A 43884-nucleotide genomic window follows, 5' to 3' on the forward strand; every position below is an offset into this window, starting at 1 on the left:
GCGGCAGAAGCAGCAGACGTACAGGAGCAGCGTGAAATCGTACTGCAGGCACCAATCACAGAAGAACAAATTCGCGAGCTTCGCGTTGGTGATGTTGTTACGATTAACGGCATGATGTACACAGGACGTGATGCAATTCATAAGCATTTAACAGATAATGATTGTCCGGTTGACCTGAATGGACAAGTGATTTACCATTGCGGTCCGGTTGTGATGAAGGATAGCGAGGGCAAATATCACATTAAAGCCGCTGGTCCGACAACAAGTATTCGCGAGGAGCCATATCAAGGCGACATTATGAAGAAATTTGGCATCCGCGCTGTTATCGGAAAAGGCGGTATGGGAGCGAAAACCCTTGCTGCACTTCAGGAGCATGGCGGCGTATATTTAAACGCAATCGGCGGTGCAGCGCAATATTATGCAGAATGCATCAAGGAAGTAGAAGGGGTAGACTTCCTTCAGTTTGGTATTCCTGAGGCAATGTGGCATTTGCGTGTAGAAGGCTTTAAAGCAGTTGTAACAATGGATTCTCACGGTAACAGCCTTCATGCGGATGTCGACAAAACATCGTTAGAAAGATTGGCACAATTTAAAGAGCCGGTATTTAAATAAAGACAACTCGCCGACTGGCGAGCCCTACTTTTGGGCGAAGACAGAGGCGTAGTTGCACTTATACTGGATGCCTAAAATTTCCGACTACGTCGAATTGGCTTCTAGCTGGAAATTTCTACTTTCCTATAGTGTAAAAAGGGAAAAATGACTGGGCGGGTGTCGCTCAGTCATTTTTCGTGGATTTTAATGGAATTCTACGTGAACTCTTCTTCTTTGATTTTTCATAGACTTCGGCATGCGAATTTCTAGCACACCATTCTTATAAGAAGCTCTTACACCTACATTTGATACAGGACTTGGAAGCGAAACTACGCGTTGGAAACGGCCGACATAACGTTCTCTCCGATGTGTATTCTCTTCTTTCATCTCGTGGGATTTATGAATTGAGCCGCTAATCATCAGCATGTCATTTTCAACCTCAATGTCAACATCCTCTTTCTTTTGGAGCCCGGGAATATCACATGTGGCAATAATCTCATTTTCTGTTTCATGTACATCAACCCGGATACCGCCTATATTATGCTGATTCCCAAAATGAGAAGGGAAGTCCGTAAAGAAATGATCAAATTCCTTTTGCATATTAGCTAATTGTCTAAATGGATCGTATGGTATCAATCCCATTTGTAACAGCTCCTTTTTTAATAAGATGAAGTGCGCTCTTATTATTTGCGATGTTGAAAAAAGTACTGTAGAAATGTACTAGCAATTTTCCCTATAAATGGAGCCCAGGAGCGATATGGAAGAAACTGTGCAGAATGAAGCGAAAGCAGGTAACAAAACCTACGAGTACGAACCATTTTGGAAAGGAGACTCGGCATGAAAAAAAGCCTTTGCATCATGACCGTACTCGCATTGTTTTTAGCCTTACTGCCATCCTTTACTTATGCTTACTCGAACGAGGCGAAGCATTGGGGCATTCCGCGCAACCAGGATGAAACGCCGCCTGATGCAGGAAAAGAGTTTACTTCAATTATTGAAAAATACGATGGCTTTTATCTTGGTGATACGAAGAAAAAGGACATTTACTTAACGTTTGACAATGGATATGAAAATGGCTATACAGCAAAGATTTTGGATGTGCTAAAGGAGAAAAAGGTACCGGCGACCTTTTTTATTACCGGTCATTATATTAAAGACCAGCCTGAGCTTGTCAAACGAATGGCGAAGGAAGGGCATATTATTGGAAATCATTCATGGCACCATCCGGATTTAACGACCACCGGTGACGAGAAATTCCGCGAAGAGCTTATTATGATTGAAAAGGCTGTAAAGGACCTAACTGGTCAAAAGGAAATGAAATATCTTCGTCCGCCGCGCGGAATATTTAGTGAACGTACATTGGCAATTTCACGTGAAATGGGCTATCATAACGTTTTCTGGTCGCTTGCGTTCATCGATTGGAAAACCGAACAACAACGAGGCTGGCGATATGCATATGATAACGTAATGAACCTGATTCATCCAGGATCAATTCTTCTTTTACATTCTGTATCCAGTGACAATGCGGAAGCACTCAGTAAAATTATCGATGATTTACGGAAGCGGGGCTATCAATTTAAGAGCCTGGATGATTTAGTGAGAGAGAAATTTGGTCCAGAGGTGAACTACTAAAAAACCGCAGGCAAGATGCCTGCAGTTTTTTAGTATGAATCGGACTTTTTGTTTGCTTTGCAATTCGAAATTTCCGAAATACCTTCCAAATACTATAGCCAAGCAATGCGCCAGCGACATTCAGAATAATATCATCAATATCAAACACACCTGCAAGCGTAATGAGTTGAAGCAGCTCTATATATGTGATTAACCGTATGAACAGAAGAGCGGCTGCTTTTAGGCTCCGTGTGCTGCGGATGCTCCTTTCCTACAGATTTGAATCAGCTCTGTAATTTGATCCCAAGCGGTTAATTTCTCCTGCAGCTCTAATCGTCCCGCTGCTGTCATACGATAAAATTTCCTTTTCATTTCCGTGTCTGATTCACCCCAATAGGACTCAATTAATGCCCGTTGCTCTATGCGTTTTAGAGCGGGATATAAAGTTCCTTGGCTCATGCTGTAGGATTGATTGCTATGCTGCTTCAGCTTCTGCACAATTTCATAGCCATATGTATCATGCTGCGCGATGATTGAAAGTAATAAAATGTCAATACTTCCTTTTAGAATCCCTTTATCCATATTTTATAACCCGATAAAATTGTAACACGACATATATGGGCTGGTTTTACGAAATCCGGCTTGTAACGTATAATAAGAGCTGCATGTTTAAAAGGATGAAAATTATTTAGCTTAGAGCTAAAACAAGATAATTCATTTTTGGAAATAATAAAGGAAGAATATACGCCGTATGGCAGCTATGCTTCACTAAATGTGTAGAGGAGCATTGAGTAGGAGGAACCATGGAAACAACGCAAGAAAGTAAATTACAAATGGGACAAACCTTCCCAGTAACCATTAAACGTCTCGGTATTAACGGAGAAGGAGTCGGCTATTTCAAACGACAGGTTGTCTTCATTCCGGGCGCACTGCCAGGGGAGGAGGTTGTCGCTGAGGTTACTGCAATCAAAAAAGGATTTGCCGAAGCGAAAGTCAAGCGAATCCGTAAGCAATCTCCGCAGCGCGTGGCACCGCCTTGTCCGGTGCATGAGCAGTGCGGCGGTTGTCAGCTGCAGCATATCTCATATGAAGGACAGCTCGAACAAAAGCGTGACATTGTTGTTCAGGCTTTTGAACGATATACAAAACAAATTGCTCATAAGCTCGACATCCGCCCGACAATCGGAATGGAGGACCCATGGCATTATCGAAATAAAAGCCAGCTTCAGGTTGGTATTGACAACCGCAGAGTCATCGCCGGCTTGTATGGCTTAAATTCGCATGAGCTTGTAGATATTTCTGATTGTATGATTCAGCACAAGGCAACAAACGAAGTAACGCAAAAGGTAAAACAAATTTTAGAGAACCTTGGTATCTCTATTTACAATGAGAAAAAGCATAAGGGCGCAGTTCGCACGATTGTGACGCGCATTGCTGTTCGAACAGGAGAAATCCAGCTTGTGCTCGTAACAGCAAGAGAGGACTTCCCGCGCAAGGATCAATTTGTAAAGCAGGTACAAACTGCTCTGCCGCAGGTCAAATCGATTATGCAAAACATCAACGGTGAGCGTACCTCTATCATTTTTGGAGACGAAACATTCCGCCTTGCTGGAAAGGAATTTATTCAGGAGGCTTTAGGAGATTTAAAATTTGAGCTATCAGCTCGTGCCTTTTTCCAGCTCAACCCCACGCAAACAGTGAAGCTATATGATGAAGTAAAGCAGGCAGCAAAGCTAACAGGTAAGGAAAAGGTAGTTGATGCATACTGCGGCGTCGGAACGATTGGATTATGGCTGGCGAACGAAGCGGCTGAGGTTCGCGGCATGGATATCATTGAAGAAGCAATTGAGGATGCAAAAAAGAACGCGAAGCAGCATGGCTTCCTCAATACGATGTATGTGACCGGAAAAGCAGAACAGGTTCTTCCGAAATGGGTGAAGGAAGGATGGAAGCCAGATATCATTGTGGTAGACCCACCGAGAACAGGCTGTGATGGTATGTTGCTAAATACAATTTTGAAGGTGAAGCCGAAGCAGGTTGTGTATGTATCCTGTAATCCATCTACCCTTGCGAAAGATGTGGCGAAGCTGCTAGGGGATTATGAGGTTTCGTATGTGCAGCCGGTGGATATGTTTCCGCATACGGCGCATGTGGAGTGTGTCTTGCAACTCATTTTAAAGAAAGGCAACTAATCCTTTGTAAAATGTACCCTTTGTAAAGGACACTTTAAAAAAGGTCATGCAGCTCGAAGAAGATGATCTCTGTATTGCACAGGGGTCATCTTTTTTAGCAAAACTTTATTTTAACTCGAACAGAGGAATGCTAGTTGATAGGGTGGATTTTAGCAAACCCTGATTTCATGAAAATGAACATGTCCGATCAGTTTGATAAAAAGTGATGAAGCATGGTATAAGTGTATAGGAAGTAGGAAACATCTTGCTTTTAAATTTTGGGTAAGGGGTTGGCCTGGTATCCCATAATGAGAGGGTTTGAGTTTGAATATGATAGATAATTTTTGGCGTGATTTACCACGGCCTTTTTTTATACTGGCACCAATGGAAGATGTTACGGATGTTGTTTTTCGCCATGTAGTGAGTGAAGCAGCCAGACCTGATGTGTTTTTTACAGAGTTTACAAACACGGAGAGCTATTGTCACCCAGAGGGGATCCATAGTGTGCGTGGGCGTTTGACTTTTACAGAGGATGAACAACCAATTGTAGCCCATATCTGGGGGGATAAGCCTGAATACTTTCGGCAAATGAGTTTTGGTATGGCAAAACTAGGGTTTAAGGGTATAGATATCAATATGGGCTGTCCTGTACCTAATGTGGCACAGTACGGGAAGGGGAGCGGTCTTATCCGTCGTCCAGAAGTTGCAGCAGATTTAATACAAGCAGCAAAAGCAGGAGGATTGCCTGTAAGTGTAAAGACAAGGCTTGGTTACACTGAGATAGACGAATGGCACGACTGGCTGACACACATATTGAAACAAGACATTGTCAACCTTTCCATTCATCTGCGTACAAGGGAGGAAATGAGCAAAGTAGATGCTCATTGGGAACTAATCCCGGAGATTAAGAAACTTCGTGATCAGGTGGCACCAGATACACTCTTGACGATCAATGGGGATATCCCTGACCGTCAAACTGGCTTAAAGCTCGCTCATCAATACGGTATTGATGGGATTATGATTGGGCGTGGTATTTTCAATAATCCATTTGCCTTTGAAAAGCAGCCGAAAGATCACAGTAGTGAGGAATTGCTTAGTCTCTTAAGATTGCATCTGGATCTCCATGATAAATATTCAAAATTGGAGCTGCGTCCGTTCAAGGCTTTTCAGCGATTCTTTAAGATATATGTCCGTGGGTTCCGAGGCGCAAGTGAATTAAGAAATCAATTAATGAGTACAGCGTCAACAGATGAAGTGCGTGCATTGCTCGATAACTTTGGGTCAAAGAATCTTGATGGAATGGGGGAACAGTAGAAGGGCCCAATTCAAGGTGAAAGCGAAGTAGGACGTTAAACTGGTGTGTCTCCAAAAAGTTAGTGTTTATACTTAGCAGTTAATTGGCTGGTGTGAAGGTGGTCCTGAACCGGACCCATTCCCGCCAATTTTTACTTTATATGTGTTACTACAAGTGAAAAACACAGCTAAATGGCGCTTTAAATGAAATATTGCTAAAGGAATCAGGTGTTACTGGTTCCTTTATTTTTTTGTAAAATCACCAACACTTCTTGTGTTGTCAATTACAGTCCACGCATGTGGAGGCAGTGACAGTGTTAACCTTAAAATAAAAGGATTTTTAAGGCAATGGATAAAATGTGGTTAATCCCATTTTATCCATTGCCTTTTCAAATTGCTTCCCCGAATTTTTATGCTGTTTCTTGTTGCCTCCCGGGGTTATATATGAATAGATATCACGAGCTGTTCTTATACTTGAGTCACCAAGCCTAATTGCAACAATCCTTGAGTTTTCTGCAAAAATATGCCTTATTAGCTATCCTGAATATTCCTTGTAATTTTGTTACATGTAAGTGGCTAAAGAAGGTATATATTCAGCATCAAGTACAGACTTTGGTGTAGAGCCTTTAAAGGAATAATATCGTTTGTCCAAGCTTTAAAGACTAATAGTAATTATTTTGAGACTTTTATACCATAACTGAACAGGATTGGTGGAAAAGAGCAATTTTCTTAAAGAAAACGGAAAAGTGGCAATATTCTTAATTTTGACAGCAATATTCTTAAAAAACATAGCAATGCTTTTTAATGACTCCTTTTTTAATAGTTTAATCAAATGAAATTATGATAGCAATAATTTTATAAAGGTGCTATATATTCCAAGGATTTGGCTGGTATGGCTTTATTATTTGGTTACTGCATTCGTTTGTCTTCAACTAGGGGAGCTTGGTTAGGAGTTTTGGTCTTAGCGAGAATACCGTAATAGGAGTTTCCTAAAAGACTTATCCTAACATAGAAGTAGGAGTATGAGGGGAAGAGGTAATGTCAAATCAGCTTATTCAATCAAAAACTCGGAGATAAATAAAAAAGGCTTTGTCCGAAAAACAAAGCCTTTTTTTATAGGTTATATAAACATATCCAAGATTAGGACACCAGCAAGTCCGACTAAAGAAATAATCGTTACCATGACAGACCATGTTTTAATGGTTTTTCCGATGGATAGGTTAAAGTATTCTTTGTAAATCCAGAAGCCTGCGTCATTCACGTGTGAGAAGGTAACACTTCCTGCACCAGCAGCTAATACCATCAATTCTGGACTTGCACCAGCTGAAGCGACAAGTGGTGCAGCAATACCTGCTGCTGTCATACCTGCTACAGTTGCAGATCCTACTGCTATCCTTAGGATTGCTGCAATCAGCCAAGTTAAAAGCAGCGGTGAAAGGGTAGAGCCAGCCATAAGACCAGAAATATATTTATCAATATGGCTATCAACCAGTACTTGTTTGAATGCGCCACCAGCAGCAATGATTAATAGAATCATCCCGATACCGCTTACAGCTTCACTAAGAGATTGCATAATTTCTGGCATTTTTTTACCAAGATTTAAACCGAATGTAAAGATGGCAACAATGATTGAAATTAACAGGGCTATATTCGCATTACCGATAAAATCAGTGAACGGTGCAATGGCCGATTTAGGTGCAAAAATTTCTACAACCGCTTGTAACGCAATTAGAATAACTGGTAAAAGAGCAGTGAGAAGACTGATTCCGAATTTAGGAAGTTCCTCTTCTTTAAATTGCTTAGGATTAAATAGGCCTTTTGGAATTTCAATTTCTAACGATTCTTTTTTAAATAATTTTGTATAAACTGGACCTGCAAGAAGAAATGCAGGAATGGCAATGATGATTCCATAAATCATAGTTAAACCGATATTTGCTCCAAAAACATTTGCAACCGCAGTTGGACCAGGGTGCGGAGGCACAAATCCATGCATAGTAATCAGGGCAGCAATTACTGGCATACCAAGATATAGTACCGGTACTCTAGCAGCTGTAGCAATGGTAAATACTAATGGAATTAAAACAACAACCCCAGTTTCAAAGAATAAAGCGATTCCAACAATAGCAGCTGTAACAACAGCAGCCAATTGAACTCTTTTTTCTCCAAAAGCATTAATCAATGTCGTCGCAATCCGCTGCGCACCGCCTGAATCAGTCATTAACTTACCAAGTACGGCACCAAAGATAATAATCATCGTAAGATGTCCAAGTGTTCCGCCTAGCCCTGCTTCAATGGACCCGACTGCCTCAATCGGTGTCATTCCTTCTAGGATTCCTACCACTAGCGAAACGATAATTAATGATACGAAAGCGTTTAACTTTGTGCCCATCATTAATACTAATAATAGGGCAACCCCAATAGTAACTGAAATAATTGGCATTTTTTCTTCCTCTTCTCTTATTTGGCTTCATAAAAAGAGGCCCTCTTCCGTAAGGAGTTTACTCAAATTCTATAATCTAATTCTTGATGATGAAAAATTCTTGCTGAAAGACTATATGATGAGTATTACTCCTTACCTCAGGGCCAAACTTAAAAGGACATTTAGATTACTTTTTGCTTAGCATTTCAACAACTTCTCTTAAATCCGTCTTTGTCCCAACGTTTCCTGGGAAGATAACATAGGAAATTCCCGGGAACTTGCTTTCACTGCCTGTTGTCCAGACTGGAATTCCAGGTCGAATTTGACCTGCTACTGTTGCTCTTTTAACTTCAAGACCGTTTGTCCCAACATCACTAGATGTAATACCGCCCTTAGCAATAATATAGGAAGGTCTTACTTCTAACCGTTTTACAATACTGGTAACTGCATCGGAAATCTTTACTGATAGCTTTAATTCTTCTTCTTTTTTGCCTTCTCCGAGATCCAATCTTTCTCTTCTTGTATAAACGGCAACATTTTTTCCTTCAATAATAAGCTTATTTGTCATCGCTATTACTCGAGCAAGCTCTTCTTCGAATTTTTCAGGCTCTAGTACAAGATGAACATTGAACTCAATAAATTCAACAGTATCTGAATTTTTCAGCTCTTCAAACTGTTCTGTAGTCTTTTTAACATGTGAACCGATAATGACCAATCCGCCATTGTTTGTGTCTTCACTCATGATTTCCTCACGAGTGAGCAGGTTTTTATCGCTTACGCCCCCGATAACCTTCGTAAGTGCAGCTGCACTTCTGAACATAAAGTTCTTTCCTTTATTCATCGCTCTAATCAAAGCAATGGTAAAGATTTTAACATCCGCATAGTCAACAGCATTCACAATGACCTTATTAAAGTTCTCAACTTTCAGTAATTGCTGTTCAATTGTCTCAACATCTAGTGCACGCAGGCTATCAAGTGAAATATACGTCATATTCTCCGCTTTATATTCACCGTTAGATTTTTCTTCAGCCCACTCGCCTAAATGCGATTTGGTATAGCCGAAGGTACGATCTTTCGCAAATTCTGTTTCTCCTGCAGGGACGAGATACTCGTCATATTGAACATAATGGATATTGTCAATTGTGAAGCGTCCGCCTTCCTTAAAGAATGGAAGGATTACCTCACCATCAAATTTCATATCAGAGTTGGCTTCAACTGTTTCTTTTAATACTTGAGTTTCCAGCGGGTAATGGCCTCTTAATGTTGAATCACCACGGCTGATAATGGTAAATTCGCGATTGCTCCTCTTCGCTGCTTCCACGATATTTGCAGCAATTTCTTGATGCGCTTTTGTTGTTTCAGCAGCTGTAAATCCACGTGAATTTGTTAAGATAAAGAACATGGAGTTCTCTTCTTGGAAGCCTTTTTCGATACTGTCCAAAGACCAGTCTGTATAAACAGAAATTCCATGAACTGTTTGAACACCAGTTGGGTCATCATCCAGTACGATGATTTTTTTATTTAAATTTTTAAGTTCTTTCTCAATCATTTCATTCACAAGGCTTGTATCGACAAAAGGTATTTTGCTAAAAACTTCTTCCACTAATCTTTTATTTGAACTCATTGATTAGAACCCCTTACTTCAACATTTGCTAGTTTTTCGTAATACTGTACGATGCCACCATGATCATCCATTAATTTTCCATCTACTTTTAGCGCATGGAAGATTTCTAATAGGTGGCTTGATAATGGAAGCGGTACGCCAATTTCATGAGCTGTATCCATTACGTTAGTAATATCTTTCATATTGATAGCAATGGTTCCGCCTGGAGCAAAGTTTCTTTCAAGAATTAATGGAACCTTTGCATCCAGTACCGCACTTCCTGCTAATCCGCCTCTGATCGCCTGATACATTTTTTCGATATCGATTCCAGCTTTAGCTGCTAAGATAAGCGCTTCTGACATTGCAGCAATGTTAAGGTTTACAATGATCTGATTCGCTAATTTTGCTGTAACTCCGCAGCCGCTATTTCCAACTAATGTAACCGCACTTCCCATATCGAATAAAACTGATTTTGCCGCTTCGAACACATCTTCTTTACCGCCTACCATGATGGCTAATGTACCGTCGATTGCTTTAGGTTCTCCGCCGCTGACAGGTGCATCTAGGAAGCCGACGCCTTTTTTGGCAGCTTCTTCTGCAAGTTCAATTGAAATAGCAGGAGTAATGGAGCTCATGTCGATAATAATGGAGCCTTCTTTTGCTCCTGCTAAAATTCCATTGTCGCCTAAAACAACAGATTGTACATGTTTCGATGCCGGAAGCATTGTGATAATGATTTCGCTGTTTTCTGCTACTTCTCTTGGTGAACGAGCTACTGTTGCACCCGCTTCCAATAATGTTTGTACCGCCTCTTGATTTAAATCATTAACTGTTAATGTATGTCCTGCTTTAATAAGGTTTAAAGCCATAGGTTTTCCCATTATGCCCAATCCGATAAAGCCAACCTTTTTTGTCATGCTATTTTCCTCCCAATACATTTTTGTGAAAGGCTCAGTTAATTTGTCTTTTGATTTCCGCTTCAAGCGCTCGCTTTCATGTTGCAAATCAACAATGAGTCTTAACATCGTCCTATGAAAAGCAGATAACCTCTTAAAAAAATAGCTTTTCCCATTTTCATCATCTTCAATTAGGTTTTCTGCCTTGGAATTGAAAGCTTGTAAGCAATCGCTTACATCGTTGTTTACGGTTTCATTGTATACTAAAAAATAATTTTTGTATACATTTTTTGTTGTATTCGTGTACATTTTTTGTTTTCCGTATACTGAATGTGGTTTTTACTTTTTTCTCCAGCATGATTTTATTAAAATAATTTGGTACTATGGATATAATTAGAAATGAAAAACTGGGGTGAAATTTGTGATTGAAAGTAACAGCTCACGGCTGGCGTATCACCATTGTTATGAAATTCTTCGTGATAAAATTTTAAATGGTGAGCTTCCTGGCGGTACTAAGATTGTCGAAGAAAAAATCGCTGCTGAGCTTGGCGTCAGCAGAACACCGATAAGGGATTCGATACGAAAATTAGAATATGAAGGACTAATTGTTAAAAAGAGAGTGGTAAATCCAACGGAGAAGGACTTACGGAATATGTTTAATGTCCGGATCCTGCTAGAAGGGTACTCAGCTCGATGTGCGGCAAACTTTTTAAGAGAAAATGAAATTGAAAAACTGCACGAGTATGTTGAGATTGGCAGAAAGGGCACTAAAGAGGAAATCATGTCTGCCAATGAAAGCTTTCATAATGATATTGTGAAAGCAAGTAATAATCCTGTCATGATTGATATTATTGATCGGATGCAGGCGATTATTTATTTGTTTAGAAAAACCGTTGTTATCTATAATCGTCCACATCTTATTGATGAGCATGAAGAAATTTATGAAGCAATCAAGGCAAGAGATGGTGAAAAGGCCGAAATTTTGATGAAAAAACACTTAGAAACTGACTTGAATTTTTATCTGCACATAATGAGTAATGAATAGTATCTTCTACAAACAGCTGATTAATAAGCAAAAGTGCCCTCATTGAATTCTGAGGGCATTTTTGTCGTGTTCCCCCAACAATACAAGTGTTTTACTTATGTACGCTTCACCTTAATTCATTCAAATAGTATCTAGAAATGAAATAAATTGTATACAAAAATTATAAAAACGTATACAATTCTCTTAACTTAATCTATCAAGTAAGGAGTAAACGATCATGTTAATGAATACAAAAGAAATTTTAACACAGGCACAACAAGGCAAATATGCTGTGGCGGCTTTTAACGTGTATAACTTAGAAACAGCCCAAGCTGCTATCCAAGTGAGCGAGCGGGAAGGTACATCTGTGATTATCGCTCTCGGAGAACGTTATTTTCCTACAGTGGATGTTGAAGGTTTTTCAGCCATGATCAAAGCAATGGCTGAAAAGGTAAAGGTTCCGGTTGCACTGCATCTTGATCATGCCTATGAAAAAGAATCAATTATTCGAGCAATTCGAGCTGGCTTCACCTCTGTTATGTACGACGGATCTAAATATGATCTTGAACAAAATATCCGTTTTACCAAAGAGATTGTGGAAATTGCCCATATGGCAGGAGTCTCTGTTGAAGCAGAAATCGGCTCTGTGGCAAGGGGGGCATTCTCAGACGAAGAAGAAGGGGATGGAACTTTAACAGATCCGCAATCAGCCAAGGCATTCGTGGCTGAAACAAACATTGACTTTTTAGCTGCTGCAATTGGCACTGTTCATGGAATGTACAAGGGCGAACCGAAAATTGACTTAGCTCTTCTAGAAAAGATTCGTGAAGCAGTTGGTATCCCGCTCGTTCTGCATGGCGGTTCTGGAACACCTGAAAATGTTCTAAAGAAAGCAATCGAATTAGGCATTTGTAAAGTAAACGTCAATACAGAAATTTCCATGGCGGCTGTTTCTTATCTTGAAAAATATGCTAAAGAGAAACAAACGGCTCATCTATCTACCATCATGGCAGAAATGCAGCAAGCAATGGAGCCAGTAATGACGAAATTTGTGCGCTTGTTATCAAAAAAATAAAAGAGCAACAGACCCTTAATTTTGTTAAGGGGTACTTATGGTAACCGTACCATAAGTAAATGGAATTTTTTAGAAGTAAAAGGAAGGAACCTCACCTTAAATAGAGGCGGTTTTTTAGTTACAGTCATTTGGAGATAGTTGTCAAAGGGCCACTAAATAAAGTTTAGTGACCCTTTTTTACACTGTAGGAAAGTATAAATTTCTAGCTAGAAGCGAATTTGACGAAGGTGGAAATTTTAGGAATACAGTATAAGTGCAACTACGCCTCTGTCTTCGCCTAACGGCTTGCCAGTCAGCGAATCTTCTTATGGAGGTCTTTACTTAACAACTCCAACCTCAATTATGTTTACATCTGCAGTAACCTGAAATCGAGCACTTTTATAGTTCTCATTCCATTTGTTAAAATCAAAATTTCGTGTGTTGGCTTTCGCAATATGGCCAAAGCCGGCCGGGTCAATTTCTTTTTTTTGAAAGCTCTCAATCATTTTCTTACATTCTACAACAATTTGTTTTTCCAAATGCTTCTCAATTTTACGTACTTCGCCCTTCTTAAGGGTCCTTTCTTTATGCTCTGTAAGAAGCCCCTTTATTTTCATATGAACCGCAAATTTATAGGGACTCCTGCTTATTAGTCTGATTTTATTCTTTGAAGTGATACTTTGGATAGTGGATTCTTCATCCTTATCTTTTACCTTTACTGAACCCCTGGTATGTTTGTCGACAAGCAGTTTGAAATAAAACATTTTATTTTCTGGAAGAATAGCGACAACTTGGTCATTCCTGAAGAGGGCTATTCCAGTTATGCTTACCAAATGAGATTGCCTCTTCTTAAGCAGAGGTAAATAAGCATCCTTCCCTTTTTGGTATAAAGCAGCTAAAAATTGATGAAGGTTGGTCAGCGGTAAGTTTTCTCCTTCTATATTATGTTCAAGTAATTGTGTAAGGTATGCGGCGTTTCCGCGGTCTCCATATCTACCTTTAAAAATATCAATTGCTTTTCCATCTACTACAGCTAAATGGGTTCTTGCGCCAACGCTTGGATCCCGAAGGAAGACTTCAACTATTTGGTTGATTCCCTCACGCGCGACATCTTCTCCAAAAAAAGCAAGATCTAGACTTCCACTGACAATTGGCTGGGAAGCTTTTTTCTGTATTTCGGTCATCAAATCCCTCATAATAGTTCCTTTGGCGGAAAAGGTAAAATTCCCAAATGACTTATCAGGTTTAAAGACGGGAATCATGATACTTCCAAGCAATTGATCACCACTTTTATCAACACCGATACCTGTCGCAATATTTACATCATCAATAACATTTGTCTGGACACATCCGGTCAAAAACATAGTGCAAAAAAGTAAGGACATGGCGAAGTGAATAGTCTTCACTTTGTTTTCACCTTCTTTTTAATGAGTAGTAGTAAATAGAGAATGGGGATATAAATATAAACTAAAGAGAAGCCAACTTTTGAGTCTATGTCTAAGAAAAGATCCATCCTTTCGCGGGTAGGTATTAATACCGCGATAATCAGACATAACAAGGCAATGAAAATGACTGCTTTTTTTTGTTGGATGCGATAAACCCGTTTGGCGCACCGACTGGCAGCCCATAATGTAATCGCAACATTCGGGATAAGGATTAAGGCCCAATTCGCAATTCCCAAATACTCGAACCTTTCAATAAAAGGGAGTCTGACAATTTTCCACATTTCCAATGTTGCCCAAATTGATCGTTCGAGCAAGCTAGGTGGAAAATAGGAAAAACTAACAACTGCCAAACCAGTATAAAAAAGGGTAGTCGCCAAAAGCCCGATATAAACCCATTTTTTTGATTGCTCAGGCTTCTTAATAAAAGGATAAAAAACTAATAAAGTTTCAAAGCCAAGATAACTAAGTGACATATGGTACCCACTGTTTATCATGTCGCTAAAGGAGTGGTCGAAAACAGGAAGTAAATTGGTAAAATCCCCATACTTTAATGCAAATCCGAAGGTAAACACTAAATAAGAGGGAATGACTGTTCCGAGAAAGGAAATTCCCACCACTGTTCTGAACCCGCCATAGACAATATAAATCCCTAAAAGTAAATAAACGCTTGCAAACCCAAAAGGGTTTAAATCAAGAAACATCCATGTACGGATAATTTCAATCAGACCGCCGAGTACGCCAGCACAAGTAATGATAAAATAGACAATAAATAAGGTATTTATGCTGTTACCAATGATTTTTCCAAACACGTAAACATTGGCATACATCACATCCCCTTCAACAGCTTCGCATACTTTATATATCAGCCATACGGAGATGTTGGTAATTAATCCTGCCGCTAAAACAGAAATCCAAGCATCATATCCAGCATCTTTGGCAATGCTTCGCTGAAAACCGAGGATACCAATTCCGATCTGCATTGCGACGACGACATATGCGGCCATAAATGGTGAAATTTGTAGTCTCTCCGGGACGGATCCCTGCATCATGTTTCCTTACCTGCCTTTTTCGTTATTCATCAATGTCCTTCTTTTTAGAAGCCTTTTCCTTACTAAAACGAACCGGATTGCTGGTTCTTAAAAACTGCGGGCGAAGTGCTTGGCTTTTAAATGGGAACCGAAATAAGGCATCTTTGAAATCCTTTATTCTGAGTGGAAAAACAGGTTCCATAAATGGCAAGCCAAGCGATGTAAGCCGAAGCAAATGAATAAGTAGAAAACAAAATGCGATTGTTATCCCGAGCAAACCCCATAATTCGGCCATGAAAAGAAACGGAAAACGCATAATCCTAATCGTATTGCTCATTTGGTACACAGGTGTTGTGAAGGAGGCAAGAGCAGACAGGGCAATAAAAATCAAAAGAACATTGCTCGTAAGACCAGCTTCAACAGATGCTGTCCCGATAACAATACCGCCTACGATGCCGATTGTCTGGCCGACCTTAGTCGGAAGCCTAGCTCCTGCTTCTCTTAATAGTTCAATCGTTACTTCCAGAAACAATACTTCAAGAACTGGCGGGAAAGGAACAACCCGCCTTGAGGTAACTAACGTAATTAATAAGTCCTTTGGAATTAATTCATAGTGGTACGTAACCACCGCAACATAAAGAGGTGTAATCAAAATCGAAAACGTAACCGCAAATAAACGTATTAACCTGATAAAAGAAGCAAGAATCCAGTTAAGAAAGTAATCTTCAAACGAGTTAAAAAACTCTGTCAAAGTGGTTGGTCCGATTAGTGCATGTGGTGAGCCGTCCACTAAAATAACAACTTTCCCTTCTGCCAGGCTGGATGCAACCCGGTCCGGTCTTTCTGTATCAAGCAGTTGCGGAAAAGGAGAATGCCCGTTGTCTGAGATCATCTGCGTAAAATACGAACTGTCAGCGATTTCGTCCTTTTCAATATCATCAATCCGCTGCTTAACCGTATTGACAATTTCTTTATTTATGATTCCGTCGATATAGAGAACGATTACTTTCGTTTTTGATAATTTTCCGACGCAGAATTCTTCCGCTATTAGCTCCTGAATAGGTAAACGTTTTCGAATCAAGTTCAAGTTTTGCCCAATGGCCTCGACAAATGCTTCTTTAGGGCCAACGACGCTGAATTCAATTTCTGGAGCCGTAACCGATCGAACAACTTGTTTGGACGCAGAGATAAAGGCAAATTCACTTGTATCTCCTTCAATTGTTAGCATTACATACCCGTTAAGCAGTCTTTGGGGGATATCAGCTGTGTTGCTTGATAGCTCTACATCCGCAATCGGAAGCAGCTTTTTAACATCGGCTATTTTCCAAAACTCTCCATTAAGTAAAGAGGGGAGGACATTATTGTCCAGCACTTCTTCTTCAACGAGTGAGGATAGAAAGGTAAAGTGAAATTTTTTTTCTGACTCTTGATTAAGATAGAAAGTTTTTGTGTAATCTCTTGATTTAGTGAGTTCCTTTTCCCAGTCTTCGATATAATCGTTTGTTTGTATATTTTGTTCTGGTTCACTTTGTTCATCTTTTAGGTAATCTGCTAGGTAGTTTTGGTTAGGTCTGCGTTTTTTAAGTCTGAATAAATTAAGCATTAGCCACACCATTTCGAATGTTTGCCTTTATTTTTACCGTAATTGGTAAGATTATCCCGTATAAATGGGATAGTAATCTTTATTTTTTCATTTCAGCTAATGAAAAAGATTATGTGAAAAAATATGTGATTTGTCGGGCGTTGTCATCAATTGGTGAGGAAAGATAAATAAGATAACAATGAGTAAAGGAGCTTTTCTATAAAGAAAGGCTCCTTTGCTTTTGGAGGTATATGTATATAACACGCAGGACTTCCACGGCTTTTGTTAGCTAGGCGTGAAGCCCGTTATGTAAGGTATCAGAACAGGTTATAAATATGTGCTACTAATGAATTTAGGAGGACTTGTAATAAACATTTTCCACATTCCTTTCTGAGTGAGCAAAAAGCGTGAAAAAGGCATTTGGAGGCAACTTCATTTTAACTCGTAGGTTTGAAAAGTGAAAATAACAAGTCATTATTTTGCTGAAAAAGAAAATAGGTGTAATAGTTGATTCAAAGGCATCTCAAAAGGGGTGCCTTTTTGGGGTACAAAACCATTCCCGTAATCATCTTCTAACTAATTACAGCAAGATTTGGAAAGTCTAACTAACCCCATTTTGATATCTTATTATTATTCAAAATAACTTTACGAACGAGAAAGGAGCATAAACGAGAGTGTAATCACTTTAAAGTGAAATTAAAAATCTGAATCAATCGGTAGTTTTTTGATAGGTGTATATATGTGGTAGGCGGAATCAAGATTGTGAATATTATCAAAAGCTTGAATGAGTTCGATATGTGAATTCTCAGTTTCCCGCTTTGAGATCTTTAAAAACCTTGCAAAATCAGTGACGAGGACGTCTCCTATGTCAAGTAAATCACCAAAATATTTAAATTTAGCACAAAAGAGCTGCGGTATATCAACGGTAAAATAATAGGGCTTATCTATTTGTATATCATATGGAATTCCGAAAAGAACCTTGAAACGGGTTGAATTTGGCTGGCAGTCTGAATAAATGACATAACATGGACCATTTATTGTCTTATCAATGTTATCTAATAGCATTTTTGAATGAGAGCGGATCTTCGTTTTGTAATCATCAGTTGCAAGATCAACTTCAAAGGCTATGCCACTGACCCTGATTGTTTTGAACTCCGTTAGGGTGAAATCGGTGACAATATCACCATTGATGTTTTTAATGGGTCTTTTAACTACTGAAGGTATTGGCATTTGAGATATGGTCGTATCCTTAACTCTAAGAGAGCTTGGTGCTATACCATATTGGTGTTTGAAGGCACGGGTGAAGGATGCTTGAGTTCCGAAGTTTAGCCGATAAGCAATATCTGTTAGAGATAAGGTGTCGTTTTGAATGAATTGTAGTGATGCATTCAATCTTCTGGACAGTATGTAATTGTTTAATGAACAACCCATCATGGCAGAAAAAAGTCTATGAAAATAGTATTTTGACATGTTGAAGGTATTCGCAACAGAATCCAATGATAAAGGTTGTTGAATATTGTTTTCAATATATAGCAAGGCATCCTTAATTACATCATAATGGTCCATAATAACTCCTTATATCAATGTTTTTATGATCCTCATAACCAGTATAACATAGGAAATTCAATTGGTAGTTATTTCAAGGGGGGTAAAGATCATGACAAGAGACAGAATGAATGGAATTATCATCGGCATTTTATATATAGCAGCTGCGGTCACTTCGGTCATAGCTGTTGTCTTTTATCAGCCGATATTGTCAGAGCAATGGTATATGTCCGTAGCAAATGGATTTCAAACGAAGATTTTGCTCGGTGTAATGAATGATTTTTTACTTGTAGTGACAGCTATTGGGACAGCAGTCATGCTGTTTCCTTATCTTCGCCGTTGGAATGAGCATATTGCATTAGGGTATCTTTGCTTTCGATTTATGGAAGCTGTTTTTATTGCAATAGGCTTAGTAAGTATATTAGGTTTATTACATCTTAGTACACATTATGAAGCAGACAGTTTAACAGGTGAAGAAAATCTTCTTACTATCGGTTTAATGTTGCAGGCCTTTTATCGTTGGACTTCTATGTTAGGTCCAAATCTCATGTTAGGCTTAAATACGATCATGTATAGTTATTTACTTTTTAGAACAGGCTTAGTGCCCAAAACGTTAGCGCTATTTGGGATGATTACAGCTGCCCTTGTATTTATAGCCGGTTTATTAGAAATGTTTGGTGCAGTAGAGCCTTTCTCTACGACAAAGGGACTCATTGCTCTACCTGTGGGCGTTTATGAGATGAGCTTGGCAGTCTGGTTGATTGTGAAGGGATTTCATAAACAAAAGCTTGAAAAACTAAAAGTGAATTAGTGTTTTCAAATCTATTAATGATGATGTAAATTTTTACACTGTAAAAAAGGATAAATTTCTAGCTGGAAGCCAATTCGACGTAGTGAGAAATTTGAGGAATACAGTATAAGTGCAACTACGCCTCTGTCTTCGCCCAAGGGCAGGGCTTGCTAATCGGCGAGTTTTCTTTAACAAGAGAAATAATTGACAGATTATTGCCAAAAATAGAAAAATATAATATATTTATTATGGATATAGAGTTGATGCTCTGTTCTAATTGGAAAATTGAAGTAAGTAGTGAAATCTAAAATGGTAACGAATTCTAGAAATGTACGCTAGATTTTAAAGCCACAGTAAGAAGCAGGGAATCATCTGCTCTTATTGTGGCTTTTTTATTTCATTAAATTAGGAAAGGAGATCTGCCTTATGGTTATGCATGGAACTAATCAGAAAAGTGCCCTTTTAAAAGCATATAGAGATACGAACATGAATCAGGACTTCTCAATTCTATCCCAAAATCATGATGCGTTTCTATTAATTGACTTGCAAGGGAAGGTTGAATATGCCAGCCATGCTTGTGAACCACTATTAGGTTATTCAGGAGATCCCCTACAGCAATTAACATTACATAAACTGTTTATCTCGGACTTTTTAAATCAAGCGCATACCTTCTTTAAAGGCAGAGAACAGGAGAAACTTGATAATTTTGATGCTCAGGTACAAGTGAACGACGAAGGTATCTTAGATGTTAATGTTACCTCCATTCCCATTTTCTTTGAAAAAGCTTTTCTTGGCTCGTATCTAGTCTTAAAGGATATTACATCCATCAAACAAAATAGGCTTACGATGGAACATGAAAAAGAATATCATACTTTAATTAGTAGTTTGTTCCGCGTATCGGAGAAACAAGCTACTGCTGCGCAGCTGGCAGCCGGGATTGCCCATGAGATCCGCAATCCAATTACAGCTATCAAAGGCTTTCTACAATTATTAACGGGAGAAAACGTTGGTAATAAAATTTATTTCGAAATTATGCATTCTGAGATTGACCGAATTGAAGCAATTCTAAAGGAGTTAATGGTGCTCGCCAAACCATCCAAGCAAAAATATGAAAGAGTAAATCTTCAAGCTTTATTAGATCAAGTTGTTACCTTAATGACATCACAGGCCCTTTTAAATACTATTCAAATAGAAACACAATTCGATTTTACCAATCGATGGATTTTAGGTGATAGTGACCGATTGAAGCAAGTTTTTATTAATTATATAAAAAATGCAATTGAAGCTATGCCTAATGGGGGAGTGCTGCGAATACATGGGAGTTCCCCTGCTGATGGGCAGGTTCGAATCAGCGTCATCGATCAGGGTTCCGGAATCCCGTCCGAGATTCTTAAGCAAATTGGCAAGCCCTTTTTTACAACAAAAGAAAACGGAACAGGACTTGGCATGCTAGTCAGCTGGCAAATTATCAAGGAGCATAAAGGGGACATATACATAGAGAGTGATTCAAAAGGAACCTCCATTCATGTAAAATTACCTTTATTATCACAAGAATGAAGCTTCATTTACTAATTTTTATCTGAATGTGTTGTTATCCTTTGGAAATGATGTTAGAATGAATTTTGTCTAATGTCTTGCAGTCATTAGTTATCTTATTCTGTTCAAAAGTATCATTTTAAATAAACACTATCTTATTGTGATGGTAAATGGTAGAAGCTATTTTTATAGTCGTCTTAACCGTGGCCTAACTTCCTATTTGTGAAGTTAGGCCTTTTTATTTTTTATAAGGGGGATTTGAATGGTTGTAACTCAAGAAGATTTGCTATCTGTTAGTAGTTCTTTCAGTAGAATAATCAAGCGCGGAATCGGAAAAGGACCTGAAGCCTGTTATACAGTGCTAAAAGCAAACCGATTATACGTTTATATCCGTAATTTTATGACACCTGCTGAAGAAATCTTAACTGACAAAAAGGAATATAATTTAGTAATAAGATATCGGTCCTCTGTTATAGCAGCTTTGTCCGATGAGTTATTACAAGAAGCATCACAACTTTTAGGAATTCCCTTTGAATCCTTTTATCAAGATTGGAACTATAATACTAACTCTGGCATTTTACTGCTGGTGAATAATGACTTCAATCCTGACGTGAAGATAGATGAAAGTTTCGAGAGGAAGTTATTTCCGTTAGTTCGAATGGTAGGTTCACAGCTACATAAAATCCCGAGTGGGCTCAAGATTGTCAAGTATACCCGTAATATCTGTGTAGTTGAATCTAAAGGAATTATGCTTCCACTGGAACACTTACTTTTAGAACAAGGAAATATAGAGTTACTATTAACCCATGCTGCAGAAATTAAAAAGGGATACATTCAGCATAGAGAATTATTTGAAGAAGCATTTAATGGATTGATTGAGGACTTATTCATGATGTGGGATTATAAACAAAATAAAAGCTATTTGATTTTTAGCTTTAACAAGGTTTATACCTGAATAGTAAAAATCTTACTGCCTGGACATGATAATGTAAGGCAGTATTTTTTTGCCTTTGTCGAAAGCGAGGTTGAACCACTTATGTCATCGCCACTACAGCAAAAATTAATGGATATAAGCAGCCTAACCAGCAAATTGTTAAGAAAAAATTTTGGCCGTGGTCCGGAAGCTTGCTATGCTTATGCAAATGAGCAATTTTTAGTTTTTTACATACGAGGATTCATGTCTCCATTGGAGTCTATTTTGCTGGAGAACGGTAATCCCGATAACATCGATATTTCTCGGAATATAGTTATGAAAACGGTCCTTAATCAATTGAAGGGTATTATTGAACTGGAATTTGAACAGGATGTCGAATGTTTTTACCATGATTGGAACTATCCGCAAAATACAGGGATGATAACAGTTCAATTTGAAGGTGATATCACTAAACAAGTCCATCAGGATAATGGTTCTATTGATTTGAAACCATTAATTGCTGAGGTGGAAAGAATTAGTATTTTGGTACAGAAAAAACCTGAGAAAACCGAGGCATTCTTTATCTCTCCAAAGATGTATTTGGTAAAACGGGATGGAATTTTAGTTCAAATTGAAAAGCAGTTAATCATAAAGGGATATGAACAGACACTCATGGTTACCAAGGATGAGCTAGAAAAGTCATATTTACATCGTGATAGCCGCTTTGAAGAAATCTTTAGGAATCCTGTCGCAGATATTTTTGTGGATTGGGACTTTAATGAAGATAGGAGTATTATGTGTTTTGTTCTCAAGTAAGCACTGAAAGGGGTAGAAAGATGGGCGGTTTGGGAGAACATTGGAAAGGACATTCCTGCACAATAGCAGCTCGATGGAATCTTACCTGAAAATGAGAATTATTGATATCTTTGTTGATTGGGATTTCGAGCCTGATAAAAGCTAGATTGTTTTGATCACCAATCCAAAAGAATTGAAGGGTAAAGACAATTGAAATAAAGTGAATTTTGTATAGTAAGCCATTTGAGTGGATGAGTAAAGAAGACCCTCTCAAAGGTCATTTAAATATATTGGAGAGGGTCTTCTTTACTTTTGAAAATCTATCTACTGATAATTTCATTTTCAACAGGTGCCATATTGGGATTATTTTGTATATATCCAAGACTGCCGCGAGTAAAGACAATAATTAGTAAAGCTAGAGCCCCAAATCCGATAAGGAAGGGTAAATCTGTGCGAGTCAAAATGGGTACTGAGAGATTTGATTGCAGTGTGCTAAAGGCATTAATGCTGGTGTGCAGCAAGATAGCGATAAATAGACTGCCCTGTGTATGATTGAAGACCCAAGTAAAAATGATTAAAATAGCTATACACAACACGATAAAGATTGGTAAATTGATATAAAAAATAGCTAAGCCAGTTCCGGGACCGCCCCTTTGAGGTGCTGTTAAGAAATGCGGTAAATGCCATAAGGCCCACAGAACCCCCATGAATAAAGATGCTTTCAATGCTCCATATCTTGATTGCATTCGCGGTAAGGCAAAACCGCGCCACCCTATTTCCTCAGACAATGGCCCGCCAAAAAAGAAAATAAGCATAAATTGTATAAGGTATCCTACAAAGTATGAAGACGTTAGGCCGTGGAAATCCGGCAGTGTTCCACCGTTTAAGACAATGATCCCTAGAAACATCACCGCAGGAATTCCGATAAGAATGAATAGGTACCATTTCAATCCAGCTTTGACTTGCTTCAAGCCTTTTCTTACATTTTGCCAGGCTTCTTTTCCTCCTATAATACGATGCATAATATACGAAGCCAATAACGGACCGGCAAATGAATTAAGCGCAAAGGAAACGGCAAACGCTTTAGTATTGGGCAAGATATTCCATTGTGATAAGATATAAGGAATTAATGTAATCCATGAGAATCCATATGACATGACAAAGAATGAGATCAATGGCCGAGAAGCTAGCAATTTCTTTAGGCCCGACGATGATGTTTGTTCGGCTCCTAACAACGAATTCAACATAAACCACCCCCTTCAATTAATTAGGTAACATCTCTTTACCGAGAGCCTGCAATTGTTTTACCTTTCTAAATTTAATAAAGGAAACGATTTTCCAAGGTACAACATAACTGCAAGCCACTGTAAAGAAAAGAATAGTCAAGCTTGCTGGATCAATGCCCGATATAAATTGTCTTAATACGATTCGAATCACCACAACTCCAATCAATGCGATAAAAAAGGTGTTATTTTTTTGTGCATAAATCTGTCCATCCTGACGAATTTCATAGTTGGTAGCAACATAAGAGGAACTGCAAGCAATGCCCCAATTAAAGCTGCAACAGCCATTTCCCGTATTTTTAAGTGCATTTGAAGGCTCGAAAATGCATAAATTCCTGGAATTAAATAGAACATAGGAAGCAGTATTTTGATGCCTGAGCCTTGAATCGGATGAACCATCGCCCTAGTACGTCTCCAAAACACCAATCCGGCAATTACAATAATTATTCCATACATTCCTATTCCGTTCATTTTTCCTTCTCCTTCTCTATAAGCTTATTTTCAATTGAATTTTGTTTTTCTGTTTTACATCTTCATTATAAGTTCATTGACCTTCCCGAATGTAGTAACGTTCGTCAACAATTGCTATGTGACTTTAGTCATCATTTTGATGTGACTTTGAATTATGTTTTTTCTATCAAATGAAATAGTATAATATCTTTATATGTATATAGGTTTTTTCGGAGGAGATAGGGATGGTTAACAGCAAGTCTAAGAAAATGGTTTGGGCCTTTAAAGTGGTGATTAGCTTTTTGATTTTGTATGAAATTGTGGCTCGCGAAGGCTTTTCAACGGAAATGAAGGCTGTATGGATAACGGGTATTTTGCTGCTGCAGGCTAATGATTTTTTCAGAAATCACTATCGCTTATGGGAGTGTTATCGAATTCTTTATACAGTCTCAATGGTAGTGAATATTGCAGTAATCGGTATCTATATGGTGTTGTTTGATAGTCCTGCAACCGGGATTTATTATGTATTTCCTCTTGTGGAAGTTTTTTTGACTGGCCGGTCGATTCAAACTGGAATTGTAGCCGTTCATGTTGTTGTGTATTTGGCAGGGATGGTAATGGCGAAGGCGGATGTTCAAGAAGCATTGATACCCTACATGGCGATGCTGCTTTTGGTTTATTTGTTTCGGGCAATCAGTTTAGAGAGAGAGAAAAAGGCCAGCTGTTAACTGCCGAATTGATAGAGGCACACGCCAAGCTGAAGGAAATTACAATTGTCAAAGAGAGAACGAGAATCGCTCAGGAAATGCACGATTCCATCGGACATTCGCTCATTGCTTTGCGGATGCACTTGGAATTTGCTGAGAATATGATTGAAGCCAATCCGCAAAAGGCGGGGGAAGCAATTGTGAAAGCTCATGATTTTTCACAAAAATCGATTAAGGAGCTTCGGAAGGCTGTTGCTGTATTGAAAGATCAATCGGTAAACAGTCAAATTGATCTTGAGGAATTATTGAACGACATGATAGAAAGCTTGCAAACCTCAGGGAAGTTAAAGTTCACGCTGAATTTTGATAAAGAGGTAGAGTCCGGCAATCAGGACATGAAAAATTGTATTTATAATTCAGTGCGTGAAGCGGTGACCAATGGTTTAAAGCACGGCAAAGCCCAGCAATTCTTGATCAACATCACTAAAAGTAGCGAAAAGATACGCGTAATTGTGGAAGATGACGGCGAAGGCTGCAGTCAAATCAAAAAATCTCATGGTCTACAAGGAATTGAAGAACGCATTGGTTTATTGAATGGAAAAGTGAGCTTCTCATCAGAAAAAGGACGCGGGTTTAAGCTGTTGGCCGAAATACCTGTCATGTATAAAACAAATGCTATAAAGACGGGGGTAATGTAAATGACAAAGGTGATGATTGTAGACGACCAGGCAATGGTAAGAGAGGGCTTCAGATTAATTCTGAGCATGCATGAGGAGATTGATATTGTCGGGGAAGCCGAAAACGGGGAAGAATTGCTCAAGTTATTGGAGAATATGCTGCCTGACGTTATTCTCATGGATATTCGAATGCCGGTGATGAACGGTATTGATACGTTAAAAATCGTGAAGGAAACCTATCCCGCTGTGAAAGTCATTATTCTGACTACCTTTAATGAGGACGAGTACATATTCAACGGATTGAAATATGGCGCAGACGGCTATATTCTCAAAGACTCCAATTCTAAGGAAATTATTAAAGCGATTAGGGCGGCATGTGAAGGTAATATGCTGCTTCATTCACAGGTAAGCTCGAAAATTTCCAAAGTACTGCATTCTATGGAGCTTGCATCTGTGGACGAAAATAGACTCCAGGAGCAGTTAGGCAATCCATTGACACCGAGGGAAATCGAAGTTGTGGAGCTGCTGATGGAAGGGAAAAGCAATAAGCAAATCGGCAGCGTATTGTTTTTAACGGAAGGTACGGTTAAAAATTACATTTCCCGGATTCTTGATAAGCTCGAGCTTAATAACCGTACTGAACTTGTGTTGTATTTGCAGAAAAAGCATTAGACGGGAACCAACGGGTAAAATATAGTTTTTTATCTTTATAAATTCACTAACACCCCATGTGTTGTTGCATACACTCTGGACATATGGGGGGTGTCCTACAACTCATTTTAAAAAAGGCAACTTTCTTGTGAACTGCACCCAAATTGTTAGACACAATGACAACTAACAATTTGGGTGCAGTTTTTTTATATTGTCAGAAAGGATAAATATCTAGCTAGAAGCGAATTCGACGTGGTCGGAAATTTTAAGAATATAAGTAGGGCTACATCTCTGTCTTCGACCAAGGGCAGGGCTTACCAATCAGCGAGTTTTCTTTATTGAGTTTTAGTTTGACATGGTATGCGTTTCATAATTTACACTCATACCAAATAACAGGAAGCGGGGGGAAGCTCTTATGTTTGCATTCATTATACTTTGCTTTGTTATCTATTTGGCCACTTACTTTTGTTTAAGGGCATCTGGACAATCGATGGAAGTGGAATCAATTCAGTCCATCAATGATTATTTCATTCAATCTAATGAGAAATAACTTTTACCTCTAAGTCAATTTAAATGGTATTGCTGAGAATACTAAAACAAATTCTTGAAAATTTACAATAACCAGTTAGAAAATTGACAAGGGGCTACCATCGTTTTTTGCACTTTAAGAAAGTATAAATTCCCAGCCAGAAGTTCATTCAGCGCAGTAGGGAATTTTAGAAATAAAGTATATGTGCAACTACGCCTCTGTCTTCGCCCAAGGGCAGGGCCTGCCAATCGGCGGAGTTTTCTTTAAAAAAGGTGAGTGTATGACAAATATTAAAGACTTGGCAAAGATGGCTGAAGTATCTGTCACAACAGTTTCCCGTGTATTGAATAATCACCCGTATGTCAGTGAAGAAAAACGGAAAGCTGTTTTAGAGGCGATTAAGGTCAGTAATTATCATAAAAATATAAATGCTGTTCATTTAAGTAAGGGAAAAACACAGCTGATGGGTGTAGTTCTTCCTTTTTCGGATCATCCTTATTTTGCTCTATTATTAAAGGGGATAGCCAAGCAGGCATTGGAACATAACTATAAGTTGGTCTTATTTCAAACTGATTACATGGAGAGCAGAGAAATGGAAGCTCTGCAAATGTTAAAGCAAAAACAGATCGATTCATTAATTATTTGCTCGAGAGCCTGTGATTTGTCTACGATTGAAGAGCATTTGCCATTTGGACCAATTGTATTATGTGAAAGCATTACAAATGGAAAAATAGCATCCACTTTTGTAGACCAATACAAAATTTTCTCTGAAGCATTAGAATATTTGTATCATAAAGGTCATGAAAAAATTGGGTATTGCATTGGCAGAAGATCAGGAGCAAATAGTCATGATCGGAAGCGTGCATATAAGGATTTTATTGCAAAATATAATTTATCATACAATCCTGACTATATTATTGATGAGTGCCTATATTTTGAGGACGGTGAAAAAGTCATCAAACAAATAAGTGAAATGGATACACCGCCATCAGCATTACTAGTTACAAATGATCAAGTCGCATCCGGAATTGTTACCTGCTGCCACAATCAAAATGTATCCATACCCGATGAACTTGCGATAATCGGTTTTGATAATCAACCGATAGCTCAAATGATGAATATTACAACAATAGACTTGCCTCTTGAGGAGATGGGAAACAGCCTTTTTCTTCAAGCTGTAAATGGGGATGTATCCAATCAGGAAATGTTTGTTAAGCTAATTGAGAGAGGAACTGTTTAAGCGTGTGTATCTGCCGCTGTTTATGGTTTTGATGCATTATAACGAGAATGACTTAAAGCAATTGAGACTAAACAAATTATATACCGAAAGTTGGGACAGAAATGATGGAACGAAGTGTTATCTTTTTTGATATAGATGGAACCTTGCTTACTCATGATAAAGACTTGCCCTCTTCAACAAAAGAAGCCATTTTTGAATTAAAGGAACAGGGGCATGAAGTAGCTATCGCAACAGGACGAGCTCCTTTTATGTTTGAGGATTTGCGAAAAGAATTGGATATTCGTACTTTTGTTAGCTATAACGGCCAATACGTCGTGTTAAATAATGAAGTATTATATGCAAACCCATTAAATATCCCATCTCTTGAGAGGTTAACAGAAGCAGCTCTTCACAACAATCATCCTGTTGTTTTTATGGATCATGAAGATATGAAGGCGAACGTTCCAGAGCATAACTATATTAAGGAAAGCATTGCTACTCTAAAAATTAGCCGTTTTCCTGCGCATGATCCGCATTATTACAAGGGACGCGAATTGTATCAAACCCTGCTTTTTTGCCCAGAGGGAGAAGAACAGCAATACGAACAGGAGTTTCTGGATTTTGATTTTGTGAGATGGCATCCTGTTTCAGTCGATATTCTCCCAAAGGGGGGATCAAAAGCTAAAGGGATTGAAAAGCTCGTTGAAAAACTAGGATTTCCAGAAGAGCGTCAATATGCCTTTGGGGATGGATTAAATGATATCGAGATGCTCTTAGCTATAAAAAATAGCGTGGCAATGGGGAATGCGGAAGAAACGGTTAAGGCTGCTGCAAAGTATGTTACAAAATCTGTTGAAGATGATGGAATTCTTCATGGTCTTCAAATGGTGGGTTTGTTATAACCTTAGAAGATAGATACTTTATTCCGTTTTCTATTCATTGTATTATCTAAAACCGAGTATTCAAAAACATTGGTATCATATAACAATCCCTAGTGTTATTTGCTACTTGTGAGGGAGGATTCGTAAAAGATATAGGTATGAGTATCAGAGCCTTCTCGTTTGAGGAGGCTCTTATTATTTAGGATGGACCTTTAATGCAAAAGAATTTAGAAAGGTTTTATAAGTTTCAAAACGAACTGCGTATCAATGGTAAGAGGAATTTTACTTTTCTGCCATTAAAGTTGGTAGATGCAAAAATTAATTCATCTCTTTTTTGAGTATCCTATAGTGCAAGATTGTGAAGTTTTTTTGGAAAATAGTTACTAAGTTTCTGTCAAAATGCGGTTTTTCTACTGCTACAAAAATAAGATATTAGAGGTTATTAATGGAAAAAAGACTATAATTTTAACTATAGCAAACGCTTACAAAAAATTAAAAATAAAATCAAAATTTCAAAAAAGAGGTGCTTATGATGTTAAATGGTGAAAAGAAAATTGCAAGACCTTTCAGATGGGCGATGATAGGTGGAGGCCGATTAAGTCAGGTTGGATATAAGCATAGAACGGGTGCATTAAGAGATAATACTGCTTTTACCCTAGTGGCAGGAGCTTTTGATATTGATGCAGAACGAGGGAAAGAATTTGGAGCAAATCTCGGCGTTAATGAAAATCGCTGCTATTCTGACTACAAAACAATGTTTGCTGAAGAGGCAAAGCGAGAGGATGGGATTGAGGTTGTCTCTATTGCGACTCCGAACGGAACTCACTATGAAATTTGTAAGGCCGCGTTAGAAGCTGGTTTACATGTTATTTGTGAGAAACCTTTATTCTTCACTTCTGAAGAAGGTGAAGAAATTAAAGAATTGGCGGAGAGAAAAGGAAAAATTGTTGGGGTAACATACGGTTTTTCTGGAAATCAAATGCTGCTTCAAATGCGGGCAATGATCGAGCAAGGAAAAATTGGTGACATTCGTATGGTCGAACTGCAGTATACGCATGGCTTTAGTGCAAATGATGCAACAGATAAAACAAGTGATGCGCAAAAATGGCGTGTTGATCCTAAGGTTGCAGGTCCAAGCTTTGTGTTAGGGGATCTTTCTACACATACCTACTATATGTCCCAGCTGATTATGCCGCAGATGAAAATTAAGAAGTTATTATGTGACCGCCAGAGCTTTGTGGGAAGCCGCGCTCCTTTAGAGGATAATGCTTATGTTCTCATGCATTATGAAAACGGAGCAGTAGGAAGACTTTGGACATCCTCTGTCAATGCAGGATGTATGGATGGGCATAGAATTCGCATTGTAGGATCGAAGGGAAGCCTAGAGTGGTGGGATAACAAAGGCGGCGAACTTAGATATGAAGTGCAAGGTGAGCCTGCCCAAACTTTAATTCGTGCAATGCCTTATTTAGATGATAGCTGCAATGCTGATGAACGTTTAGGGGCGCTGCATGTAGAAGGCTTGTCTGACTCTTGGGCAAATATTTATCTCAAATTTGCCATTGCGATGGATGCTAAAAACCGAAATGATGACGAAGCATTAAAAAATCTTGTTTACCCTGATATGAATGCTGGCTTGGATGGCATTCGCTGGATTGAAAATTGTGTTCGCTCTGCAGATAACGGATCGACTTGGGTAGAGTTTGAGCATGAAAAGGCTGCATTAGTGTGAAAATTTTTGTATCACTAGAGTATTGGAGAGCATGTGCTGAACAGAAAACCGGTTAAATAAAAATTGAAAGCTCATCAGTCAAAATAGCAAAAAAACAACACTCAAAGTGATATAGTATTACGATTTGCAGGCAGTATCATTGGACAATCCCTGATGTGAAAATAGAAAAAAATAAAGTATGAAGCTATAAAAATAATTATAAACAAAAGGTGCTTCGGGGAAGCACCTTTATGTTTATATATGCAATATATAGTGTAGCCTTTATTTTGCTTACACTTTAAGAAAGTATAAATTTCTAGCCGGAAGCCAATTCGACGTAGCGAGAAATTTTAGGAATACAGTATAAGTGCAACTACGCCTCTGTCTTCGCCCAAGAGCAGGGCTCGCCAATCGCCGAGTTCTTTTACAGAGTAATTACTTATGCCGCCTCTGACTTCGAAAGCGTTTGCTTTTGTTTTCTCACTCCTGAAAGATACGATAAAATTAATACAAGGATAGTTAGGACTAATGTAATCAACAACTGAGAGAGCATTTTTCCTTGAAACACACTGTTATAAAAGAATCCGCCTAGGCATCCGCCAAGAATAGGTCCTACAACTGGTATCCAAGCATAGCGCCAATTCGAATCTCCTTTACCTGGAATGGGTAATAGAAAATGTGCGATTCTCGGTCCTAAATCACGGGCTGGATTCATTGCGGCACCAGTCGATCCACCTAAAGATAATCCGAGCGTAATAATTAAGAAACCAACAGCTAATGGATGGAGACCATCAGTAAACTTATTGGCACCAATAGAGAGTATTCCTAAAACGAGAATAAAAGTTCCTAATATCTCACTTAAAATATTCGAAAACGTATGCTGAATAGCTGGACCCGTTGAAAAGACACCAAGTATAGCTTTTGGATCTTTTGTTTCTTTCCAGTGAGGCAAATATTGTAGGTATACTCCTGCCGCACCGATCATTGCGCCTGCAAACTGAGCTATTATATAGATAGGTACCTGATACCAGGGCAAATCCCCTGAAGATGCAAGAACCAAGGTTATAACTGGATTCAAATGGGCCCCGCTGAATTTCCCTACAGCAAAAATGGCTGTAGCCACCGCGAATCCCCAGGCAAATTGAATTGCCAACCAGCCTGCATTATAAGCAAAAGACTTTTTTAGAGAAGCGCCGGCACAGACACTTCCTCCTAAAAAAATTAAAATGGCAGTACCGACGACTTCTCCCCAAAAGGCAGTCATGACTAACTCCTTTCTATCTAAAGGTTTGAGATTAGACAGTAATGTTTTGATCTATAATAAAATGTAAATTTCTAACTGAAAGCCAATTCGACGTAGTCAGAAGTTTTAGGAATACAGTATACGTGCAACTCCGCCTCTGTCTTCGCTCAATGGCAGGGCTCGCCAATCCGCGAGTTGTCTTTATAACACATGACTATTCGCTTGGATAAAGAACTGTGATTGTTGATAGTTATAAGTGATTTTTGAAAAGTCGAATGGCTGGCCATTAGTTAGATGAATAATACTTTCAACGTCAAGTTTAGGTGCTCCATTCTCTAAACCTAAATACTCCGCTTCTTCTTCATTCAACTTATCTACACGAAGATATGAGTCTGAAAAACCAATCTTTAAGCCTAATCCTTCTCTTATATAATTAAATATTGATTCACAAACAATTTCTTTATTCAAATAGGTGATGATCGATTTATTATAATAGGATTCCTCCAAACATAATGTTTGCCCGTTAATATACCGAATTCTTTTTACATAATAGATATCGTCATCGAGTCCAATATTTAAATTATGAGCTGCTTCTTGTGTTGGTTTTCTCACATCTAATTCAATTACTTTTGAAGTTATATTAAAATCCTCAAGATCCTTTTTGAATCCTTGATTAGTAAGAAGGCTAATATATCCTTTTCTCTTAAGTCTTCTAACAAAAATTCCACTGCCTCTGACTTGGAATATGACTCCTTTTTTCTCTAACAGATCTAACGATTTCGTAATTGTACTCTTACTCACTTCAAATTGCGCCATTAATGCTTCTAATACTGGCAGTTTATCTCCTTGTTGGAGTGCATTATCTTCAATATACTTTTCAATTTCTGTTACAATTTGCTGGTATTTTAGCATATACATTCCCCGCTAGTTTATTTATTTCACTTTCTTTTATTTACACTGCAAGTATAAATTTCTAGCTAGAAGACCATTCGACGTAGCAAGAAATTTTCAGAATACAGTATAGGTGCAACTCCGCCTCTGTCTTCACCCAAATGTAGGGCTCGTCAATCGGCGAGTTTTTTTTACACTGTAAGAAAGTATAAATTTCCAGCTAGAAGCCAATTCGACGTAGTCGGAAATTTTAGGAATACAGTATAAGTGCAACTCCGCCTCTGTCTTCGTCCAAATGCAGGGCTCGCCAATCGGCGAGTTTTCTTTATTTCATTCAACAATCAGAAGTATAGCATAAACCTATAAAAAACTCATTCAATAATGTTATACATAAATAAATATTTTATTTGGGTATTGATTAATTGTACCGGTACAATTATAATTCGATTATACCGGTACAATAAAAATGTAAGCGTATAGATAGATTAAGGAGGGATTTAAATTGTCAGGGAAAGTTAGAGATTACCAACAGCTTGCGAAGGACATTTTAGCAGCTGTCGGTGGAGAAGAGAATGTTATTGGAGCTACACGTTGCGCAACCAGACTTAGATTAGTACTGAAACGTTCTAATCCAAAAGCAAAAGAACAAGTAGCCTCTATGCCTGGCGTAATTACAGTAGTGGAAAACGGCGGCCAATTCCAAGTTGTTATTGGGCAGCACGTAGGAGAAGTTTATGAGAAATTTGCGGGTTTAGTAAAGCTTGACACATCTGACGACGCAGGCGGGAACAAAGGAACGATATTAAACCGTGTAATTGCTACGATGTCAGCAGTTTTTGCACCATTCATATATATTTTAGCTGCAGCCGGCATTTTGCAAGGTGCGTTAATATTAATTAATTTAGTCTTTCCTAGCTTTGCAAAGACAGGAACTTATCAGGTTTTTAGCTTTATATCATGGGCATCATTTACATTTTTACCGATTTTTATCGCAATTACCGCATCGAAGCATTTTAAAACAAACATGTATATAGCGGTAGCATGCTGTGCCGCATTAGTCAGTCCAACATGGGCAGACATGGCAGCGCAAATTGCAACAGGAAAAAGCATCACTTTCTTGGGGATGGCCTTATCTAAAACTACGTATACATCTTCTGTACTACCGCCATTATTCTTAGTGTGGATTTTATCTTATCTTGAGAAGTTCTTGAATAAGAGAATGAATGAGGTAATTAGACCGTTATTTGTTCCATTTTTATGTATGGTAATTATGGTACCATTAACAATTCTAGTAATTGGCCCTATTACAACAGCGGGAGCAAACGGAATTGCAAGCGGATACAATTTCTTAGCAGAACATGTACCTGCTTTGGCTGGAGCAATTATCGGTGGATTCTGGCAAGTAGTCGTTATTTTCGGTGTGCATTGGGGCATTACGCCTATGGTATTAGCGAATTTTGATTTACATGGCCGAGATTCATTCCAAGCGTATCAAACGATTGCAGTTATCGCACAAGTTGGTGCAGTGCTTGGTGTTATTCTAAAGACAAAAAACCAAGAAGTACGTAAAGTCAGTGTTTCTGCTGGTGTAACTGGATTATTTGGTATTACAGAACCAGCAATTTACGGGGTAACTTTGAAGTTTAAGAAGCCATTTATATTTGGCTGTATTTCAGGCGCTATTGGTGCTATCGTAGCAAGTTTCTTTAATCCATATTATTTTGCATATGCAGGGCTGCCAGGACCGTTAACAGTTGTAAACGGTATCAGTGCAGACTATCCAATGTCTATCTGGGGAATTTTAATTGGGGTTGCGATTGCGGTTATTCTTCCTGTTGTTTTAATCCAGATCTTCGGATACGGTGAGGACACAGCAAAAAAAGCAGGTAATGAAAAGCAAGCACAAGGTGGAGCTGATTTACAAGTAAATAGCCCTCAAAACAATGAAGAAACAGTAGCTGCTCCATTTATCGGAAAAGTAATACCACTTGCAGAGGTTCCGGATGCAGTATTTAGTTCAGGTGCAATGGGGCAAGGGGTAGCGATAGAGCCGTCCGGCAACAAAGTGTATGCTCCGTTTGATGGAACAGTTGTTATGGTTGCGCCTACAAAGCATGCAATCGGGATGCGCTCTCAATCGGGTGTTGAATTACTTGTGCATGTCGGGTTGGATACAGTAACCCTAGATGGAAAACCTTTTACTTTGCATGTAAAAGATGGCGATAAAATTAAAAAAGGTGATTTGTTAAGCAGCTTTGATAAAGGATTTATCCAAAGTAAAGGATTAAGCACGATTACACCTATCATCATAACGAATTCACATGCTTATAAAGAAGTTATTGTCGAAGATGTTAAAGACAGTACATTAGACCAGGAATTATTTACAGTAGTGAAATAAGGAGGAAATGAAAATGGGACAATTGCCAAAAGACTTTTTATGGGGCGGCGCTTTAGCCGCTCATCAATTTGAAGGTGGCTGGAATCAAGGCGGTAAAGGGCCAAGTGTTGTAGATGTAATGACAGCGGGTGCACATGGCGTACCGCGAGAAATTACAGAAACGATTGAAGTTGATAAGTTTTATCCAAACCACGAAGCAATTGATTTCTACCATAAATATAAAGAAGACATTGCCTTGTTTGCTGAAATGGGATTAAAATGCTTACGAACATCGATCGGCTGGAGCAGAATTTTTCCAAAAGGCGATGAAGCTGAACCGAACGAAGAAGGTCTACAATTCTATGATGATGTATTTGATGAATTACTAAAGCATGGAATTGAACCTGTGATTACACTATCTCACTTTGAATTGCCGTTACATTTGGCAAGAGAATATGGCGGATTCAGAAATAGAAAAGTAGTAGACTGTTTCGTGAAATTCGCGGAAGTTTGCTTTAATCGCTATAAAGATAAAGTGAAATACTGGATGACATTTAACGAAATCAACAACCAAATGGATGTTAACAATCCAATATTCTTATGGACAAACTCTGGTGTTATGGTAAAAGAAGGCGAGAATGCGAAAGAAGTGATGTATCAAACAGCACACCATGAACTGCTTGCAAGTGCATTAGCTGTAGCAAAAGGAAAAGAAATTAACCCAGAATTCCAAATTGGGGCAATGGTATCTCATGTACCAATTTATCCTTATTCATGCAATCCAGAAGATGTGATGTTAGCTGAGGAAGAAATGAGACAACGCTACTTCTTCCCTGATGTACAGGTTCGTGGTTACTACCCAAGCTACGCTTTAAAAGAATTTGAAAGAGAAGGATATAATATCAAGTTCGAAGAAGGCGATGACGAAATCTTAAGAAATGGTACAGTTGATTATTTAGGCTTTAGTTACTATATGTCTACAACTGTCAAAAGCGATGTCGTAAATGATAACACTGGAGATGTTGTAAATGGCGGATTACCTAATAGTGTAGAAAATCCATACATCAAGGCTAGTGATTGGGGTTGGTCCATTGATCCAACTGGACTCCGCTACACATTAAACCGTTTTTATGATCGCTACCAAGTTCCATTGTTTATCGTAGAAAATGGATTTGGTGCTGTGGATACTTTAGAAGCGGATGGCTCCATCCATGATCCAGAAAGAATCCAATATTTAAAATCACATATCGAAGCATTAGAAAAAGCAGTCATTTATGATGGTGTTGATTTAATTGGCTATACGCCATGGGGAATCATCGATATCGTGTCATTCACAACAGGTGAAATGAAAAAACGTTATGGCATGATTTATGTGGATCGTGATAATGAAGGAAACGGATCAATGAAGCGTTATAAGAAGGATTCGTTCCATTGGTATAAACAAGTAATTGAAACGAATGGGGAAGAATTATAAGATATCCCCTGTTAACTTAGCAGTGAACAATAACCCGAATAATGGACGCTTATAAATAAGTGCCTTATTCGGGTTTTTATGTAGGAAGGATATGAACCGGATTATGAATCAGGTTAAGTATTGATTATGGAACCTATTTCGACCTTATTTTTTATACCGTTTAATAGTTTTATATGACTGATTTAGATAACGGATAAGCCGATAGGGTTTGCTAATAACACGAATTGGAATTTTTCCTAAAAACTCATCTAAACCTTGTTTATACTCTTCGGTAATTCTTGATGGCTTTGTTGAGATTCGATCATAGACTTCCTTTATATGATAAAATCAAAAGACTCCTTGTAATGAGGAATATATAGCATATTCCTCATTACAAGGAGAACCAATAGATAATATTCAATTAACTGACAATTCTATAGTTGTTAATGCATTCGTGTTTCTTTTTTCCATTTCATTTTTAATCATTTGGATAGCATTTTCCATTACTTCTTTGTATTTTTCTTTTCCGTTCCATTCTATGTGAAAGATATTTTTACCTTCATAACCAGGGTCTTTACGAAACCTTGAAAAAACAGTGAATCCAGATAGAATTCGGCATTCTGTAATTTCCCCATGAACATCGGTAACCATAATGCAGATTTGATTTAACTTAAATTTTTGTCGGTTCATTCCCACACCAAGATAACCTTCTGATCTTTTACTCATTTTTCTAAGTACGCTTTGATAATATTTAATGTGTAGAATCCCTGTGAGGAATTGTAAAATCATAAGGGTAACAATAATAATCAATAACTCTTTCACGTTTATTCTCCTTGTTTAATTGCTAGATTGGAAATCTCCGGAATTATTCTTTTTGTCAGGATCTTAGGTGAGTTGGCAAAGTTTCCAATTGTCGAACCTGCAATATGTGGTGTTATCGTTATATTGTCGAGCTGTAAATAAGGATGATCTTGTGGTAATGGTTCTTGATCATATACATCTACCGCTGCACCAGCAATTATTTTTTCTTGTAAGGCTTCAATCAGATCACGCTCATTGATTAAGCCGGATCGAGCACTATTGATTACAACAGCAGACCTCTTCATTTTTTCAAAGTGGGTCTTATTAAGCATATGCTTCGTTTGTTCTGTTAATCGATAATGCATTGAAATGATATCTGCTTCTCTGACTAATGTATCCAAATCAACCTGGCTATCTTCTGTTTCCCCCTTGAAGTAATCATCAAAAAAGATAATTCTCCCTCCAAATGGGCGAAGAAGGTTAGCAACCCTTTGTCCTATCGCGCCGTACCCAATGATTCCAACGGTTGATTCTTTCAATTCTGGGGATAAAATACCATTTGGGTAATATTTTTCCCATTTCCCATTTTTTAAATGATAGTTTCCTCGTGAAATATTCCGAATTTCGGACAAGATTAAACCTACAGTAAATTCAGATACACTTGTATCACTTCTTCCAGGTGTATTAAATACTTTAATTCCTTTTTCCTCCGCATAGCGATAATTAACGTTTTCTATTCCAGCTCGAAGCACTCCTAATATTTTTAAGTTTTTACCTTTATCAATCACTTGTTTCCCTATCGGTGCAAATTGAGTAATGATAATATCATAATCCTCAATACCATCTACAATTTCAGCAGGTAAAGCAATGGCCTCGCTGCCCTCATGCTCCAACTTTATGTTATCCCTCTGTAAAGTTTCCAGGTCTTCATGAAGCCATTCCTTAATAGTAATTTCAATACCTTGATTACGTAATTCAACTAAACCTTCATCCATCATATCTTTCGTAATAAATAAATCAGAGATTGCTAAACATTTCATTGTTCATTTCCCCTCTCTTATTTACACTCTGGCCTGTATCATCACCTGCTTGCTATTCCTGTAACATTACTGATATCCTGAAATTACCTTTTGTGCTTGCCTTTTCAAATGCCTGCTGAATATTTGTTAATGGGACCTTCTCTTCTATTAAATATGAAACATCAATTCGTCTTTCGCTAAGCATTTCCCCTGCATTATTAAAATCCTCTAAAGTAGAGCCAAAGGTTCCTACTAGTTCTAAATTTTTATAATGAATTACATTTGAATCCACATTTAATTCAGGTACTGGATATCCGGCAGCATATAATAATATTCTTCCATGCTGATCCTTCACCATTTCTAAAGCCTGTTGATTAGCTGATGTTGCTCCTGCTGATACAATAACTGCATCTGCTCCACGGCCATTTGTCAACCTTTTCACTTCTTCTACAGGATCCGTGTTGCCAGCGTCAATCATTTCAAATCCCATTTTCCTTCCTATTTCCAGCTTCTTTTCTCCTCTTCCAGAAACAATCACTCTGGCTCCCATTGCTCTAGCAGCTGCTGCATTCAATAAACCCATCGTTCCCCCACCGATTACTGCAACTGTATCATATCCACCTCGTAATCTAAGCTTTCTCATACCATGGAGTACAGATCCGAGGGGTTCTACAAATCCTGCTTCAGATGGCGATAAATCTGAATTCAGCTTCACAAAGCTTTTTGCATTTCTAATAAAATAGTCGGAAAAACCAAAGATTCCATAATATTCATCAGAATAATTTTTTCCAAATAGTTTTTTACTTTGACAGATTGTAATCATATCAGCTTTGCAGTTATCACATATGGCACAATAGTCATATAAGATACTTACCCGGTCTCCTACTTCAAAGGCATCTCCTACTTTATCGCCCTTTGCAATAACAATTCCTGACGCCTCATGCCCGCCAGCCATTGGGTACCCTTGATGTTCCCTTAAACCGAGCCATTGTTGATAATCGGTTGTGCAAATATTACAAGCCTCCTGTTTGACCAAGAGTTCGTCTTCTCTTAACCTCGGTAGTTCCTTTACCCTTACTTCAGCATGTCCTTTTTCTGTTAAAACGGCAAATCTCATTTTATTGGGTAGCATGAATATCGCCCCTTTTTTTAATTACACTTAGCTTTTGTCATCACAAAAAGAATGAAAATCCATAGGCAACTAATACGGATAGAGGTCCTGTAATAACCCTTGAAAATAGGATAGCTGGAACACCGACTGAAATCGTTTCAGGTTTGGCTTCCCCCAAAGTTAAACCCACGGGTGCAAAGTCACATCCTACTTGAGCATTAATGGCGAACAGTGCTGGTAAAGCATATGCCGGTGGAATTGTACCTTTAGCAATTTCCCCACCAATTAATACACCAACAATCGCTCCGATAACTGCTCCAGGCGCAAGCAATGGAGAAAGGAAAGGGAGACCTCCAATTAATGCTAGTATTACCAATCCTGTTATATTACCAGCTAATGGAGTTAGTACATGAGCTAAAATTTCCCCAATTCCCGTAAAGTTAATAATTCCAATTAAAGCAGCAACAAAAGCCATAAACGGTAAAATGTTCCTCATAACTGTATCTATTGTTTCTCTACCTGATTGGTACATAACATTCATAAACTTTCCTGCACCACGGCCAATCACATCAATAAGTTTCATAACAGGATTCATTTTCTTTACTTCAATAGAAGCTTGAGGGACCACATTGATTTTTGATTCGACTGCAGGCTTCCTTTGTATATTTGTTTCTTCAACAGCCGCTGCAACAGTGGCTGCAACAAAGGCTACAGATTCTGATTCAGCTAATGCGATGTCATCGACAGATACATCGGACATAAATATATCTTCAGTCATGAACTTGGCAAGAGGACCTGATGGACTCGCTACCTTAACATTAATCGTTGGAATTCTAAGTCTTGGATAGGTTCCACAACGAGCAGTCCCCCCACAATCAATGACCGCACATAATGTTTCTTCTTTTTCTACTGGATTTTTAAATGAATCAACGGCAATAGCCCCTGTTAAATCCGCAATTCTTTGTGCAACAGGATGAATTCCTCCACCGGTAACACTTATAACATATTTTTTTTGAGAATCTGGTTTTAAAATGAATGGCCCTCCCCAGCCATTTTTCCCCTTTGTAACCTTTACCACATTGTATTCAGACATGTTTTATCCCCCCATATTATGCAACATTTTGTTTGGAAGCTTCATTGCGTTTCATAAGGAATGCTGTAATTTTCTCAGTTATAATTCCTCGCATTAGACTCACGGTAAGACCAGCTACAAGGTACAAAACAGCCAATTCAGATTGATTTCCAACCTTTGCAAAACCATTAGCAATTCCGAGGAAAATAAACAGCTCTGCTGAATTCGCATGTGGAAAAATCCCAGAGATCGGATGACAAAAAGACACAGCAGAATCATAGAATGCAGGTTTCTGTTTTTCAGGAATAAATCTTCCAAAGGTATAAGCCATAGGATTTGTTAAGAAAAACATGCTAAGGAACGGTATGAGTGTATATCTAAATATGGTAAAACGAGAAATCTTTTTCATGAAACCAAAGATTCTCTCCTCGCCGACCAACTTAATAAAAGCGGTTACAATTGTAATCAAAACTATAAGAACAGGAATAATCCCTGTAACAAATCCCATAAATACGCCGGCACCCTCTTTAATCATTGCCATAAATCCCTCTGCTAATTTAACAAAAAGCTCCATTATTTATCCCTCCCAATTAAAGAACTTGTTAAATACTTGAACTTTTTCAGAATCACTATTTAAGCACTATATAATCATTAACCTTAAGTTCTGGATATTCTTCAGGAGTTACTAAAATGGCTCCTGGAAGAAGTTCCTGTGAAGTGTCATCTTTAAAATAAATTGAAAGGTGACCTAGATCTTCAAAATTTTTATTAGCAAGTGACCCTACTTTTTCAATCTTATAGACTTTATTTCCAATTTCTAATGTCCCACCCTCAACAATTGAGTTTTCCGGTTGTTGTTTTACTTCATGAACAACTGAAAATTCCTTTAATTCAGGTGGAGCAGCTGGACCGAAAAGGATTAATAAATTTTCTTCTCTAAACTCTGGAGCAGCTGGACCAATTTCTATAATTTTTGTTTCTAACATAAAAGTTTCTCCCTTCATCTAAAAAATTTTTTATAAATATCGAGTTCCTGCCGACAAAATGAGGATACTGTATGATGATACATTTTCTAGAAGGTAAAATTCTGATTTCCTTACGCTAAGGGTACTTTTGACCAAAAAACCTTATTTTAGGTATATCAATTTACATTAGTTGTCTTAGCGTATAGAATCCGCGAAATGTCGTCAGGATCTCGAATGAAGCACATAAATGGAATAACTGCATAAGAATAGATTTCATTAGGAATCTATATACCTTTTTCAAATAAATATAATCTTTGCACCAGAACTGGAAGTTGAGGACGATCTATTTATCTAGTACTTATATGAGAGTTGAGACTTGTTCAAAACACGCAATGTCATGTTCCAGATTGGTTATCTTTGTTTTTCTGCTTTTACTTAATAGCCATTTGCGAGATGTTGTATCCGCTTACAAAAAAGGTGCACTTACTCAATCATCAATCAATATAATGTTTACATTAATTCGAAATATACAAATAAGATATTTTGTTTTGTGTAATATCCCCCTGATCAGTACTTTTCCCAATGATAGTTAAACAAGCATTAAAGTTATACTAATAATCCTCAAGCACTGAATCTGTATTATGCTGATTTACACCAAATTTGTTCCTTTTTGTTAATTTGTGTTAATTTATATTCAGTATACTATCATGACTTTTATACAGAAGCAATAACATTTTTAATAGTAAGTTAATTTTGTTATTAAATCAAAATTATTTTTATTTTCAGTTATGTTTTATAGGGGAGATCCCTGCAAAGGAACTCACTACTGTTATGAAGGGGGATTTATTTTGATTTTGAAGTATAGGATGTTATTGAAGAACAGTCTCAAAAACTAGGACGTGGGGGAAAATCCACATTGGCGAATGAGATTTTGTAAATTATTCGCAACAGGACCAGTACCTTCCTCAAAGAAACTCAGTCTGGACCTATCTTTTCTAGCAGGGGAGGAGAAAACAAGTCCAGGCTAAGTATATAGATGCCGTAGCTTTTGTGACTTTGATACGGAAGGCTTAGTGGCGTCATTTCCCACTAAGCCAGTTTTTTATTTCATCTGTCACTTCAACATTCATCTTATCGTTGCCTGGTGGTGCTTTAATAAATAAAATAGCTGTTCCCGGTTGTGAACGTTGGGCATATTTAATACCTGGTGGAGTCACATAAAAGTCCCCTTTACGAAAGGTATATTGCTGACCTGTCTCTACATCCTTATATTCTGTCATGCCACTGATCATGTACTGATATTCATATGCTTGAGTATGATAGTGCGGCAATTCACTATAGAATTCATCATATGAGGTGATGCCAATTTCTAGCTTGTTATCCTCTATATGCTCAAGCGCCTGAGGGTGTGATAATTTACCTACTAAGTATTGTCTAGTAGTATCTTCTAATGCCTTTGTAATCTGTTCATTCTTAATAATATGCATTTGTTTATTCATCTAGTTCCTCCATAGATTTCATTAATTGATTTATCTTATAAAGGCTTTACTCTCTCCGCTGAGAGCATCTTGAATTCGTATCTTCTGGGTTACGTGAATATTTAAAGAATCCAACTTGCTTAGCGCAATAAATTCTACCCTTTTTGATTCATCACTAATTACTAGTGAACCACCTATAACCTCGCATAAAAAGCAAATCGAAAATTGTTGTCGAACTTCCCCATCTTCATATGCTATGACATGATTAGGATCACTGTACACTCCAACTAGTTGTTTTATCTCTACATCAAAACCAGTTTCTTCCTTTACCTCCCGCTTAATTGCTTCCTCTACGGTTTCTCCTGGCTCCATTTTTCCACCGGGCAAAGACCACTTTTCATTATCCACTCGTTCTTGAAGTAAAATTTCCTGTCTGTTATTAACAATTACAGCTGAAACAGCAGGAACGATTGTTTGTGGTTTTGGGGCATGTTGATCGTAATAATAATCCTTTCTATTCATTTTTTGCTCCTTTCCATTTCTTTAATATTATTTCACAAAATTTATTGACAACCCTTTCATTTCGTTTTATTATAAGCACATGGCAGTAACATATGATAAACACTGTGTCATATGTTAATAAAACGAATCTTTTGTTACTGTCTAAGAAAAAAGTTAAGATATTTTTCATTATAGATAATGTTGAAAAATTTAACAAACAATAAATTATTTAGCTCGTCTTATTTTTTAACTTTATTATTGGAAAACGATTAAAAGGTTGAACTTTAGGAGTATTTAAAGGGGGATATAACAATGTCGATTTATCAACAGCTTTTAGAAAGAGAACGTGCGAATGAGCCAATTAAAGTGGGTGTTATCGGTGCCGGACAAATGGGATTTGGGATGATCGCTCAAATTTCTAGTATTCCAGGCATGGCAGTAACAGGAATTAGTGATATTAATGTTGAGGCTGCACAAAGAGCTGCAGATTATTATAATTCAAAAGCAGTTAAGAAAGAGCAGATTATTGTAACAAATGATTTCCGTCAAGTGATTCAATCTTCTAACGT

The 43884-nt window shown here is 38.0% G+C and carries 41 protein-coding genes and 1 pseudogene; 20 read left to right on the plus strand and 22 right to left on the minus strand.

The features are described from left to right. On the plus strand, positions 1 to 612 hold a 612-nt coding region (locus EP737_RS21415), incomplete at its 5' end, for a fumarate hydratase C-terminal domain-containing protein (RefSeq protein ID WP_205650999.1). Positions 613 to 795: 183 nt separating this feature from the next. On the opposite strand, the gene EP737_RS21420 is transcribed toward EP737_RS21415, so the two are convergent. Continuing rightward, positions 796 to 1233, minus strand: a complete 438-nt coding sequence (locus EP737_RS21420) for an Hsp20/alpha crystallin family protein (protein ID WP_129730805.1) — start codon at positions 1231 to 1233, stop codon at positions 796 to 798. A 195-nt stretch (positions 1234 to 1428) separates the two neighbouring features. On the opposite strand from EP737_RS21420, the gene pdaA reads away from it, so the two are divergent. Then, on the plus strand, positions 1429 to 2223 hold the full coding sequence (pdaA, locus tag EP737_RS21425; protein WP_129730807.1) for a delta-lactam-biosynthetic de-N-acetylase: 795 nt from the start codon (positions 1429 to 1431) through the stop codon (positions 2221 to 2223). On the opposite strand, the gene EP737_RS21430 is transcribed toward pdaA, so the two are convergent. Together EP737_RS21430 and EP737_RS21435 are read right to left on the minus strand one after the other, a co-directional pair. Then, on the minus strand, positions 2168 to 2464 hold the full coding sequence (locus tag EP737_RS21430) for a VanZ family protein (RefSeq protein ID WP_129730877.1): 297 nt from the start codon (positions 2462 to 2464) through the stop codon (positions 2168 to 2170). The genes pdaA and EP737_RS21430 overlap by 56 nt on opposite strands. After that, positions 2443 to 2784, minus strand: a complete 342-nt coding sequence (locus EP737_RS21435) for a PadR family transcriptional regulator (RefSeq protein WP_129730809.1) — start codon at positions 2782 to 2784, stop codon at positions 2443 to 2445. Before EP737_RS21435 ends, EP737_RS21430 begins: the two co-directional genes overlap by 22 nt. A 221-nt stretch (positions 2785 to 3005) precedes the next feature. Here EP737_RS21435 and rlmD point away from each other — a divergent pair, with 221 nt between their 5' ends. Then, entirely contained in the window at positions 3006 to 4394 is a 1389-nt protein-coding gene (rlmD, locus tag EP737_RS21440; RefSeq protein ID WP_129730811.1) for a 23S rRNA (uracil(1939)-C(5))-methyltransferase RlmD, read from the plus strand. Positions 4395 to 4703: 309 nt separating this feature from the next. Next, positions 4704 to 5687 carry a tRNA dihydrouridine synthase gene (locus EP737_RS21445; protein ID WP_129730879.1) on the plus strand — a complete coding sequence of 328 codons (984 nt, stop codon included), beginning with the start codon at positions 4704 to 4706 and terminating at the stop codon, positions 5685 to 5687. Positions 5688 to 6786: 1099 nt separating this feature from the next. Here EP737_RS21445 and EP737_RS21450 read toward each other — a convergent pair. From EP737_RS21450 to garR, 3 genes are all read right to left on the minus strand, one after another. After that, positions 6787 to 8106, minus strand: coding sequence for a gluconate:H+ symporter (locus tag EP737_RS21450; RefSeq protein WP_129730813.1), 1320 nt, complete (start codon positions 8104 to 8106; stop codon positions 6787 to 6789). Positions 8107 to 8272: 166 nt separating this feature from the next. Continuing rightward, entirely contained in the window at positions 8273 to 9709 is a 1437-nt protein-coding gene (locus EP737_RS21455) for a four-carbon acid sugar kinase family protein (protein WP_129730815.1), read from the minus strand. Next, positions 9706 to 10605: a 2-hydroxy-3-oxopropionate reductase gene (gene garR, locus EP737_RS21460; RefSeq protein ID WP_129730817.1), complete on the minus strand. Its 900-nt coding sequence runs from the start codon at positions 10603 to 10605 to the stop codon at positions 9706 to 9708. Before garR ends, EP737_RS21455 begins: the two co-directional genes overlap by 4 nt. 403 nt (positions 10606 to 11008) lie before the next feature. Between garR and EP737_RS21465 the strand changes: the two genes are divergently transcribed. Together EP737_RS21465 and EP737_RS21470 are read left to right on the plus strand one after the other, a co-directional pair. Continuing rightward, the gene (locus tag EP737_RS21465) at positions 11009 to 11629 is read left to right on the plus strand and encodes a GntR family transcriptional regulator (RefSeq protein WP_425455948.1); all 621 of its coding nucleotides are present in this window, start codon (positions 11009 to 11011) and stop codon (positions 11627 to 11629) included. A gap of 217 nt (positions 11630 to 11846) precedes the next feature. Continuing rightward, positions 11847 to 12683, plus strand: a complete 837-nt coding sequence (locus EP737_RS21470; RefSeq protein WP_129730821.1) for a class II fructose-bisphosphate aldolase — start codon at positions 11847 to 11849, stop codon at positions 12681 to 12683. 317 nt (positions 12684 to 13000) lie between these two features. On the opposite strand, the gene EP737_RS21475 is transcribed toward EP737_RS21470, so the two are convergent. From EP737_RS21475 to EP737_RS21490, 4 genes are all read right to left on the minus strand, one after another. Further along, on the minus strand, positions 13001 to 14047 hold the full coding sequence (locus EP737_RS21475) for a Ger(x)C family spore germination protein (RefSeq protein ID WP_281278917.1): 1047 nt from the start codon (positions 14045 to 14047) through the stop codon (positions 13001 to 13003). A gap of 17 nt (positions 14048 to 14064) precedes the next feature. Next, positions 14065 to 15156: a GerAB/ArcD/ProY family transporter gene (locus EP737_RS21480; RefSeq protein ID WP_246040333.1), complete on the minus strand. Its 1092-nt coding sequence runs from the start codon at positions 15154 to 15156 to the stop codon at positions 14065 to 14067. Positions 15157 to 15178: 22 nt separating this feature from the next. Next, positions 15179 to 16738: a spore germination protein gene (locus EP737_RS21485; protein WP_129730825.1), complete on the minus strand. Its 1560-nt coding sequence runs from the start codon at positions 16736 to 16738 to the stop codon at positions 15179 to 15181. Between the two features lie 675 nt (positions 16739 to 17413). Beyond that, positions 17414 to 18283, minus strand: coding sequence for a helix-turn-helix transcriptional regulator (locus EP737_RS21490; RefSeq protein ID WP_129730827.1), 870 nt, complete (start codon positions 18281 to 18283; stop codon positions 17414 to 17416). 91 nt (positions 18284 to 18374) lie between these two features. Between EP737_RS21490 and EP737_RS21495 the strand changes: the two genes are divergently transcribed. The 4 genes from EP737_RS21495 to EP737_RS21510 all read left to right on the plus strand — a co-directional run bounded on the left by EP737_RS21495 (position 18375) and on the right by EP737_RS21510 (position 22317). After that, the gene (locus tag EP737_RS21495; protein WP_129730829.1) at positions 18375 to 19073 is read left to right on the plus strand and encodes a DUF4386 domain-containing protein; all 699 of its coding nucleotides are present in this window, start codon (positions 18375 to 18377) and stop codon (positions 19071 to 19073) included. Positions 19074 to 19478: 405 nt separating this feature from the next. After that, positions 19479 to 20609, plus strand: a complete 1131-nt coding sequence (locus tag EP737_RS21500; protein ID WP_129730831.1) for an ATP-binding protein — start codon at positions 19479 to 19481, stop codon at positions 20607 to 20609. Between the two features lie 241 nt (positions 20610 to 20850). Beyond that, positions 20851 to 21543 (plus strand): Na-translocating system protein MpsC family protein, encoded by a 693-nt coding sequence (locus EP737_RS21505; RefSeq protein WP_129730833.1) that lies wholly within the window; start codon positions 20851 to 20853, stop codon positions 21541 to 21543. A 108-nt stretch (positions 21544 to 21651) separates the two neighbouring features. Then, the gene (locus tag EP737_RS21510) at positions 21652 to 22317 is read left to right on the plus strand and encodes a Na-translocating system protein MpsC family protein (protein WP_246040336.1); all 666 of its coding nucleotides are present in this window, start codon (positions 21652 to 21654) and stop codon (positions 22315 to 22317) included. Positions 22318 to 22616: 299 nt separating this feature from the next. Here EP737_RS21510 and EP737_RS21515 read toward each other — a convergent pair whose 3' ends face one another. Next, positions 22617 to 23543 (minus strand): CPBP family intramembrane glutamic endopeptidase, encoded by a 927-nt coding sequence (locus tag EP737_RS21515; RefSeq protein ID WP_129730837.1) that lies wholly within the window; start codon positions 23541 to 23543, stop codon positions 22617 to 22619. 16 nt (positions 23544 to 23559) lie between these two features. Further along, positions 23560 to 24050: pseudogene (locus EP737_RS26970) on the minus strand (CcdC protein domain-containing protein). Between the two features lie 224 nt (positions 24051 to 24274). On the opposite strand from EP737_RS26970, the gene EP737_RS21530 reads away from it, so the two are divergent. From EP737_RS21530 to EP737_RS21555, 7 genes are all read left to right on the plus strand, one after another. Further along, positions 24275 to 24757 carry a hypothetical protein gene (locus tag EP737_RS21530; protein ID WP_129730841.1) on the plus strand — a complete coding sequence of 161 codons (483 nt, stop codon included), beginning with the start codon at positions 24275 to 24277 and terminating at the stop codon, positions 24755 to 24757. Positions 24758 to 24765: 8 nt separating this feature from the next. Next, complete coding sequence (locus tag EP737_RS21535) at positions 24766 to 25434, plus strand: sensor histidine kinase (protein WP_129730843.1); 669 nt, start codon at positions 24766 to 24768, stop codon at positions 25432 to 25434. After that, positions 25435 to 26085 (plus strand): response regulator transcription factor, encoded by a 651-nt coding sequence (locus EP737_RS21540; RefSeq protein ID WP_129730845.1) that lies wholly within the window; start codon positions 25435 to 25437, stop codon positions 26083 to 26085. Positions 26086 to 26479: 394 nt separating this feature from the next. Further along, positions 26480 to 26614, plus strand: a complete 135-nt coding sequence (locus EP737_RS26635; RefSeq protein ID WP_281278916.1) for a hypothetical protein — start codon at positions 26480 to 26482, stop codon at positions 26612 to 26614. Positions 26615 to 26873: 259 nt separating this feature from the next. Further along, the gene (locus EP737_RS21545; protein ID WP_129730847.1) at positions 26874 to 27833 is read left to right on the plus strand and encodes a LacI family DNA-binding transcriptional regulator; all 960 of its coding nucleotides are present in this window, start codon (positions 26874 to 26876) and stop codon (positions 27831 to 27833) included. 101 nt (positions 27834 to 27934) lie between these two features. Further along, on the plus strand, positions 27935 to 28714 hold the full coding sequence (locus tag EP737_RS21550) for a Cof-type HAD-IIB family hydrolase (protein WP_129730849.1): 780 nt from the start codon (positions 27935 to 27937) through the stop codon (positions 28712 to 28714). A 508-nt stretch (positions 28715 to 29222) separates the two neighbouring features. Next, positions 29223 to 30425: a Gfo/Idh/MocA family protein gene (locus EP737_RS21555; protein WP_129730851.1), complete on the plus strand. Its 1203-nt coding sequence runs from the start codon at positions 29223 to 29225 to the stop codon at positions 30423 to 30425. A 418-nt stretch (positions 30426 to 30843) separates the two neighbouring features. On the opposite strand, the gene EP737_RS21560 is transcribed toward EP737_RS21555, so the two are convergent. Together EP737_RS21560 and EP737_RS21565 are read right to left on the minus strand one after the other, a co-directional pair. Beyond that, positions 30844 to 31668 carry an MIP/aquaporin family protein gene (locus EP737_RS21560; protein ID WP_129730853.1) on the minus strand — a complete coding sequence of 275 codons (825 nt, stop codon included), beginning with the start codon at positions 31666 to 31668 and terminating at the stop codon, positions 30844 to 30846. 180 nt (positions 31669 to 31848) lie between these two features. Beyond that, positions 31849 to 32559: a GntR family transcriptional regulator gene (locus tag EP737_RS21565; protein ID WP_129730855.1), complete on the minus strand. Its 711-nt coding sequence runs from the start codon at positions 32557 to 32559 to the stop codon at positions 31849 to 31851. A 481-nt stretch (positions 32560 to 33040) separates the two neighbouring features. Between EP737_RS21565 and EP737_RS21570 the strand changes: the two genes are divergently transcribed. Next, the gene (locus tag EP737_RS21570) at positions 33041 to 34936 is read left to right on the plus strand and encodes a beta-glucoside-specific PTS transporter subunit IIABC (RefSeq protein ID WP_129730857.1); all 1896 of its coding nucleotides are present in this window, start codon (positions 33041 to 33043) and stop codon (positions 34934 to 34936) included. 13 nt (positions 34937 to 34949) lie between these two features. Further along, a complete protein-coding gene (gene bglA / locus EP737_RS21575) occupies positions 34950 to 36389 on the plus strand; it encodes a 6-phospho-beta-glucosidase BglA (protein WP_129730859.1) in 1440 nt (479 codons plus the stop codon). A 396-nt stretch (positions 36390 to 36785) separates the two neighbouring features. Here the strand turns inward: bglA and EP737_RS21580 are convergent, their stop codons facing one another. The 8 genes from EP737_RS21580 to EP737_RS21615 form a co-directional block, all read right to left on the minus strand. Then, complete coding sequence (locus EP737_RS21580; protein ID WP_129730861.1) at positions 36786 to 37190, minus strand: transcriptional regulator GutM; 405 nt, start codon at positions 37188 to 37190, stop codon at positions 36786 to 36788. Between the two features lie 2 nt (positions 37191 to 37192). After that, positions 37193 to 38209, minus strand: a complete 1017-nt coding sequence (locus EP737_RS21585) for a 2-hydroxyacid dehydrogenase (protein ID WP_129730863.1) — start codon at positions 38207 to 38209, stop codon at positions 37193 to 37195. Between the two features lie 52 nt (positions 38210 to 38261). Then, the gene (locus tag EP737_RS21590; protein WP_129730865.1) at positions 38262 to 39320 is read right to left on the minus strand and encodes a zinc-dependent alcohol dehydrogenase; all 1059 of its coding nucleotides are present in this window, start codon (positions 39318 to 39320) and stop codon (positions 38262 to 38264) included. A gap of 40 nt (positions 39321 to 39360) precedes the next feature. Next, positions 39361 to 40392, minus strand: a complete 1032-nt coding sequence (srlE, locus tag EP737_RS21595; RefSeq protein WP_129730867.1) for a PTS glucitol/sorbitol transporter subunit IIB — start codon at positions 40390 to 40392, stop codon at positions 39361 to 39363. Between the two features lie 16 nt (positions 40393 to 40408). Next, the gene (srlA, locus tag EP737_RS21600) at positions 40409 to 40945 is read right to left on the minus strand and encodes a PTS glucitol/sorbitol transporter subunit IIC (protein WP_129730869.1); all 537 of its coding nucleotides are present in this window, start codon (positions 40943 to 40945) and stop codon (positions 40409 to 40411) included. A 55-nt stretch (positions 40946 to 41000) separates the two neighbouring features. Then, positions 41001 to 41357 carry a PTS glucitol/sorbitol transporter subunit IIA gene (locus tag EP737_RS21605; protein ID WP_129730871.1) on the minus strand — a complete coding sequence of 119 codons (357 nt, stop codon included), beginning with the start codon at positions 41355 to 41357 and terminating at the stop codon, positions 41001 to 41003. Between the two features lie 1058 nt (positions 41358 to 42415). After that, positions 42416 to 42835 (minus strand): cupin domain-containing protein, encoded by a 420-nt coding sequence (locus EP737_RS21610; protein WP_129730873.1) that lies wholly within the window; start codon positions 42833 to 42835, stop codon positions 42416 to 42418. Positions 42836 to 42865: 30 nt separating this feature from the next. Then, positions 42866 to 43336 carry an NUDIX domain-containing protein gene (locus EP737_RS21615; protein WP_129730875.1) on the minus strand — a complete coding sequence of 157 codons (471 nt, stop codon included), beginning with the start codon at positions 43334 to 43336 and terminating at the stop codon, positions 42866 to 42868. A gap of 291 nt (positions 43337 to 43627) precedes the next feature. Between EP737_RS21615 and EP737_RS21620 the strand changes: the two genes are divergently transcribed. Continuing rightward, on the plus strand, positions 43628 to 43884 hold a 257-nt coding region (locus EP737_RS21620; protein WP_246040334.1), incomplete at its 3' end, for a 3-hydroxyacyl-CoA dehydrogenase NAD-binding domain-containing protein.

The sequence above is a fragment of the Ectobacillus funiculus genome (assembly GCF_004138295.1).
In the GTDB taxonomy this organism is placed as follows: Bacteria; Bacillota; Bacilli; order Bacillales; family Bacillaceae_G; genus Ectobacillus; species Ectobacillus funiculus.

Excerpts from the sequence above, each read along its gene's own strand:
- EP737_RS21420 (WP_129730805.1), bottom strand. The coding sequence starts at position 1,233 with ATGGGATTGATACCATACGATCCATTTAGACAATTAGCTAATATGCAA.
- pdaA (WP_129730807.1), top strand. The coding sequence starts at position 1,429 with ATGAAAAAAAGCCTTTGCATCATGACCGTACTCGCATTGTTTTTAGCC.
- EP737_RS21435 (WP_129730809.1), bottom strand. The coding sequence starts at position 2,784 with ATGGATAAAGGGATTCTAAAAGGAAGTATTGACATTTTATTACTTTCA.
- rlmD (WP_129730811.1), top strand. The coding sequence starts at position 3,006 with ATGGAAACAACGCAAGAAAGTAAATTACAAATGGGACAAACCTTCCCA.
- EP737_RS21445 (WP_129730879.1), top strand. The coding sequence starts at position 4,704 with ATGATAGATAATTTTTGGCGTGATTTACCACGGCCTTTTTTTATACTG.
- EP737_RS21450 (WP_129730813.1), bottom strand. The coding sequence starts at position 8,106 with ATGCCAATTATTTCAGTTACTATTGGGGTTGCCCTATTATTAGTATTA.
- EP737_RS21455 (WP_129730815.1), bottom strand. The coding sequence starts at position 9,709 with ATGAGTTCAAATAAAAGATTAGTGGAAGAAGTTTTTAGCAAAATACCT.
- garR (WP_129730817.1), bottom strand. The coding sequence starts at position 10,605 with ATGACAAAAAAGGTTGGCTTTATCGGATTGGGCATAATGGGAAAACCT.
- EP737_RS21470 (WP_129730821.1), top strand. The coding sequence starts at position 11,847 with ATGTTAATGAATACAAAAGAAATTTTAACACAGGCACAACAAGGCAAA.
- EP737_RS21475 (WP_281278917.1), bottom strand. The coding sequence starts at position 14,047 with ATGTCCTTACTTTTTTGCACTATGTTTTTGACCGGATGTGTCCAGACA.
- EP737_RS21480 (WP_246040333.1), bottom strand. The coding sequence starts at position 15,156 with ATGATGCAGGGATCCGTCCCGGAGAGACTACAAATTTCACCATTTATG.
- EP737_RS21485 (WP_129730825.1), bottom strand. The coding sequence starts at position 16,738 with ATGCTTAATTTATTCAGACTTAAAAAACGCAGACCTAACCAAAACTAC.
- EP737_RS21490 (WP_129730827.1), bottom strand. The coding sequence starts at position 18,283 with ATGGACCATTATGATGTAATTAAGGATGCCTTGCTATATATTGAAAAC.
- EP737_RS21495 (WP_129730829.1), top strand. The coding sequence starts at position 18,375 with ATGACAAGAGACAGAATGAATGGAATTATCATCGGCATTTTATATATA.
- EP737_RS21500 (WP_129730831.1), top strand. The coding sequence starts at position 19,479 with ATGGTTATGCATGGAACTAATCAGAAAAGTGCCCTTTTAAAAGCATAT.
- EP737_RS21505 (WP_129730833.1), top strand. The coding sequence starts at position 20,851 with ATGGTTGTAACTCAAGAAGATTTGCTATCTGTTAGTAGTTCTTTCAGT.
- EP737_RS21510 (WP_246040336.1), top strand. The coding sequence starts at position 21,652 with ATGGATATAAGCAGCCTAACCAGCAAATTGTTAAGAAAAAATTTTGGC.
- EP737_RS21515 (WP_129730837.1), bottom strand. The coding sequence starts at position 23,543 with ATGTTGAATTCGTTGTTAGGAGCCGAACAAACATCATCGTCGGGCCTA.
- EP737_RS21530 (WP_129730841.1), top strand. The coding sequence starts at position 24,275 with ATGGTTAACAGCAAGTCTAAGAAAATGGTTTGGGCCTTTAAAGTGGTG.
- EP737_RS21540 (WP_129730845.1), top strand. The coding sequence starts at position 25,435 with ATGACAAAGGTGATGATTGTAGACGACCAGGCAATGGTAAGAGAGGGC.
- EP737_RS26635 (WP_281278916.1), top strand. The coding sequence starts at position 26,480 with ATGTTTGCATTCATTATACTTTGCTTTGTTATCTATTTGGCCACTTAC.
- EP737_RS21545 (WP_129730847.1), top strand. The coding sequence starts at position 26,874 with ATGACAAATATTAAAGACTTGGCAAAGATGGCTGAAGTATCTGTCACA.
- EP737_RS21550 (WP_129730849.1), top strand. The coding sequence starts at position 27,935 with ATGATGGAACGAAGTGTTATCTTTTTTGATATAGATGGAACCTTGCTT.
- EP737_RS21555 (WP_129730851.1), top strand. The coding sequence starts at position 29,223 with ATGATGTTAAATGGTGAAAAGAAAATTGCAAGACCTTTCAGATGGGCG.
- EP737_RS21560 (WP_129730853.1), bottom strand. The coding sequence starts at position 31,668 with ATGACTGCCTTTTGGGGAGAAGTCGTCGGTACTGCCATTTTAATTTTT.
- EP737_RS21565 (WP_129730855.1), bottom strand. The coding sequence starts at position 32,559 with ATGCTAAAATACCAGCAAATTGTAACAGAAATTGAAAAGTATATTGAA.
- bglA (WP_129730859.1), top strand. The coding sequence starts at position 34,950 with ATGGGACAATTGCCAAAAGACTTTTTATGGGGCGGCGCTTTAGCCGCT.
- EP737_RS21585 (WP_129730863.1), bottom strand. The coding sequence starts at position 38,209 with ATGAAATGTTTAGCAATCTCTGATTTATTTATTACGAAAGATATGATG.
- EP737_RS21590 (WP_129730865.1), bottom strand. The coding sequence starts at position 39,320 with ATGCTACCCAATAAAATGAGATTTGCCGTTTTAACAGAAAAAGGACAT.
- srlE (WP_129730867.1), bottom strand. The coding sequence starts at position 40,392 with ATGTCTGAATACAATGTGGTAAAGGTTACAAAGGGGAAAAATGGCTGG.
- srlA (WP_129730869.1), bottom strand. The coding sequence starts at position 40,945 with ATGGAGCTTTTTGTTAAATTAGCAGAGGGATTTATGGCAATGATTAAA.
- EP737_RS21605 (WP_129730871.1), bottom strand. The coding sequence starts at position 41,357 with ATGTTAGAAACAAAAATTATAGAAATTGGTCCAGCTGCTCCAGAGTTT.
- EP737_RS21610 (WP_129730873.1), bottom strand. The coding sequence starts at position 42,835 with ATGAATAAACAAATGCATATTATTAAGAATGAACAGATTACAAAGGCA.
- EP737_RS21615 (WP_129730875.1), bottom strand. The coding sequence starts at position 43,336 with ATGAATAGAAAGGATTATTATTACGATCAACATGCCCCAAAACCACAA.